Here is a 57,671-nt window from a genome sequence, read left to right as displayed (position 1 = left end):
GATTAGTTGGGGGTGCGGCGTTGATGGGTCTGTTGGGAATTAGTTTTGGGATTTTTACTGGGGGTGGGTGGGTGCCGCTGGTGTCGCCGGCTTTGAGTTTAGTGGTGACTGGTGTGGGCGTCAGCGCTTACAGGAAGCTTTACGATGCTTTTCACGACACTCTGACTGGTTTGCCGAACCGGGATTTGTTTGTCGAGTGCTTGGGGCGGGCGATCGCCAATACTAAGGGCCACCCCAGTTATCTGTTTGCGGTGCTGTTTCTGGATTTAGACAGGTTCAAGGTAATTAATGATTCTTTGGGTCATTTGGTGGGGGATGAACTGCTGAGGGCGGTGGTGCTGCGGTTGAGGGCAAGTATTGGTCGCGCTGATACTGTGGCGCGGGTGGGGGGTGACGATTTTGCGATTTTGGTGAGGAATGTTGATGTTGGGAGTGCGGTGGATGTGGCGGAGCGAATTCACCAAGCTTTAATTGTGCCTTTTGAGTTGAAGGGGCAGGAGGTGTTTGTGACGGCGAGTATGGGGATTGCGCTGGGGGGCGAACCTGCTGCTACTGTCAGGGAACAGCCGGAACACTTGCTGCGGGACGCCCACACGGCGATGTACCGGGCGAAGGCTTTGGGAACGGGAAGGTATCAGGTGTTTAATGCTTCGATGCACGCTTTGGCAGTGGAGAGGTTGCAGTTGGAGACTGATTTGCGGATGGCCCTGAAGCGTCGGGAGTTTTTGCTGCATTACCAGCCGTTTGTATCTTTGGCAAGTGGGAGGATTATTGGGTTTGAGGCTTTGGTGCGCTGGCAGCACCCGCTGCGGGGTTTGGTTTCGCCGGTGAAGTTTATTCCGGTGGCTGAGGAGACTGGGGCAATTGTGCCGCTGGGCGAGTGGGTGTTGGAGGAGGCTTGCCGTCAGTTGCGGATTTGGGAGGGAATGTTTGATTTCGAGCAGTCTTTGATTATGAGTGTAAATCTATCTGGGAAGCAGTTTGCTCAGCCGGATTTGGTGGCGCGAATTAAGGCGATTTTGGGAACAACGGGTTTGAGTCCCGAGAGTTTGAAGTTGGAGATTACTGAGAGTGTGGTAATGGATGATGTGGAGTCGGCGATCGCGGTTTTGAAGCAGATGAAAGCGTTAAATGTCAAGTTGGGAATTGATGATTTTGGCACTGGTTATTCGTCCTTGAGTTATTTGAGTCGGTTTCCTACGGATACTTTGAAGGTTGATAAGTCGTTTGTGGGGCGGATGGAGCTCGAAAGCGAGGGGGAGAATGTGGCGATCGTGCGGACGATTGTGGCGCTGGCTCATGCTTTGGGCATGGATGTGATTGCTGAGGGTGTGGAGACGGCGGCGCAGTTGGCTAAGTTAAGGTCGATCGGCTGTGAATACGGTCAGGGTTATTTTTTTGCTAAGCCTTTACCGAGCGAGCAGGCTACTGCTTTGATGGCTTCTCGGCCGCAGTGGTAAATCCTGTTTGTTTCACATAGTCCTGGCCGCAGAAACCGGGTTTGATGAAGGAAAATCGATCGTGCAACACCATAGAGCCCGGTTGCAAAACGCGGTTTATTTGGTTTTTGTGCGTAATTATTTTCACTGTTTAGTTGTATTTTCAAGCGCAATAATTAGTCTTTCCTTTTGCTTAGGACTAAAATGCAATCTTAACTTGCTCGTTGCGGAAAAATTTTCACACTTTAAGGCAATATATTGAGTTGAACTTGGTTCAATTTTAATTGGAGTATCAATGACAAGTGGAAATGTATTTTGGTCTTGATCTTTTAAATAAAAGTGGTTGCAGTGGTTGTTCACTAAATAGCCACACTTTCCGTCATTGACAATACAAACACTCAAACTTATTCCACAGTGGCGCTGAACATCATTAACTGTGATACTAAAATCGCTAATTCTAAGCGTTTCCTTAATATATCCGTAGGTTACAGGATTAAAACCTAAAAGCTTCATTACTAACTCATCTACAGTGGTATAAGGATTTAATTCATAGATTTTATTATCACAAGCAGCTAGATTGTTTGCCATCTCCATCCGTAACCAGGCTGCATTTTTAATAGCTGTTTGAGTCAGTTTTTGAAGTTTATAGGATAAATGGAAATATCTGCTTTTTTAGAATAGCCTGTAAAATAACCTGCTTGTTCCAAATAATCAATAACATTCTGCGATTTAGGGAAAGCAGTTCGATTCTGTTCGTAATGCAATAAAATCCAATGTTCAAAAGCAATACTTGAAAAGGCTAGATTTACACCGTGTTTCTTTGCATATAAAAATGCTTCTTTATGTTTGGTATAACCATCTTTATCAAAAACTGCCCAAACTTCGTCATAATTATTTATTTCTCGTTCTCGTTTGGCGATTTTGACCAAATTTACCGCATCTGTTTTTATAGATTCACCTTCTTTTTTTGAGGCTTTGATTTGGTCTTCTTCACTTGGATAAACGGTGACACGATATTCTTTAACAACATCTTCCTGTTCAGCAATTGCCTTAAAGTAAATGGGTTCCGTATTAGTTCCTTCACATACTATGTAAATGGAATAATTTAACTGTTTTCCCTTCTTTTTTATTTGTTTACTCATCGCCAAAAATAAATTCAACTTCTTTAATATTAGGTTGACCGCCAAATTTACCTTGCATATACCATCGATCAAAAGGTTCATCACCTTTTACCTTATCAAAGTCTTGGGCAGAAAAGAGTTGTGTTTCACCATATTTATTTTTTTCGGTAAACCAGATTTGATCTTTTCTCAATAATTCCCGATCTAGTAGAGTGGTTTCATGGCTAGCAAAAATTAGTTGGGCATTACGGGGATTAGTTAACGGATGGTGAAATAACTTAATTAAGAACTTACACAGTTTAGGATGTAAACTATTATCTATTTCATCAATAACTAGAATATGACCTCTATTTAATATCAATAACATTAGAGCGCCAAGGCCGTAAAGTGTAATAGTTCCGAATGATTCTTTTTGGAAAAAAGGAAAGTTAGCTTCACCTTCTAACAACCCCTCTCGAAAAGTTTTATGAACGGCAAACAATTCATACTTATTGTCATTCATAATAATTTTTTTTATTTCCTCTGGCACCCCATCATCAAATATAAAATCAACATTTTTTTCTTTAAAATTAATGTTTTCGATATGAGTATCGGCTATTCGGATGAGTTTATCTAACTTTATTTTTAGCTTTTCATCTTTTTGCAATTCTGGATTAACATGGCGTACTAAAGAACTCCTCATGTCAGTATCGTTGGCTGCAAAAAAAGCATATACTTTTAAGTATTCATAAATTTTTTGCATTTGTTCGTGTTCTTCACGAGCCACTTTTGATAAATAAGGATATTTAGTTAATGCTTTGGTGGAAAACAATCTCTTGTCTTGAAAATAATCACCGCGCTTGACCTCGTTTTTTGTACGAATAAATAAGTTTGCTTGTCTTTTATGTGGATAAAAATCTAGCTGTTCGTGATGAACTTCTCGACTGTCAAAAGCAATTTGATACTCATACATAATTCCTTCAATAATAAAACTAAGCTTGAAGATTGAAGGCTGGCTTAAGCACGACTTCTCTAATTCGAATGGTTCGTAATAAGGAATATTGTCATCAACATCAATATTGAGAGTGTGAATATAGGAGAGCAGTGTATACAAAGCCTTGAGAATATTTGACTTGCCAGAAGCATTTGCTCCATAGATCGCCGCCGAGTCAAGCAAGCGCAGTTTATTACCTTCGATTGGCACAAAAGTATTGTCATTCTTCCGGGTGGAAGAGTCGGCAATCATGCTTAATGTTTGCTCTTCTTTGATTGACCTAAAGTTACTGACTGAAAATTCAATTAACATAAAGTAACTCAACTTTTAATGCGATAGACTTAGCCAATATATGCCGATAAAATAGATAGAGAAATACCTGATAATTATAACTCTTGACGGACGTTACAAGATATTATAGAGGTGTATGAATTTTTGTAAGCCGACGAGGCGACTCAAAATGACGATCGCCTACCTTTGAGTGACTGTTGTCCGCTTGTATGTCACAATAAACAAGCAATTATTATATTTTGAGTTATCCTGTGAGTCCTACTGCCGAAGTCAGCAATACCCTAAATGCGGGCGCTCTGCCAACTGTTACCCCAGCCCGCCGCGCTGTTTTTCCCTTCACTGCGATTGTTGGCCAGGAGGAGATGAAACTGGCGCTGCTGTTGAATGTCATCGATCCGAAAATTGGCGGGGTGATGATTATGGGCGATCGCGGTACTGGCAAATCTACCACAATCCGCGCCCTCACTGACTTGCTGCCAGAAATTGAGGTGGTGGCTGACGATCCTTTTAACAGTCATCCCACCGATCCGGATTTGATGAGCGACGAGGTGCGCGATCGCACTTTATCTCAAACTGAGATTAAAATCGCCCGCAAAAAAGTCCAAATGGTAGATTTACCCTTGGGCGCGACCGAAGACCGAGTTTGCGGTACGATCGACATTGAAAAAGCTTTGTCGGAAGGCGTAAAAGCTTTTGAACCCGGCCTTTTAGCTAAAGCCAACCGCGGCATTCTTTACGTCGATGAAGTCAATTTGCTCGACGATCATTTAGTCGATGTTTTGCTCGACTCGGCCGCCAGCGGTTGGAATACTGTTGAAAGAGAAGGCATTTCGATCCGCCACCCGGCTAAGTTTATTTTAATCGGTTCCGGGAATCCAGAAGAAGGAGAATTGCGGCCGCAGTTGCTCGACAGATTCGGGATGCACGCAGAAATTCGGACTGTAAAAGACCCGAATTTAAGAGTGGAAATTGTCGAACAGCGCTCTAGTTTTGACCAAAATCCGCCGGAGTTTCTCGCGAAATATCAGCACGAACAAGATGATATGCAGCAGAGGTTGGTGGAAGCTCAGGAAAGGTTAAAATCGGTAACTATCGATCGAGATTTGCGGGTGAAAATCTCCCAAGTTTGCGCGGAATTGGACGTAGACGGGCTGCGGGGCGATTTGGTGACGAATCGGGCTGCTAAAGCTTTCACGGCTTTGGAATGCCGCACAGAGGTGACTGTGGACGATATTCGCCGGGTGATGACTCTGTGTTTGCGGCACCGATTGCGGAAAGACCCGCTAGAATCAATAGATTCGGGGTATAAAGTGACTAAAGTGTTCGATCGGGTATTCGGCCTAGAAACCAGTTCATAGTAAAGACTACTAAGGACTAAAGTCCTGAGTGCAAACCTAAACAAGATATCGGGTAGGGACACGGCACTGCCGTGTCGTCCCTTGTCTGCAAACCGAAATCCGAACTATTTTCGGAAACAAGATATCGGGTAGGAAAACGGCACTGCCGTGTCCTCCCTTGTCCTGTATCTCATCCGATTAAAAACTGATATATATTAGTCATCAGTGTGTAGAGATCAAACTAAAAATTAATGACGGTAACTGATGACTAATAGCCAATGAAAAAGAGAATTTTAGGATTAGATCCAGGCTTAGCAAGCCTCGGCTACGGCGCAATTTCCTGTCACATAGTCCCCGGAAAACAAGATGAAAACATTGTTTCGATGATTGATTGCGGGGTGATTAAAACAACGCCAAAACAGGAAATGGGACAGCGCCTCAAAACAATCTACGAAGATTTGCACGCTGTAATTGAACAGATAAAACCAGATGTAGCCATAGCCGAAAAACTGTTCTTTTACAAAATGGGAAACACTATACTTGTAGCCCAAGCGCGGGGCGTTTTGACGCTGGTATTAGCGCAGTGTGGAGTACCGCTGTTCGAGTTTACCCCAGCGCAAATTAAAAAAGCATTAACTGGGCGTGGGAATGCTGACAAATCGGAAGTGCAAGAGGCTGTGGCGCGGGAGTTAGAATTAGGTTATATTCCGAAACCAGATGATGCGGCGGATGCTTTGGCCGTAGCTTTAACTGGTTGGTATGATGATGATATTTGTCCGAAAAAAATAGCATTGGAAACCGTAAAAATTTAATCTAATCTTCAGTCTCGCGTTGCGCGGACTTTGCTTGTGTAGAAGCGATTTCAATCGCCGATTCCTCTAATTCCCATTTAAACCATCGGCAAATTCAACACAAATCCCGGCAACACATCTTCTCCCGACAAACTAACTGGAAATTGTACAATCTCCACCTCACGATTAGCGCGATAAATTTCTGCTTGTTGGTCTTGAGGATTAATCAACCAACCCAAACGCAAACCGCTGTTGAGATATTCCTGCATTTTCTCTTGAAGCGGCCGCAGCGAATCTGTGCGCGATCTCAATTCTATGACAAAATCAGGACAAATCGGCGGAAACTTCTCTCTTTGTTCGTCATTTAAAGCAGACCATTTTTCCAAACTAACCCAAGCGGCATCCGGGGATCTGTCTCCATTATTAGGCAGCCGAAAAATAGTTGAAGAACTAAACACTCTCCCTAGCTGCGTTTGACGGTTCCACAAACCCAAATCTGTAATTAAATCCGCTTCTCGATTGCCGCTGACTCCGCCTACTGGTGACATAATGATAATTTCTCCTTTAGCTGTCCGTTCAAATTGCCAATCTCGATTCATTTGGCACAAACGGTAAAACTGTTCATCTGTTAATTCGACAGTATCTAAGTTTAAAGTAACTGTTGTCATTTTTCCTAACTTCCGAGAAATATGAGTCCTACTAACCTATTTTAGCGCCGCTTTTTGTCCATTTTAACATCACTCCTCATAGTTCGGACTTAAGCTTTAATACGGGGTTTAAGCCCCAGCCCGACTATTACGAAGTGCAAAATATCCGTGGAAAAGGTAATTAAGTTCGATCGCCCAATTCCCACTTAAATCAAAAAAATGCTATAATAGCAACTTTAATTGCTAAACTTGTCCCGCCAGCAGAGAACCCAGGAAAATAATATGGTGATTATTACCTCACAACAAATAGCCCAATTTCGCTCGCAATTAGCGGAATATCCCGAAGCCCTAAAAGCCCTCGATGAAATCGAAGATTGCGAAGGTAACATCGAAGATGCAGCGATATCTCTAGCAATTCAAGCCGGACAAGAACCGAATATATCAGAAAATTGGTTAGACGGATTGGCCAAAAGATGTCGCGTTGCTATCTGCAAATCAGAGGTTAAAGAAGAGTTGACAAACGGACAATTGAATGCTGCCTTTAGAGATTTAGTTGCTGCAAAGGTTTGTCCAGAGATTTTGGTGACGGCGGTGATTATTTATGTGTTTAAAACTGGGGTTAATGAATTTTGTGAACCTCTCGAATATAAACTGTAAAGCCATCGCTGCATTTAAAAAGTACGCGCGTGCGAAGCTATCCCGAAGGGTAGGGAATCGCCCCCATTTCTCAAAACATGATACAACGAGGCGATCGCACTTTTTCTCTACCCCTGTGCACTTCTGTACCCAGCCGGCACCAAATCCGGCGACAAACCCAAAGATTTCCCCAGCAAACGAGCAAGTTGCACTAAAAATTTAGCAGTATCTTCGTCACCTTCGCCGGCCATTGAAGCCGATATCTGGATTAGCATTTGCACAAATCCCGCATCAATTAAATCGGAACAGGAACTCAAAACCTCTGGTTCTTGGCCGTTGGGACAGGTAAGCACTCGCTCGATTAAGTTCAAATAAGCCTCTTGGCGGTCTGGATTCATTTTGGGAGGATCTGTACAGTAAATAATTTATTATTACGTTTAAGTCAGTCCTGTCAATCAGGCGATCGAATATGCGATCCCCGTCTTTCCTCTAGAAACTCCATTCAGTCGGGAATAGACAGAAGCTTAAAGAAAATCTTAAGTTTCTCAATGCTAGTTTAGTCGAGGTAAAGTGGGCCTCGGCGCACGCTAGGATTCAAGGTAAGGTGCGCCGAGGCGCACCCTACGATTCAAGGGAATTAAGAATATACAAAATGAAAATAGGAATATTTTTAGGAAATTTAGGAAATCCCGCCATTTACTATCCCGCATTAGCTAAAATTACCGGCGGCGTCGGGGCAAGTATTTTGCTTTGCAAGTTATTTCAATGGCAATCTGAAGTAAAAAATTACGAAAATTGGATAACAACTAACTGCGATGAGATTGAAGTAGCCACTGGTTTAAATTGCGAAGAACAAGAATTAGCCAGAAGTCAACTCAAAAGTCGATCCCTCCTCAAAGAAAAATTAATTAATTACCACATATACACCTTAGAATTATGGCCAGACATCGACGCCTTCGAGGCTATAATTTATAATTTTTCAGCCCAGAATAACCAGAATTTTATAACAGAAACATCCCGTCCCAACAACAATCCTGTAGAAATTGTTGGCGAAAATTTCCCCCGAAATCCGGCTGTTAAAACCGATAAATATTTCGGTCAACCCCGCCAGCAAATAGCCGTTGCTGTCACCCCGAATTACCGATTTAGCGGCCCTTGGAATTCCCAAGAAGAACTGCACAACTTTCAGCGAGCCTTAGAAGCATATGCCAAAGAACGTAATTTATGGTTTGGCAATCCTTCTGGCTGGGCATTTAAAGTTATTGACAGCATGACAAAAGGCTTAACCTCGACTTTTTGGGAGGAATTTATCGCCGGAATCCCGTTAGGAGAAAGTCAGAAAGTCAAGCGGGATTGGGAAATCGAGCCGGAAGTGCCTTATCCTGCTTTTGAAGAGGAGCGAATTCAGTATTACGTCCACAAAGGCGAACCGCTAGAATCCGCAGTATCTAAAGCTCGTGCTGACTTGAGAAACCCGGTTTTGGGCAAAGATTTGTGGGAGGGTTTTTTGCGAAAGTGCGATCGCCTTGCTGACGATGCGCTCAAAGCAAAACAGCAGGGCGTTGACACACCATATCTGCCGTCTTCCTTCAACGAAAAACCGCAAATCACCAAGGATAGCGTGATGCGGAAATTAGGGGCGATCGCGCCGCAATTTGCCCTCAATCAATCCACATCTGACCCAATGCCAGAACCGCGAAAACTTGCAGAAACAGCATCGCCAACTCCCGCCGAAATTCCCAGTATTTCCGCTTTGCAAAAAGCTTACAACACTCCTCTCGGTCGAAGTATAATTGAAAAACAAATCGCAGCCAATCCAGACTGGGGCTACGAAATAGTAGACGGTGAAATAGTCGAATCAATCCCTTTTTAGGAGGCGAATATGAAACGAATTAGCGAGATTAATCCGCTGGGGGAAGAGCGACCAAATCCTTCTGAGGAAACTCGGGAAAATCTGCGGCGGTCAAGATTGCAGCGAGAAAGAGATGAAGGATATCAAAAGTTAGTTGAACTCTGCGATTTGGGCGAATACGACATGGCCGAACAGTTGGCAAATCGACATTTTAACTGGGGTTATGAAATAGTTGATGGTGTTGTGATGGAAAGAATAGATTAGGTATTACCCCAAGTCAGGACACGGCAGTGCCGTTTCCCTACAATTAATCGCGCGATGGTTATCAGAAAAGGAAGATTGATGATTATGGTGTAGGGACACGGCACTGCCGTGTCCTCCTTATCTTGTGCAAGTTGACTACCACAATCTCTATGTTAGAATCATAGTTAAAACTTAAATAACTCTCAAAATATGACCACAACTATTAATGCCAAAAACCTAACATTAGCAGAAGTACACCGTCTGTTCGGATTTCAAAAGCAGTACACTAACTCATTTACCCCTCTGTTATCCCTTGAAGATATCACAGAACACGAACAGCAGGAACTTATACAAATTAGGGATGATTTCGATGACTACATTTCAACGGATCGAGTTTCTGAAGGACTGGTAAAAGCTCTGACTACTTTTCCCCTAATGCGATTGGCTGGCTTCTACCGCCGCCCGATTAAAATTAGTTTAGAACAAGACATCGCTGAAATTAGCATTGAAGATGAAGATACAATCGTTAAAGGACGGTTTGATATCTTGGCTGTCAACAGGATAAAACCTATCAGAAGCGATACATATTTTTGGGTTTTGGTGATTGAAAGTAAAAATTCTGGAATCAACGCATTGATGGGTTTATCCCAATTGCTAACCTATGCTTATCAAAATTTAAAATATCAAGACACAATCTGGGGTTTGACAACAAACGGAATGCACTATCAGTTCGTCAATATTCAGCGCGGCAATACCCCAACCTATCAGCTAATGCCTTTGCTAAACCTAATGGAGTCCGAATCGTCAATTCTGTTACTGCAAGTTTTAAAAGCCATTTGCAAGCTATAAAAAAGATGAGGCAGAAATTTTCTCTCTTGCCTCAAACTTTAAAATTGAGCAGTTATTCATCTATAACCGCTCAAATGTTTGCCAGGTTTTTCCAAACGCTTCTAGTTCTGGAGCACAACAGATTACTGTCAAATAGCTGCCTACGGTGTGTCGCTTGAGACGGCTCAATGCTACATAAATAGTAGCTAGGTCTTCTGGTAAGTTGGCGCGACTAATATGGATGACCATGCAGCGAGACTCCCAACCTTTAAAGCTGTGAATTGTGGTAGCCTTAACTCTAGCATCACCCATAAAAAAGCCCAATTTGCGGTGCTTTTGCTCGATGTGGTCGTTACCGAAAACATGGGCTGTTTTGACGTTACTTCGTTCAAGTAATTCGACACACTGCAAACCAACTTTATGATCTTGTACAAGCAAAGTAATGTCAGAATAAGCTAATGTTTCAGGTTGAGTCCAAATTGGCATACTTAACACTGCATCAGCACAAAACCTAGCGGTTTGAACATCAGGGTTTAACTGAACCCACCGCATTTGTACAGGCCAAATATCGAGTTCTGAAGTTTCAGCTTCAGGAATATTAATCGAGATATTTGGTAAATACTGCTTGGCATATTTCTCCAAATAAGTGATTAAAGTAGGAGGCATCCGATAGCTGATATCCAGCCTAGTCCACGGGCCAACAAACCCAGCCCCTGCCATACTTTCCTCTGTCCAATCTTTAGCTCGTTGGTAAAGGTCTTGCGTCTCATCTGCCACTAGCAGCATTTCACCTTTGTCCCGACGTACCTTGCGGAGAGTATTCCACCAATCAAGATTAAAATCCTGACCTTCATCAACTAAAATAGCATCGTAGGTGGGGATTTGCCTTTGCTCCTTTTCTTTCTTTCGATCTTGTGATATCACCTCATTGACTAAATTAATTAAATCTACTTCCAGAACTTCATCAATATTTTTTCCGTCCCCCCACAGTGCATCGTACTTATTTTTAAATCCTGCGGCCAAGCAAACTCCCTTACACCATTCGTGGAAGTGACACCAAGTAATATATTGACTATCCATTTTCTTGGGCATTTGATAGCGGACAGCTACATCTCTCAAGTAATGCCACAAGGTAATGTTAAAAGTAACAACTAAAATATCTTTCTTTTGTGTAGATAATAGAGCCGCCTTTGCTGCCAAAACCAAGGACTTGCCTGACCCTGCTGAACCCTTGATGCGTCGATAACCTGTTGCGGTGCGAGTTGCTACTAAATCTTGTTGTTTTTTGTTCAGTTCAAGTGGCTGTCGCTGAGTTGACTCAGAATCTGGTTCAATCAACCAATGTCGCAAGTCCTTGGCCAGTTGAGCGTTCATAAATTTAGAGGAACGCCAACGGGATGAAGGAAAAACTTTATTTAACTCCTCTCCTTCTAGCGCATCAATACCAACAATTGGGTAATATGGTTCTTTAGCGTCTAAGAGCTTGAAATATTTTTGAAAAGGATAGAATAATCTCTCGATTTTGCTGGTAGTGGCTGTAGTTAAAATGACACCAGCGGTAACAATAGATAAAAATTTACCATCAGTCAAAGCGTTAATTGCCAGTCGCGGACAGTACAGGTTCAAAATGCTATTTTTATAATGAATAGCTTTCTCAATAGGGTTATCCGCCACCTTAAAATCCACACCTGTGCGGGAAGTAGCCCAAAGTTCAGGGATGCCTTCTAAGGACATTTGCACTCTGTAAGGCATCGCATTTAGATCCCAGTCTTTGATCTCATAAACTGCTATCCCGACTTGAGGGTTTAATAAAACAAAGTCAGGTCGCAAACCGTTAAGGTGTGGCTGAATGTAAATTTCCCACTCCTCTGGCAAGTGTTTCAGAAAAAACTCTAAAACCTTTCTTTCTCCCTGTGTCAGAGGCGTTCTCAAAAAAGATAGTTGGTTAAGCGGTGGAGAAATAAATCTAGGCATAATTCTAAATCAGAATAAGTTTATTGTGTGGTATTCCAGACTTTAATAAAATTAAGCCAAGTAGAAACAATAGGTAAATTGCTTCTACTTGGCTTAGGCTTACGAACTTCTAACAATTCAAGCGGTCTTTAGTAGCCTCTGGTGTTAGGCTTGTGCACGATGAAGCTGAGCACTTGGCACTGCTTCACGTTGTCAAAACCCATGACGCGGATGTAGCAACTAGGATTTTCTTGGCGGCAAGCTTGAATTTCAGCCATGATTTCTTGGACGCTGCGAGCACCAAACAAAGGCAATTTCCACAAAGTCCAGTAGCGCATTTCAGCAGCAGAGGTTTCGTTGAATTCTACGCCGGGAATGTAGCCTTGATCCAAGATGTACTGAAGTTGCTTGGCAATTTGCGAATCTGTCAGCGGCGGCAAATAGGACAGAGTTTCGTAACGACGCTCTTTAGGTAAAGTCTTCATTTTTTGTATCTCTAAGGTGTGTGTTCGATCGCACTTGTCGATCGGTTAACTGGACAAATTATCCAGATTCGGTTCAGAATCAATTGATGTTTCAGGATTACTGCTAGAAACAGACCAATTAAGTTGCGTAGTTCGCTCTAAATGCTGGCGTCTGTGTTCCATATTCGCCTGTTGAATGCCAGTAGAAACCATTTCTGGCAAATATTCTGTCACATCGTGAGCCAGATACTCTCGCACAGTCATGATCCGAAATCCTAAATCTTGATTTTCCCTCAGCAACTCTTGAATGTATGCTTCTCCATCTTGGATTTTGGCCTTCGTGGAAAAGTCGTTCAACCAGATTGCCAAAGGAGGATTGGTTTCGCTCAACTGAGCGACCACCATCCGCACGGATTGATAGGTTAGGTAACTTGCCAGCACCTTAGCGGTGTCTTTCGCAACTTGTTTGAGATCCATTTTTGACCCCAGCTCCCTCAAATTTTAGATTTTGGATTTTAGATTTTGGATGCAAACTTACTGGTAAATCTTCTTCAAAGATAAAGACTTCCCAGCAAGTTTGCGACCTAAAACCTAAAATCTCAAACCCAAAATCATCAAACGGTATCCATTGCCTCGAACTCAAACTTGATTTCTTTCCAGAGTTCGCAAGCAACAGCGAGTTCAGGAGACCATTTGCAAGCTTCGCGGATCACGTCGCCGCCTTCGCGCATCAAGTTGCGGCCTTCGTTACGAGCTTGGACGCAAGCTTCCAAAGCAACGCGGTTAGCTGTTGCACCAGGTGCGTTGCCCCAAGGGTGGCCCAAGGTGCCGCCGCCGAACTGCAAGCAGGAGTCGTCGCCGAAGATTTCCACCAAAGCTGGCATATGCCAGATGTGGATACCGCCAGAAGCAACCGGCATGACACCGGGCATGGAGGCCCAATCTTGGGTGAAGTAAATACCGCGGCTGCGGTCTTCTTCGATGTGGTCTTCGCGCATCAAGTCTACGAAGCCCATCGTGATGCCTTTTTCGCCTTCGAGTTTGCCCACAACTGTACCGGAGTGCAGGTGGTCGCCGCCGGACATCCGCAAGCACTTGGCAAGCACGCGGAAGTGAATACCGTGGTTTTTCTGACGATCGATCACGGCGTGCATGGCGCGGTGAATGTGCAACAGAATACCGTTGCGGCGGCACCATTTGGCCAAGCTGGTGTTTGCAGTGAAACCACCAGTCAGGTAGTCGTGCATGATGATCGGGGTTTTGATTTCTTTGGCGAATTCTGCCCGTTCCATCATTTCTTCAAAGGTAGGGGCAGTTACGTTGAGGTAGTGACCCTTGACTTCGCCGGTTTCTGCTTGAGCTTTTTCAATAGCTTCTTGAACGAACAAGAAACGATCGCGCCAGCGCATGAACGGTTGCGAGTTGATGTTTTCGTCGTCTTTGGTGAAGTCCAAACCGCCGCGCAGAACTTCGTAAACGGCACGGCCGTAGTTCTTAGCAGACAGACCCAATTTGGGCTTAATTGTACAGCCCAGCAAAGGACGGCCGTACTTGTTCAATTTGTCCCGCTCAACGGTAATACCGTGAGGAGGGCCTTGGAAAGTTTTCAGATAAGCAATCGGAACCCGCAAATCTTCCAACCGCAGAGCGCGCAGGGCTTTGAAACCGAAAACGTTACCGACCAAAGAGGTCAGCAAGTTGGTGACGGAACCTTCTTCAAACAAATCCAAAGGATAAGCAATGAAGCAGATGTACTGGTTGTCTTCGCCGGGAACTGGCTCGATGTCGTAGCAGCGACCTTTGTAGCGGTCGAGGTCGGTCAGGAGGTCAGTCCAAACAGTCGTCCATGTACCTGTAGAAGATTCAGCGGCCACAGCAGCTCCAGCTTCTTCTGGGGGAACTCCCGGCTGCGGTGTGACGCGGAAAGCAGCCAAAATATCTGTATCTTTCGGCGTGTAGTCCGGCGTGTAATACGTTAGTTTATAGTCTTGAACTCCGGCTTTATACCCAGCCTTTGATTGAGTTTGGGTTTGCGCGTAAGCCATATCTCGCTTCCTAGTATTCGCTTAATTTTTTTGCCCGATCGCAGGCTGTTAAAAATATATCAATAAAGTGACACGCTGAAATTTTAATATTCTTTTAATCATCATAAGTATTGTTTATTTAGCTTTACATTAGGAAATTTTATGTTACATATCTTATCAAACTAAAGTGGCGAAGGATGCAGGGGGAAAGGCTGGGGATCGCAGAGCGGGCGGGGAATTTCGATCGCGCGAAAGATATTTGGCAGCGAGCCTAACAGCGAATAAATACGGTTTATGTAAAGAATTTAATACTGAAAAATCAGAATTGAAAATTGGTAATTGGTAATTGGTAATTGGCAAGAAAAATTAGTTATAAATACCTAAAGTTGTGGTTGGCAGTTGAGATCGCCCCATCGATCTCAACTGCAATTGACTATTGTAGCAATCTCAAATCCCAAATCCCGTAGGGTGGCTAGAAACCGGGTTTCTACGAAAAATTGGCGTTTATTAACCACAAATATACAAAGAAACCCGGTTTCTGAGGTCGCAAGTGCGATCGCGAACTAATGCAGCAATTCTTCAATCCCAAATCCCAAATCTAAAATCCCCTGACTGCCACTACTGGCAAACTCAAAAATCGACAGCATAGCACATAATATGGACAGGACTTGTGCCGCAACCTGGTTTCTCAACCCAAATCCGTCGTTACAGCAATTTAACCTCGCTGAAAACCGGGTTTCTGCGTTAGCTGCGCGTAAGTCTACTATGGATATTTAGCCCCATTTTTACTCTGGTTGTGCCTCACCCCCCTTCAAAAGCCGTCCACTGCATCAATCCAGATTGCCCAAGACCCTACCCTCAGACTTGGGGCAATAATTTTTGTCAGAGTTGCGGGACTCCGCTGCGGCTAAAAAATCGCTACGTACCTCTACAAGGCCTCGGTTCCGGGGGTTTTGCAGCGATTTTTACAGTTTGGGACACAGAAACTGAAACCGAGCGCGTCCTGAAACTGTTGCTGGAAACTTCCCCGAAAGCGCTGAAACTGTTCGAGCAAGAAGCTTGGGTTTTGGCACTTTTGCGGCACCCTGGCGTCCCTAGAGTCGAGCCGGACGGTTATTTTCACGTCCAAACCCAAAATTTTGCTCTCAGCGAGGGAAATGCGGCGAGGCGCTTACCTTGTTTGGTAATGGAAAAGATTCACGGCAAAACTTTAGAAGAGGTTCTCAACGATCACCCCCAGGGGTGTCCGCAGGAATGGGTGTTTAGTTGGCTGAGTCAAGCTGTGGAAATTTTAGAGGAGTTGCACAGGTGTCAGATTATTCACCGCGACATTAAACCCTCTAATTTAATGCTGCGAGACCCAGAATCACCACAAGCTTTACTGAACAATGGTTTGGGCGGTTTGCAGTTGGTAACGATCGACTTTGGGGGAGTTAAGCAGATGGGCGGTGGCGAACCCGTGGGTAAAGATTCTCCGAGTTCGACGCGGTTGATTTCGCCCGGGTACAGCCCGCCGGAACAAATTGTGGGAGGCGGTGTGGTGCCGGCAACGGATTTTTATGCCCTGGGGCGGACTTGCATTCATTTGCTGACGGGGAAGTATCCGGCCGAAATTGAAGATCCGATGACGGGAGAGTTGCGGTGGCGCCACATCGTCTCTGTGAGTCCGGCTTTGGCGAATTTGTTGGACGATATGGTGCGATCGAACGTGCAGCAGCGTCCGGCGACGGCTGGAGATGTTCGGGCGCGTTTGCAGGAGATTTATGCTAGGAGTAATGGCAAAATCGCGATCGCCCCAATCGGTCAAGCTATTTTAGAATTTTGCAGGCAAGTAGTGGTGGCGGGGGCGCAAAAAACTGTCAGCCTGACTGGTTTTGTGTTTGGGGCGATCGCCCAAATCGTGGTAGCTTCTCTGGATACGGGCTGGGAAATGGTGCTCGGCGGCGTTGGTGGAAGTGCGGGGGCGATCGGCGGTTTGGTTTTGGGCTATGCTTCGCCTATCGGCCCGGAAATTGCCAGTTTTCTGAATGAAGGTTTGCATCAATTAATCCCTAACATGACTTTCTCTGTCGGGCCGGAAGTGCTGCTGTTTGGATTTGCGGGGTTGGGAACTGCGATCGGTTTGACGGATGCGGGGAGTTTTCGCCAGCACAAACAGTATTGGCTGTCTGGATTGATGGGAGCTCAGGGTTATTTGTTGGCGGGTTTGTGCTGGATGGAAGCAACAGCTTCTAGCGGTGTGCAGGGGGTTATTTTGGGAGCTTTTGCGATCGCCACTTTAACGATCGGAATGGGTTTGCGCAGCCATCAATTAGTTCACGCTTTGGTAGTGGCTGTTTGTTCTACGGGACTGTTTCTGTTTCTAAATGCTTTGAGCATTTTTCCAGGGAGTTTCTTTGGGATTATGTCGCCGTCTTACGCTGTAATCGGCTGGCTGCAAGTTTGGGGTACTGTCGCATTTTTTGGTTTGTTGGGAAGTGCGATCGGGCTTTGTTTGGGAGTTAGTCACTATTTGGTTGTGCCGTTGTTAAGGTGGTTGGGTTGGAAGTAATTGTGTTGAGCAACGCAGGACACGGCAATGCCGTTTCCCTACCACAAAACGATCGTGAACACGACCTGAGAGATATAACCATTGCCAGATTAATTTTAGGGACACGGCAGTGCCGTGTCCTGACTTGCGGGTAATATCAATTTAGATGTAAGACAGCTTATAATTATGGATAACGTTAAATAATAGCCTCAGAGTGCCATGTCAAAAATATTACTAGAATCTTTTCGGACAGCCTATGCAAATATGGAGTTGTCGCCGCTGATAACTCCGAAGGAAGTCGAGAACTTTCGAGTAGAATACGGGACGGAAGTCCTCGAACAATTAGAGCAATTAGTCGAAGATGACCCTTCCGGTAGGGGTAAAATTATTTTTAGCGGACATCGCGGCTGCGGCAAGTCTACACTGTTGGCGGAGTTTTGCCGCCAGATGGACGATCGCTATTTTACCGTGTTTTTCTCGATTTCCGACTTGATTGAAATGTCGGATGTCAATCATATCAATATCTTGTTTGCGATCGCAGTTCAGTTGATGGATGCAGCCGAAAAACAGCAAATTCCCATCAAAGAATCAATTAAAGAATCATTTTATAACTGGTTTGCAACTAAAACTAAAACAAAAATTGATGAATTGGGCGCCAGCGGATCGGTCGGTTTTAACTTGTTTAAGATGATTACAGGCAAGTTAAAAGCTGATGCAACGGTTCGTGAAGAAATTAAACAAGAATTTATTCGCAAAGTTTCTGATTTGGTGGCGACAATTAACGAGATTGCTGCCGTAGTTCGAGAAGGCGCGCAAAAAGACGTAATTGTAGTGATTGATGACCTGGATAAGTTGGATTTAGGTGTCGTCCGCCAAGTTTATCAAGAACATATCAAAGCGCTGTTTTTGCCGAATTTTAGGATGATTTTAACAACTCCTATTTCCGCGCTGCGAGATGTCTCTTTGGCCGCTACCGTGGAAACGGAAACTAACGATCAAATCGTGTTCATGCCAGTCACAAAGCTGTTTAAACGCGGCGAAAGCCGAAATGCTGATGCTGTTGCTATGGCGGAACCGGCGGCGAGATTGAAAGAGATTTTAGCTAAACGCTTGGGAAGCGACTCGATCGAACCGGAAACACTGGATCGCGTTGTCGCATACAGCGGTGGAGTATTGCGAGAATTGATTAGAATTGCTAACGAATGCTGCCGCATTTGTTTGCGGTTGATCCGGCGGAATCCAGAAGCTGCGGTTAAAATTAATGCTGAGGTGTTTGAGGAAGCGATTAATAAATTGCGGATCGATTTCGATACCCGTTTGGGAACGACTGATTATGAGATGTTGATTGCAACTTACAGAGATTTTAAACCTGCTGACCCGAAAGCACAAGGGTTTTTGGACTTGCTGCACGGGTTGTATGTTTTGGAGTATCGCAATGCTGTTTTGTGGTACGACATTCACCCGATCGTGCTAGAATTGTTGAAGCAGCGAGATGATTTTCCGAGTGAATAGTTGAAACGGCGGTTGAAACCGCGACTAAACAAACGAAGTCCGCCTTCGCGGACTAAGATAATGTGTGAGTCCAAAATCGATCCCCCCTAGCCCCCCTTAATAAGGGGGGGACAAGAGTATTCAAAGTCTGCCTTAATAAGGGGGGACAAGAGTATTCTCAAAGTCAACCCCTACTCCCCTTCTTAAGGGGGATTTAGGGGGATCGAGACTTCGATACAACTGACAAGCAATTATGTGGAATCTCAACAGTCAAAACCAAGATAATTATGAAGATTTACTCGTGTCAATTGAAGCGGGTAAAGATATTCTCAACTTGCTAATTGCTGTTTGCGACGATAGCGACTGTCGCGATCGCCTAATTTCAGATTATGAAGCACAACTCGAACCGGATATCCGCCGCTATCGCGTAGAATTGGCGAGGGGTGAACCGAGTTTGCGATCGGCGATCGCCAATTTAGTCGAACAAGAAGCGTATTTGCAGCAGCGGGGAAAAGCCGTTATCACCGTGACGGGTGCGGAAAAACTGCGGTTTTTTAAACAATTTGGCGAAAGTCGATCGGAACAAGAAGTGTTTTTTGGCTATTTGCAATGGACGCGGGAAGCAATGCGGGAGTTTCCGTTTTCGATTGTCTTGTGGGTGACGCGACAAATTGAAGTTTTGATTAGTAACGAGTCTCCTGATTTTTGGAGTTGGCGGAAAGGCGTGTTTCGCTTTGATACGAAAAAAACTGCGGCTGTTTCCAAAACGGAATTTGAACCGTTTCGACTGCTAGTTGAAGGCGACGATCGCGAACCGCCGAGTTTGATTCCGCTGGAAGATTTGCAGGATTTAATCGCGCGAACCGAACAGAAAAAAGGACTCGAAGACCCGAGTTTGGCAAGTCTTTATGCCAGTATGGGGAAGATTTATGACAGAAGGATCAAGTCGGGAGAGTGCGAAAATTTTCACCAAGAGTATGAATTGGCGATCGACTATTTTAAAAAGGCGATCGGCCTTCAACAAGAGTTAGATGTGGAACTGACCTTATCAAGTAGTTTAAATTACCTCGCCGGACTTTATAAATCCCAAGGCAGGTACTCGGAAGCGGAATCTCTGTATTTGCAAACATTACAAATTAATAGGAACTCGCTCCCGGAAAATCATCCTATTTTAGCCACAAACCTCAACAATTTAGCTTTACTTTATAAATCCCAAGGAAGGTACTCGGAAGCAGAAATGCTGTATTTGCAAGCAGTGGAAATAGACAGGCGTTCGCTCCCAGAAGACCATCCCGCTTTAGCCACTTACCTCAACAATTTAGCCGCACTTTATTATTCCCAAGGAAGGTACTCGGAAGCGGAACCGCTGTATTTGCAAGCAGTGGAAATAGACAGGCGTTCGCTCCCAGAAGACCATCCCAAGTTAGCCAGTTATCTCAACAATTTAGCTGAACTTTATCGTTCCCAAGGTCGATACTCGGAAGCAGAACCGCTGTATTTACAAGCAGTGGAAATAGACAGGCGCTCGCTCCCAGAAGACCATCCCAAGTTAGCCAGTTATCTCAACAATTTAGCTCAACTTTATCAATTACAAGGAAGGTACTCGGAAGCGGAACCGTTGTATTTACAAGCAGTGGAAATAGGCAGGCGCTCGCTCCCAGAAGACCATCCCAATTTAGGCAATCCCCTCAACAATTTAGCCACACTTTATTATTCCCAAGGAAGGTACTCGGAAGCAGAACCGCTGTATTTGCAAGCAGTGGAAATAGACAGGCGCTCGCTCCCAGAAAACCATCCCAGTTTAGCCAATCACCTCAACAATTTAGCCGAACTTTATCGTTCCCAAGGCAGGTACTCGGAAGCGGAACCGCTGTATTTGCAAGCATTAGAAATTTTTCGCAAAAAATCACCAGAAAACCACCCCGACATTCACGTTGTGTGGGGAAATTATGTTGGGCTGTGGCGGGAAGGAATAAGTAAAGGAGATTTGACGTTTAAGCAATTGCAAGAACATCCTTTCGGGGAACAGTTATTAGCAGAATTTCAGGAATAGATAAAAAGATACCTCTCAGTTACAAATATTGTTAAAATGTACAATTCACCATCGCTATGCTAATCAAGCCGCTGTCAATTAAGTGCGTCTCAAGATTTTCAATGATTTGTACGATCGCGATCGCCCTTGTGCTCAGCAGCCCCAATCTCGCCAAAGCCGAATCGCGAGAACAAGCCGTCGATCGATTGACGGATATCCTATTCTACAGGGTTAATCCTCAACTAAACAATCGGAAACTCCAAGCGGGCGATCGCGAATATAGCAATGAATGGCGGAGATTGCGCGAAGCGATCGATCCGCGAGTTAAGCCCGCCCAAGAAGTCTGCAACAGTCCGGGTCCGGGAGATATCGGATGGGAATTCACAGTAATTAATGGCGAAACATACCAACAAACTTACGATCGCCTTGCAGATACAATTTTTTACAGCCGTCATCCTCAACGAACCGGACAGCAAATTCCCAAAAGCGATAAAATCAGCATCAGTGAATGGTCGGCAATTCGACAAGAGATGTTTCTTTCTAATTGTGGATTATGATCTGAAAGTAGATCGAAAACTATGCTAATTAAATCACTGTCAATTAAGTCAATCTCGAAGTTTTTAGGGGTGTTTGCGTTAACTTTTGCCATGCTTCTCGGCGGCGCAAATCTAGCCGCTGCTGGATCGCGCGATTTAGAATCGCGAGAACAAGCTGTGGATAGGTTTACGGATTGGTTTTTCTACAAAGTTAATCCTCAGTTAGGAGATCGAAAATTGCGATCGGACGATTCTCCTGTCTACATCCGCGAATGGAATGCTATTCGCGGTACAGTCGATCGAGAAATGATTGCTACACCAGGAGATTGCGTCGGTGATGCTTTCTGGGACTTTGATGCTGGTTCTCACGGGCGATCGCTCGATCGCATTGCAGATACAATTTGGGAGATCCGCGATCCATCGGGTGATAAAACTCGTGCAGATGTTTCTAAACAAGAATGGAAGAAGCTTCGACAATCAATATTTAGAGAGCATTTCTGCTATTAATGTGCAACATTTTTAAGCAAAAATTTACCAATAAAGAACAACATCGCTCTCAGTGACAAATCTTGTTAAAATGTACAAGATGCACCCTAGATCGTATATAATTTATTCAACGGAAAACAGAATCATTCTCTAGCCAAACAAAAGGATAAAAAAATGGGCAGAGTTACCGCAACAATAACCGTCACCAATCACATTGATGAAATTCTTGGAGAAAGAGGGTTCATCCCCGCAGAGCAAATACGCTCTCTCACCATCGATAACGTCTTAGTCGATACAGGGGCAACTCGACTCTGTTTGCCAGCAGATATTATCAGTCAGTTGGGTTTGCCAATGTCAGGTGAAATCGACGGACATACGGCAATAGGAACCAGAAAATTTCGTCTGTTCAAAGATGTCAGTCTTGCCGTAGCTGGCAGGGAAGGCAGGTATGATTGTGTAGAACTTCCCGCAGGAGAAGAACCTTTACTCGGCTTAATTCCCCTCGAAGATTTGGGTTTAGAACCGGACTTGAAAAATCAGCGGTTGATTGTTTTGCCGGCGGAGGGAATGCAAAGCTATATTCGGGTGTAAAATTCCGATTAGTTCCATCTCTTCGTCTCGCGTTGCGCGGAATTCGTTTGACTATATGAGCGATTTCAATCACCAAATGATTTTAAATACCCCGTTTATCTCTTAGTCCGCGCAGGCGGACTTCGTTTGTATAGAAGCAATTTCAATCGCCGAATTATCTAGGAGTCAACTAAAATGTCAGTCACTACTAATCAATTAATTCAGTGGAAACAACAAGGGCGGTCAATTGTTGCCCTGACAGGTTATGATTATGCGATCGCCCAACTCATCGACCAAGCAGGCGTAGATATCATCCTCGTCGGCGATTCCCTCGCCATGACAGTCTTAGGCTACGAAACTACGCTACCGCTAACTCTCGATGAAATGCTGCACCACGCTAAAGCTGTGCGCCGTGGAGTTAAACAAGCATTAATTGTTGTCGATTTGCCGTTTTTGACTTATCAAGAAAGCCCCCAGCAAGCCATGCACTCGGCGGGGAGAGTTTTGAAAGAAACAGGCGCTCAAGCTGTAAAATTAGAAGGTGGATATCCAGCAATGGCGGCCACAGTTTTGCAGCTAACATCCGCCGGAATTCCAGTTATGGGACACGTCGGTTTAACTCCGCAGTCTGTACACCAACTCGGCTACAAAAAACAAGGAAAAACTGTTGAAGCTGCCGATCGCATCATAGCAGAGTCGATCGCGCTTCAAGAAGCCGGTGCTTTTGCGATCGTGTTAGAACACATTCCCGCAGACTTAGCCGCTCAAATTACCCAAAAATTAAGTATTCCCACCATTGGTATCGGCGCGGGGCCGCACTGCGACGGCCAAGTTTTAGTTACTTCCGATTTGTTGGGACTTTCCGAAAAACAGCCGCCTTTTGCGAAAGCTTATGCCAATTTGCGAGAAACGATTACCCAAGCTGTCAAAGATTATTCCCTCGAAGTTAGAGAAGGCAAATTTCCCGAATAGGTTCTTAGTGAGGAATTGAGTCCTTAAAAATGAGGAATAAAATCCTCACTAAAAACCTAATTTACACTTTCGGCTGGCCCTCTTCCTCTTTATTTTTCTCCCGATCAACAGCTTCATCATCAGATTGACCGATGCCATCCTTAAAACTACGCAAAGTTTTGCCTAAAGCATTTCCTAACTCAGGAATCTTCTTGGGCCCGAAAATTAGAATAGCGACTACCGCAACAATGCCCATTTCGGGCAATCCCAGACCAAACATACAAAATCTCCTGTAAAACTTGCTCGATCGTAAGTCAATCTACTGATATTGTTAAAGTATCTACCTTTTTTCCTGCATCCTGCAACAGTAGAATCAAGTTTTATTAAGCTATCCCCCGATAAATAGGAATGTTAGAAATATCCCAGCCTTCTCTGCGCGAACAACAGCACCATCTCATCCGCGATTTAGCCGATCGGATGGAAGCAGTATGGCACCGCTATCTCGACCTCGAACCCTACCACCTGCCCGCTGAGTTGGGATATATAGAAGGGCGCTTGGAAGGAGAAAAACTGATCGTGGAAAACCGCTGCTATCAAACGCCCCAGTTCCGCAAAATACACCTCGAACTCGCTAAAGTCGGGCCGGTACTTGACATTCTGCACTGCGTGATGTTTCCCAGACCGAATTATGCTTTGCCGATGTTCGGTACGGATATAGTAGCAGGCAAAGGCCAAGTTAGCGCCGCGATCGCAGACCTTTCTCCCCTCAATCGAGATCGAACTTTGTCGGAAATTTACCGAACTCAACTGGAAATTTTGCCGGTCAAGCAATTTTCTTGTCCCCGCCAAATTCCAGAATGGGGGGATATTTTCTCAGAATTTTGCCTGTTTGTGCGACCAGAGTCGATCGAAGAAAACAGTCGGTTTTTGGATATTGTTGAATCCTACGTTGAAATTCACTGCAAACAGGCAGTCGCTTCCGAACCAGTCTCTGCCGCCGAAGCATCGGAAATTCTCGACGCTCAAATTTACTACTGCACCCAGCAGCAGCAAAACGACAAAACCCGCCGCGTACTCGAAAAAGCTTTCGGTCAAGATTGGGCCGAACATTACATGACCGAGGTGCTTTTTGATATCCCTAAATAGCTGAAACTGGTTTACAATACTTAAGAGTAGGTGGGCAAAACTTAATTAGGAAATCACCTACTTTATAAATAATGGGAAAGGAATCACGGGTCAAGGATAAATCATTTTTAAAACCCCCAGGGCGAGGAGTCATCGGTTTAGCGATCGCCGCTACTCTCATTACCACAGGAGTAGGTTTTTGGCAAGTATCTCAACTTAGAAAAGCCGAAGAGTTAAAGGCGGCGGCGGCTGCTGCTGCTGCAACTCCCGTCTCCACCCGAAAGGGCGTTACCGCTTTGGGTAGGTTGACTCCGCAGGGGGAAGTTATAAACTTGTCAGCCCCTTCGGCGTCGGAGGGAGCAAGAATTGAACTGTTGCAGGTGGAAGAGGGCGATCGAGTCAGTCAAGGACAAATCATAGCAGTTCTCGATACGCGCGATCGGCTCCAAGCAATCCTCCAACAAGCCGACAAAGAAGTCAAAGTCAAACAAGCAGAATTAGCGAAAATTCAAGCAGGCGCAAAAACCGGCCAAATCGGCGCTGGGAAAGCCGAAGTTGCCAAGTTTGAAGCACAACTGCAAAGAGAAACCGAAGCCGAACAAGCTAACGTCGCCAAGTTTGAAGCTCAACTGCGAAGAGAAACCGAAGCCGAACAAGCTAACGTCGCCAAGTTTGAAGCACAACTGCAAAGAGAAACCGAAGCCGAACAAGCTAATCTTGCCAAATTTGAGGCACAACTAGAAAGAGAAACAGAGGTGCAGCAATCCAAATTGGCTAGGTTAGAAGCTCAATTGCGCGGCGAAATAGCCTCTCAAAACGCTACAGTCGATCGGCTAAAAGCCGAATTAACCAACGCCGAAGCCGAGGAACAACGCAATAAAGAACTCTCAGAAACAGGCGCAATTTCTGCTTCCGCCTACGACACCAAACGCTTAGCAGTAGATACGGCTCGCCACAAAGTCAAAGAAGCTCAAGCTATATTAGAAAAAACAGTGCAAACACTGCAAGAGCAAATAGTCGAAACTAAAGCCACAGTCAAACAAACAGTAGAAACAGGCAAGCAGGAAATCAATCAATCCCGAGCCAATCTCAAACGCAAGATAGAAACAGGCAGGCAGGAAATTAACCAAGCTAGAGCCACCTTAAATCAAAAGATAGAAACTGGCAGAGAACAAATCAATCAAGCCGAAGCAATACTAAAACAAAAAGCAGAAACCGGCCAAGAAGAAATCAATCAAGCCAAAGCAAATCTCGACCAAATTGGTGAAGTCCGTGCCGAAGACGTGCAAGCCGCCCAAGCAGCCGTCGAAAGTGCGATCGCCACCAAACAAAAAGCTCAAGTAGACTTAAACTTAAGCTACGTCAAAGCACCCGTATCCGGCTACATCCTCAAAGTTCACACCCGACAAGGAGAACGCATCAACACTCAAGACGGCATCGTAGAACTAGGCGGCACCGATCAAATGTACGCCGTAGCAGAAGTTTACGAAACCGACATTGCCAAAGTGCGAAACGGCCAGCGCGCTACCGTCAGCAGCCCCGTATTTGCAGGCACTTTGGAAGGCACAGTCGATCGCATCGGCAAACAAATCGGCAAAAAAGATGTCCTCAATACAGACCCCGCCGCCGACACCGACGCGAGAGTTATCGAAGTAAGAATTCGCCTAGATCCCGCATCGAGCAAAAAAGTTGCAACTCTGACAAACTTGCAAGTTGAAGTTAAAATAGACATCTAAAAAAGCGACTCACCCTGGATAGTTAATTTATTTATCCGTGTCCATTTTGCATCTTCCATCTTACATCTATCCATTAAATCCGTTAAATCAGTTACATCCCGTACATTGCTCGTTGCCGAACTTCCTTGATTAAAATTATGGCAAAAATACCGCTAGCTTGGGCACAGTTAACCCGCGAAAAAATGCGCTTAGTAATCGCGCTAGCCGGCATTGGATTTGCCGACTTGCTGATGTTTATGCAGTTCGGATTTAGAGACGCGCTATTTGAAAGCTCCATCAGCTTTCATGCAAAGTTAAAAGGGGATATTTTTATCACCAGCACTCAGTCAACGGCTTTAATAGCCATGAAAAGCTTTCCCCAGCGGCGCTTGTATCAAGCTTTGAGTTTTGACGGCGTTCAAGCAATCAGCCCGGTATATTTAGGCTTTGGCTTGTGGAAAAATCCCGAACCAGAAAAACGCAACACCCGCCAATTGATGGTAATCGGTTTCGATCCCGCTAATCCCATTTTTGATATGCCGGAAGTCCAGAATAATTTGGACAAAATTCAAATTTCGGATGTGGTTTTATTTGACCAAGCTTCTCGCCCGGAGTTTGGGCCAGTAGCGGAATATTTCCAGCAGGGAAAGCCTGTGCAAACTGAAATAGATAACCGTCGCGTTACTGTAGAAGGGTTATTTACTTTAGGAGCATCTTTCGGTGCTGATGGGAATATTATTACTAGCGATTTGAACTTTCTGCGGATTTTTCACACTAGAAGAACTAAAGGTTTAATTGATATAGGAATTGTTCACTTGCAGCCTGGAACGGATGTCAAGGCAGTTATTGAAAAAATGAGAGCAACTTTGCCACAAGACGTGACAATTGCTTCCAAGGAAGAGTTTGTAGCTTTTGAAAAAAAATATTGGGAAGAAAGCACCTCAATCGGATTTGTTTTCACTCTCGGCGCGGCAATGGGATTTATCGTCGGGATAGTGATTGTTTATCAAATTCTTTATACTGATGTTACCGATCATTTGCCAGAATACGCTACGCTGAAGGCGATGGGATACAAGGATATTTACTTTTTGACTGTGGTATTTCAAGAGGCTTTGATTCTGGCAATTCTCGGCTATTTGCCTGGGTTTGGGGTTTCTATGCTGCTGTACAATTTAGCGAGAAGTGCTACGAGTTTGCCGATGTACATGACTTTGATGAAAGCTGGAACTGTTTTTGCAATGACAGTTGTCATGTGTTCTGTGTCGGGGGCGATCGCAGTTAGGAAGTTGCAGGCGGCTGACCCGGCGGATATTTTTTAACGAAGGAAGAAGGAAGAAGGAAGAAGGAAGAAGGAAGAAGGAAGAAGGAAATACCAATTACAAATTACGAATTAACAGCTACAAATTACCAATGAATACTTTACCAGTTGTCTCAATTAAAAACCTCAATCATTACTTCGGCGAAGGACAACTTCGCAAACAGACATTATTTGACATCAACCTCGAAATTTATCCGGGCGAAATCGTGCTGATGACTGGGCCTTCGGGGTCGGGTAAAACAACATTGTTAACCTTGATTGGAGCTTTGCGATCGATCCAAGAAGGTAGTCTTAAAATTCTCGACCAAGAATTGCGGGGAACGGGGAAAAATAAATTAGTTCAAGTCCGCCGCGACATCGGTTATATTTTCCAAGCTCATAACTTGCTCAAATGCTTGACAGCTAGGCAAAACGTGCAAATGTCTTTAGAACTGCACAGCCATCTTTCTGGGCAAGAAACTAATGATAAAATAGAAGGAATGCTGGAAGCTGTGGGGTTGGGAGAAAGAATAGATTATTACCCGGACAGTCTTTCTGGCGGACAGAAACAAAGAGTTGCGATCGCCCGGGCATTAGTCAGCCAGCCGAAATTAGTATTAGCAGACGAACCCACAGCAGCACTAGACAGTAAATCAGGTCGAGATGTGGTAGAAATTATGCGAGGTTTGGCAAAAGAACAGCACTGCACTATTTTGCTTGTCACTCACGACAACCGCATTTTAGACATAGCCGATCGCATTATTCACATGGAAGACGGCTACCTCGCACAAGATACATCAACACCGGCTGCAACAGGCGTTCTTTCTGGCAAATAAAATTAATTCACCTAAACTTATTTCCGAGAACCGGGACGCTTTCCTCCTACTTTGGCAGGACTTTTTGTCCCACCTTTGGCTGGACTTTTAGAACTACTTTTGCCACTTTTTTGGCCTTTAGCTCCTGTCAACTGGCTCTCAGCGTCATTCGCAGGTCTGCCGGCAGGCGTTCTCGTAGTCCTAAAGGTAACATTTACCCCTTCATTCGACTGTTCCAGCACCAACATCGGCGTGGGCTTGGCTTTTTGATCCCACTCAATGTGAACGATGCGACCTTGAATTGTCGGCTGCCAACTGTCGTGGTCGTCTGAAGGACTCAGATAAGTTTCCAAACAGTCAATAATTTGATTAATTGTCGCTGATGTTGCCTGAGTTGGCAGTTTCATCAGCTTAATTTGAATCCGAAACAGCACTCGCTTTTCTATTTTTACTGCGGGATCTCCAGTTTCGTATTCGATATCAAACATCGAATCTACTTGCCTGCCGCTGCCGGCATTCCCGTTTTTATCTCCCACTGCACCCTGAGTCGGACGCAGGGCAATACTAATTTTGTCTTTGACTTTTACCTTAATCTGGTTCACAATGGCAAAGTGAAAGACTTCTTCCGCCATCCGCATTCTCAGGTAGTCTAAATTAAAGTCTCGCGAGTGGATGAGGTCGGGATTTTTTTCCATCTTTGACAGGGTTTCCAGAGCCATTTTGTATTTTTTCTGGAGTTCTCGATTTCTAAACTCCTCAAATTTGAGTTTTTTGCTCAAATCCTTGAGTTTTAGCTTGGTAAAAACCGCTAAACCGATAAGCAATAACAACAGTAATCCCGACGCTCCCATGAAGAGTTGGTCTGAGGACGGATCTCCCGGTTTAGACTGTTTAGGTTTGGGAGAGGCTACTGCCAACCTTGGTTCTACAAGGATTATTTGGGTTGACATGGGCTTTTAAAGGGTAAAATTTGACGCTATATTTATACAGAACTCCAGAATAGAGCTGGTAGTGCAACTCGATCGACTAACATTGACCTCATTCCACCACCATCTTGGTACAACTGGATTTCTGCAACTCGAACAGGCACCCTCTAATTAATACTTTATCTTTAACTGCAAGCAGGTTCCCGAAATATCGGAAAATCGCGCTCGGACACCGACCAAAAGAAATGGTCAATTCTCTGTGATATATTATACCAATATAGGGCAGAAAAAATGTTGGTTCGGCGGGCTCCGGTTCTAGCAAAAGAAAAATAAATACACATAAATTAATAGTAACTCTGGAAGCGAGCAGCGGAAAACATTAAGGAGAACCACCGATCGCTCGGACGATCGAGGGGCGGACGAAATCATGGTGCTAATTGCTACTGTTCGATCGCCAACGCCGTGCAATCCCACCGGGCGGCTGGCTGTGAGAGTCGAGCTCTCTTTGCGATCGAACAACGTCTCCTTAGCTAAGATTACAGCTAATACCACCCATATTCGATCGTGACCTACGAACCCCTGCACCACAAATATCGCCCTCAGACATTTGCCGAATTAGTCGGTCAAGAGGCGATCGCCCAAACCCTCACCAGCGCCATCCTACAAGAGCGCATAGCACCAGCATATCTATTCACCGGCCCCAGAGGCACCGGTAAAACCTCCAGCGCCAGAATTTTCGCCAAATCCCTCAACTGTATTTCTACGGTTGCCCCCACCCCGACACCCTGTGGCAAATGCAACGTTTGCCAAGAAATTACCCGAGGTTCGACACTAGATGTCATCGAAATTGACGCCGCCAGCAACACAGGAGTAGATAACATTCGGGATTTGATCGAACGAGCTCAATTTGCCCCCGTACAGTGCCGCTATAAAGTATATGTAATCGACGAAGTTCATATGCTCAGTACCCAGGCATTTAATGCCTTATTAAAAACATTAGAAGAACCGCCCGATCGCGTAGTATTCGTCCTCGCAACAACCGACCCTCAAAGAGTCTTGCCAACCATCATCTCTCGGTGCCAGAAATTCGACTTCCGCCGGATTCCTCTCGACTCAATGACCGCACACTTGCACAAAATTGCCAAATTAGAAAATATCAACATTGCCAGCGATGCAGTACAAATGATCGCTCAAATCGCCCAAGGAGGCCTGCGAGATGCCGAAAGTTTGCTCGACCAACTAAGCTTATTTTCCGGTGAAATAACAGTTGAAAAAGTTTGGGATTTAGTCGGTGCCGTTCCCGAAAATGACTTAATGGATTTGCTGCAAGCTATAGAAAAAGACGATCCTACAGCATTAATAGACATGACCCGACACCTCATGGATCGCGGTCGGGAACCGCTAATCGTGCTGCAAAGTCTCGCGAGCTTTTACCGAGATTTGCTAATAGCCTCATCTGCACCAAAGCGGTCAGATTTAGTAGCTTTGACAGCCGGAACTTGGGAAAAACTTTGCAATTTTGCCCGCAAGTGGGATGCCGAGTTGATTTTGGCAGGTCAGAAACACTTGCAAACCCACGAAGTGCAAATTAAAAACACTACTCAGCCGCGTTTGTGGCTGGAAGTAACGCTGTTGGGATTGCTGCCCTCAGCAATTAGAACTCCGCAGCAACCAACAGCCGAACCAGCTAAAAATATTACTCCATCACAAATTCATCCCCCCCAACCCCCCCAAGCTTTGGGGGGAAACCAGACATCTAATATTGAACAATCTTCAGTTCCCAATTCGCAAAATCCTCCACCTCAGCCGCCGCCTATTGCTAATCGAACAGAAATCACACCTTCTGCACAAATTCCCGCACCTGTACCAACTGCTGAAACGAATCAAACAAATTATTCACCGACTAATTCAGCCGATGAAATCGATTTAAATCGAGTGTGGGAACAGGTACTTGACCGCGTGCGGCCGCACGGCACTCAATCGCTGCTTCGCCAACACGGACTGCTAGTAATTTTTAGCAATGATACTGCTTATGTTAAGATTAGTTCGCAGCCGTTGCTGAATATGGTTAAAGACAAAGTAGCTAATATTGAAGAAGCTTTTTTGCAAGTTTTTAACCGTCGAGTAACAGTGAAAGTTGGATTGACAAATCCCGCTGAAACTAATAGTTCCCGCGCCAAGAATTTGCCAACTTCTAACGGACGTGTTGGCGAAACTCCTAGGAATTCTAATCCTGTGAGTGATGCGAATCAACAGGTGCAGCACTCACAGGATTCTGAGATTTTAGATAATTTTTCTAGGGAGGAGGGAGAAGAACAAAAACACCCGCCAGTGGCTGAAAATACCGCCGTTAATGTGCCGGCAATTTCCGAATCGCGATCGCCCACAAACGCCTCTACAGACTCTCAAAATGACTCTAACGCTCAGGCTGTAGCGGTGCGTGATGACGCGCGAAATGTCGCAAATTCGGCTAGGCAATTGGCTGATATGTTTGACGGGGAAGTAGTCGATTTGTCGGATGACTTGGAGATTTGGGAATCTGAAACTTTTAGATTGGAATCTGAACCGGATTTTCCCGAGTTATCTTCTGAGTTAGGTGAGGATGATTTCATCGATTGGTAAATGTCTACTGGGGCGGGAGCGAAATGTGCAAAATTTCGCCGATCGCACAAAATCCAGCGCGGGTGTAAACTCGGAATTCCTCCTCGTGTCCCGCCATCAAAAACGCCACCGCAACACCCGCGTCGAAAGCCTCTCGAAGCAGCCGGGCCGTCACAGCCCCTGCTATGCCCCGCCGGCGAAAAGGGACGCGCACGCCGATACCGGCGATTTCTGTCGTCTGATTTGCCGACACAGTACACATTCCAGCCCCCGCAGGTTCGCCCGTTGCTGCTACGCGAGCGAGTACGGCGATGCCACCTGCAGCCAGAGTTTTCCGAAGACTGTCAACGTCTTCAGGGCTTGGTGCAGACTCTGTGAAAGCCTTGTGTTGCGCCGCCACTGTACCGAGGATCTCGGCTTCGGAAACTGGCACAATGAGTTCGATGCCCGGGGGGATGGGAAGCAATTCCTCGGAACCCGGAGTGCAAGCCATCAGCGGCAAGCGTCCCTCAACGGTGAAACCCGCCGATATCAGCGTTTCTTCGACAGCCGGCGCTAGTTTCGCGACATACTCCAAACGCGGCTGTCGCCCGCGCTGAGAGTACGCAGCGATTAGCGCGTTGACATCGGCGAGCGAGGGTGCGGCGCCGTCGTCGGGAATCGCATAGTTGAGATAAGGGTTGGTGCTGTGGCGGCTGAAGGTAGCGAGGAACGGCCCGATCCGCTCGGTATCGCGCTGCTGGCTCGCGGCAAAGCGCAGGTATGATTGAATGCGAGATTCCATAAGTGGCTGTGCTGAAAACCTTGCTTTTAAGCTGACTCTGGCTTGGGCAGCGAAGACGGAAGTACCAACAGCTCGGCGGTCGATCGCTTCTCGACCATTTCCTTAGTAATCGTACACCGGGCAACATCCTTGCGCGACGGCAACTCGTACATCACATCCAACATCAACTCTTCGACTATTCCCCGCAGCGCCCGCGCTCCAGTTTTGCGGCGGTATGCTTCCTGGGCGATCGCCCGAATCGCATCCGGCTTAAAGTCCAACTGCACGTTATCCATCTTCAGCAGCTTTTGATACTGCTTAACCAAAGCATTGCGCGGCTCAGTCAAAATCGCCATCAGCGTTTCCTCGTCCAGCGGCTCTAACACCGCCGCCACCGGCACCCGCCCGATAAACTCAGGAATCATCCCAAACTTCACCAAATCGTCCGGTTCCAGTTGCTTGAGAACGTCAGCAGCCCGCTTTTCCTTCGGCTGAGCTTCTCCGGGTTGAATAAAACCCATTGACTTTTTGCCCGTTCTCTGCTCTATCACTTTTTCCAGACCGACAAAAGCACCGCCGCAGATAAACATGATATTGCTAGTATCAATTTGGATGCAGTCTTGATAGGGATGCTTGCGGCCGCCTTGAGGAGGTACATTGGCGATCGTCCCCTCCAGCATTTTCAGCAGCGCCTGCTGCACGCCTTCCCCAGACACATCGCGCGTAATCGAAGGATTTTCGCTCTTGCGGGCAATTTTGTCAATTTCATCAATATAAATAATGCCGCGCTGCGCCTCTTCCACGTCCATATCTGCCACTTGCAGCAGCCGCAGCAAAATATTTTCCACATCTTCGCCGACATAGCCCGCTTCCGTAAGCGTCGTCGCGTCAGCCACCGCAAACGGTACGTCCAGCATATCCGCCAAAGTCTGAGCCAGCAGAGTTTTTCCGCAGCCCGTCGGCCCGATTAACAAAATATTCGATTTTTGCAGTTCTACTTCTTCCGGCGGGTGCTTGCCGCTATTTTTGGCATGGATAAAGCTGAGGCGCTTGTAGTGGTTGTAAACTGCCACGGAGAGCACCTTTTTCGCCTCATCTTGCCCGATCGCATTTTCGTCGAGGTAATTTTTAATTTCCCTCGGCTTCGGAATTTGGCTCAGCGACATACTTTTGCCCGAGGTAGCGCGGCGCTTTTGCGTCGTTTCCTGCTTCGGAGCCGCCGCTGCCGGCACTGCACTCGAATCAAACAACTCCTCATCTAAAATTTCATTGCACAAGTCCACGCATTCGTCGCAGATATACACCCCGGGCCCTGCGATTAACTTGCGTACTTGCTCTTGAGACTTGCCACAAAACGAACATTTTAGATGGGAGTCGTACTTAGACATAACAGCCTCTTAATTCAGTGCAGTGACATTCTCTCCCGCCGCCGGAAGGTTTTCCTTTTCGATAACTCGATCGACCAAACCGTAATTTTTGGCTTCCTCGGCTGACATAAAAAAGTCGCGCTCTGTATCAGCCTCTAATTTATCGATCGGTTGACCCGTGTGGTGCGCTAGCAGTTGATTCAGCTTACGCTTATGATAAAGGATTTCTTTGGCTTGAATCTCAATATCAACTGCTTGACCTTGAGCGCCTCCGAGCGGCTGGTGGATCATAATCCGGGAACTCGGAAGAGACATCCGCTTGCCGGCTGCTCCTGCTGTCAGTAGAAATGCGCCCATACTCGCTGCCAAACCGTAACAAATCGTCACCACATCCGGGCGGATTTGCTGCATTGTGTCATAAATTGCCATGCCGGCCGTCACCGAGCCTCCGGGGGAATTAATGTACATTTGGACATCTTTTTCTGGGTCTTCGGCATCTAGATACAATAGCTGAGCCACTATCGAGTCAGCCACTTCGTCGGTTACGGGGGTTCCTAAAAACACAATTCGCTCCCGCAGCAAGCGCGAGTAAATGTCAAAAGCCCGTTCGCCCATCCCCGACTGTTCTAGTACCATCGGCACTACATTGCTGGGGCTGGTACTGACATCAAAATCGTTATAGCTTGTAATTAGGTAATTGGAATATTGAGATACAACCATAAGACACCAGTCAAGGATTCTAGACAATTTGCTGCTGCTGATGAAAGCTTTAAATTAAGCCGCCAGCTTTTAACTATTATGCCTCTTCTGAACCCCGATGGGGGGAATGGGGAGTTTTGAGTTTTGAGATTGCTTTCTGTGCTCGGCGCAACGCTGACGTGACTCGCAAGGCTCGCGGGGTGAATGAGTTAAAAGACTTACTTGCAAATAATCGCTGTTTCTAGCGCTTGCTTGTCAGCTAATCCCGATTTAATTTTCCCATTAAATGGTTGCAGTGCAAGGCATTCAGCTTACACATCGTGCAAGTTAAATTGGGAACAGCTTAGTAAGGATAAGGTGCGCGGTGCGCACCCTACACTTGTAGTTCAAAGGAAGCGAAACCTGTGGTTCTATTCTTCGCCTACGACTTCCACTTCGACGCTTGTGGCTGCTTCTTCTTCTGAAACTTCAGCGTCTGATTCTTCTGATTCTTCTGCTGCGGGATTCAGAGAGCCTTCAGGGACGAGTTCGATTGTCCCTTTTTCTTCCAACCATTTCAGGGTTTTTTGTTTGAGCAAGTCTTCTCCTACAAATTCCACCAATTTTATAGGATCAAAATTTCCTTTGGGAAATTGTTTTCTGACTTTTGCTACTTCTTCTAATACTTCTGCGTCTTCCACAGATAAGGATTCCAGCTTGGCTACTTCTGCCAGAGCTAGGGACTGCTTGAGCCGATCGATCGCCTCTGGACGCGAGCGTTCCCGCATCGGGCCCATATTTTCTTCGGTAAACAGTTGGTTGATATCTATGCCGTAATTTTTCAATTGGACGGCTTGTTGGTTCAGCAAATAATCGATTTCGCGATCGAGCATTGTTTCGGGAATTTCCACTTCTATTAGCTGCACGAGTGCTGCTGATATAGCTTTTTCCTTATTAGCTGATGTCTTGTTTTCTTGCTCTGCTTTAAACCGAGTTTCGAGGGACTCGCGGAGTTCTGCTAAAGTTTCAAACTCGCTGACTTCTTGGGCGAAGTCGTCGTCCAACTCCGGCAATTCTTTTTCCTTAAGTTCTTTGAGGGTAATCGTAAAGACTGCTGGTTTTCCCGCTAATTCTTCACTGCTGTACTCATCCGGGAACTGCACGGAAACTTCTCTTGTTTCTCCCGGATTCATCCCGATCATGCCTTGAATAAAGCCCGGTACAAACTGATTTTCCGATAATTCTACTTGAAAGTCTTCTGCTTGGCCGCCGGGAATTTCTGCGGGAGTTTCGCCTTCGGGAGCGTCTGCAAACCTGCCGGAAAAATCAACCAAAGCCGTGTCTCCCAACTGAGCTGGCCGGCTTTCTACGGGGATTAAAGTAGCTTTGTCCGATCGATATTTTGCCAGTACCTCATCTACCTGAGCCTCGTCGTACTTAGCTTCTTCTGCTTGAAGCTGCAAGCCGGTGTACTGACCCATTTTGACTTCTGGTTGTACGTCAACCTTAGCTGTAAATGTCAAAGTCTGTTCCGGGTCGAACTTAGCTAGTAATTCTTCAAACTCTGTGCTCAGTTCAAAACTGCCAATTGCCTGAATTTTTTCTTGTTCGAGGGCTTTTTGCAGCGACTCATTAATCAAATTTTCCAAAGCCGTCGCCTTCAAGCGAGTCTGGCCCAGGCGCTGTAGCAAAACTTGGCGGGGAACTTTGCCTTTGCGGAACCCAGGAATATTGATCTCGCGAGCAAATTGTTTAATTACTTGCTCGTAAGCTTGTTTTGACTTTTCTGACGGTACTTCGATTTCCAGACCAATTTGGCTAGCTGGAAGTTTTTCCTGGGTTACTTTCATCGGCTTTTTTGATATTTAACAATAGTGTAATAAAATACATACAAATCTGACTTTGCTGCATTTTAAGTTTGTACGCTTTGACTTGTAGCGGCACAACTACAAACACCTCTACCGGATGAGACTGTAAGTCGTGACCGGCGACTTTTTTGGCTTTTGCCAAATAGTTTTAGTTTGAGGATACTAGCTTTGGCTGCTAGGAAAGTGGAGGTTAAGTCCACTAATTGCCGATGCACCATAGCACATATCGCCCTGTGATGTCAATGTTTTCGACGGCGGCGGCGCGTCAAACTCAATGGATGCGCCTGCTCGCAGACCGATGCGGATTAGGCGCGGGGCGATCCTCTTCGAGGGCTTCGCTAACGGCGAAAGATGCTAAACTGGGATTGTGTACGATCGAGCTGCAATCTGAATCGAATCGTCCGATCGACCGCTCCGGTTAACTGCACCCTTGCCATCCTCTCACGATCCTGATGTCGCCTAACATTAATTAAGTTTGATATTGAGTATTGCAGTTATTTTAATTTCTGATTTCGATCGTTTAGAGTTTAATTTCTGGAGGAAACTAATTTGTCTCAATCCTATCGAGTTGCCATTTTAGGAGCCACCGGCGCAGTCGGTGCCGAGTTGCTAGAACTATTGCACAGCCGGAGTTTTCCCGTTGCTGACTTGAAGCTTCTGGCTTCGGAACGTTCAGCAGGCACTACTTTGCCTTTTGGCCGCGAGATGCTGCCGGTCGAGGCAGTGGGGGAGCGATCGTTCGATAATGTAGATTTAGTGCTCGCCTCGGCGGGCGGCTCTACTTCTAAATTCTGGGCTCCGAAAGCAGTGGCCGCCGGAGCAGTGGTAATCGACAATTCCAGCGCTTTCCGCATGGATGCGACCGTACCGCTAGTGGTTCCCGAAGTCAATCCCCAAGCGGCGGCAGCTCACCGAGGTATAATTGCTAATCCCAACTGCACGACGATTTTGATGGCAGTTGCCGTTTGGCCGCTGCACAAAGTTAGGCCAGTAAAGCGCATAGTTGTAGCGACTTACCAGTCTGCCAGCGGCGCGGGCGCCAGGGCCATGGAGGAAATGAAAGCTCAAGCAAGAGCAATTTTGCAGGGGGAAACGCCCAAAACAGATATATTTCCCTACCCCTTAGCATTTAATTTGTTTCCGCACAACACCCCGATTAACGATTTGGGGTATTGTGAGGAAGAGATGAAAATGGTCAACGAAACTCGGAAGATATTTGGGACGGACGAGATTAAAATTACGGCAACTTGCGTGCGGGTTCCCGTACTGCGCGCTCATTCGGAAGCGATTAATCTAGAGTTTGCAGAGCCTTTTAGCCCGATCGAGGCCAGGGAAATCTTAAAGCAGGCAAGCGGGGTTAAGCTGGTAGAAGACTGGCAAGCTAATTATTTCCCGATGCCTGTCGAGGCCAGCGGTAAGGATGAGGTGTTAGTCGGCAGGATTCGCCAAGATATTTCTCACCCCTGCGGGTTGGAAATGTGGCTGTCTGGCGATCAAATTCGCAAAGGCGCGGCTTTAAATGCGGTGCAGATAGCTGAGTTGCTGGCAGATAAAGATTTGCTGCGAATCCAACAAGCGGTGGCGGCTTCTAATTAGCGGGATCGCTGGCAAAAAGGAAATTGAAATTGGGGATTTTAGATAAACCTTTCATCTGAAATCAAAAATTAAAAATCAAAAATCAACAGTCTAAAATCGGAGAAAGTGTGGTAAAGTTTGGACGGGTTCTGACTGCAATGATTACGCCGTTTAAGGAAGACGGCAGCGTTAACTATGCGGTAGCAGAACAATTGGCAGTTCATTTAGCCGATCGCGGTACGGATAGCTTGGTAGTGTGCGGAACTACGGGCGAATCTCCCACTATGACCTGGGATGAAGAGTACGAATTATTTCAGGTGGTACAAAAAGCGGTGGCCGGTAAAGCTTTGGTAATAGCAGGAGCCGGATCGAATTCTACTTCAGAAGCAGTCGCAGCTACGCAAAAAGCAGCTAAACTAGGGTTAGATGGCTGTTTGCAGGTCGTTCCTTATTACAACAAGCCGCCGCAAGAAGGTTTGTACAATCATTTTCGGGCGATCGCGCAATCTGCTCCAGAATTGCCTATAATGTTATATAACGTCCCCGGTCGCACAGGCCAAAATATGTTGCCAGAGACAGTAGCTCGATTGGCAGAAATCTCCAACATAGTGGCCGTAAAAGAAGCAAGTGGCAACTTGGATCAAGCAAGTCAAATTCGGTGCTTGACATCCCCTGAATTTGCCATCTATTCTGGAGATGATTCCCTAACTTTGCCGATGTTGGCGGTAGGAGGATCTGGTGTAGTTAGCGTAGCCAGCCATCTGGTAGGAGAGCAACTGCAACAGATGATCGAAGCTTTCGAGAGCGGTCAAGTTCAAGTCGCTACCCAGATTCACTTGCAACTATTTGACTTGTTTAAAGCTCTATTTCTCACCACAAATCCCATTCCCGTCAAGACAGCTCTCAAACTTCAAGGCTGGGATGTAGGTTCCACCCGTCCGCCCCTGTGCGATCCGCCAGTTGAGGTAACTCAAAAGTTAAAGGACGTACTGAGTCAGCTAGCCGCAGTATCAGCTATCAAGAGGGGCGAGAACGAGTTTTCAGACAACTGAATATTGGTTGTTATCAGTCATTGGTCATTAGTCATTAGTCATTAGTCGTTAACTGTTAGTAAGTAGCTAACACTCAAGGATTAAAGACTGAGGATTGAAGACTGAAGGCAGAAGACAACTGACTGTACGGGAGAGTAAAACCCGTAAGGAATTTTTCCACAAATATCTTGGAAAAAATCGCCCGTTAACGAACAGAAGACGACAACAGACAACAGACAACAGACAACAGTCAAAAGACAAATAACAAAATAACTAACAAAGGATACGCATGATCAAAAATACAACTGCACAAGTTCTAAAAGTTATTCCCCTCGGCGGGCTGCACGAAATCGGTAAAAACACTTGTGTGTTCGAGTACGGCGACGAAATAATTCTTTTAGATGCAGGTTTAGCGTTCCCGACAGATGGAATGCACGGTGTAAATATTGTCCTCCCAGACATGACATACCTGCGGGAAAACAGCCAAAAAATTAAAGGTATGATCGTGACTCACGGTCACGAAGACCACATCGGCGGCATCCCTTATCACCTCAAACAATTTGAAATTCCCGTCATTTACGGCCCGCGTTTGGCGATGGCTTTGCTCGCGGGGAAATTGGAAGAAGCCGGAGTGTCTCACCGGACGGAATTGAGAACGGTTCGGCCCCGGGATACGGTAAGAATTGGCAAGCATTTCTTAGTCGAATATATTCGCAACACTCACTCGATGGCTGACAGTTTCACGGTGGCAATTCATACTCCCGTGGGAATTATAATCCACACCGGAGACTTTAAAATTGACCACACTCCTGTAGACGGCGAGCATTTTGATTTGCAAAAGCTGGCGGAGTACGGCGAAAAAGGCGTATTGTGTTTGATTAGCGATTCTACTAACTCGGAAGTTCCCGGTTTTACCGCTTCAGAACGTTCTGTTGCTCCGAATTTAGACAGAATTATCGCTCAAGCAACGGGAAGAGTGCTGCTGACGACTTTTGCTTCGTCGGTACACCGATTGCAAATTGTTTTGGACTTGGCTAAGAAAAACAATCGGTATGTCGGAGTAGTTGGTCGCTCGATGTTGAACGTCATCGCTCACTGTCGCAATCTCGGCTACATCAAATGCGAAGATAGTATTTTCAAACCGCTGAAAGAAATCCGCAATTTGGCTGAAGACAAGGTACTGATTTTAACTACAGGTTCCCAAGGCGAACCGATGGCGGCGATGACTCGCATTGCTAACGGCGAACATCACGAACTGAAAATCAGAAAGGGCGATACAGTCATTTTCTCAGCTAATCCGATTCCGGGAAATACGATCGCAGTGGTAAACACGATCGACAAATTGATGATGCTGGGCGCAAACGTAGTTTACGGGCGCGATAAAGGAATTCACGTTTCGGGACACGGCTGTCAAGAAGACCAAAAGTTAATGATTAACATGACTCGTCCCAAGTTCTTCTTGCCGGTACACGGAGAACACCGGATGTTGGTGCAGCACTCCAAGACGGCTCAAAGCATGGGCATTCCCGCTAGCAATATGGTGATTATTGACAACGGCGATGTCGTAGAATTAACTGAAAATTCGATGCGACTCGGTACTAAAGTGCCTTCAGGAATTGAATTAGTAGACTCTTCTCGATCGGGCGTTGTCAAGGCGAGCGTCCTCAAGGAACGCCAGCAGTTAGCCGGAGATGGCGCGGTAACTGTAGCAGCCGCTTTGAATTGGGAAGGCAAATTAGTTGCTAAGCCGGAAGTACACTTGAAGGGTGTAGTGACATCAGCCGATCGCGCCGAAGTGATCGGATTAATCAATCAAACCATTGAAACAGTTTTGAGCGATCGTTGGTCGGAATTTGTCCTACCTGCTACTGCTGACTCACAAGTTAATGTTGACTGGATAGGAGTTCAAACGCAAATAGAAAAGGCAATTGGGCGAGTGCTGCGCCGGCAATTGCAAAGCAATCCGATGCTGGTATTCCTGATGCAAATTCCTGAAGAAGCAGTGCGATCGGAAATTGTGCAACAAACATCGCAGCTTTCGCTGGAAGCACCTAAACTAGCATCATCAGTACCATCCCCAGTACCAGCCCCTGTGAATACAGTAACAGGTCGCCGTCGCCCTCGGACTGCTGCAAAAGTAGCTTCCGTCGTTTCCTAGTACGATCGAGCCCAGACCCCAAGCCTGGAATTCGATTTTCAACCGGAGATAAACGCAGGCGAACGCAGATAGATTTGATAACTATCTGCGTTCGCCTGCGTTCCGAAGCGGTTAAAAATTAACAGGAGTTACGCAAAAGGCTCGCGCGGTAGCAATATCTCTGCCACCAGTTAAAGTCATTTTAATACTTGGATATTTGAGTTGTTTAATTAATAGTCTAATTTGGTAAATCTCATAATTTTAGCTGTTCTTGAAAAACAGGTGATTTTTAATTTTATATCAATTCCGGCTGCGCCGGAATGATAAGCGAAAACACGGCAGTGCCGTTTCTTGCGCGCCAGATTTATTGTAGGGACACGGCACTGCCGTGTCCTGATTTTGGGTGATATTAATTCCGATGCAACCGGAATTAATTTTAAACTTTCACTCAAGCCCGGCTCTGATATTCTCATAGTCCTGCACTTGGCGGCTGGTGGGTGTCAATAGGCCGGAGACTGGCTGTTTGGGCGACTTGTTACAGTCGCTGAAAACAAGACTTTGAGAGAATTTCGCCTTTAAAAAGACGACTTGTATCGTGTTGCGATCGCGATCGCCAGTTGCGTAATTTCAGGAATTAATAGAATTGCCACTCAGTCGAGGCGGTGTTAATTTGGAGGTCAGATGTTGTTAACATTGTTAGCCCTAATTCTCTCAGGGGAATTATAGCAAAGAAACTTATTTTATTAGATAGGTTGAGTAGTTTTATGCTTACACACAGCGCGATCGCCCTTGACGACTACGACATCACCGAGCAACTCTACTCCGGCTCCCGCACGCTCGTATACCGGGCTCTGCGAAAAGCAGACCAGCAGCCCGCAGTCATCAAACTGCTGAGTAATGAGCATCCTACCTTCAGCGAACTCGTGCAGTTTCGCAATCAATACACCATTGCCAAACATCTGAGCTCGATCGGCATCATTCAACCTTACGGTCTGGAACCCTACCGTAACGGTTATGCTCTGGTGATGGAAGACTTTGGCGGCATCTCGCTGCGCCAGTTCGCCCAAGGCAAACCCCTGTGCCTCAATGTATTCTGCCCGATCGCGCTGCAAATCTCCGACATCCTGCACGACCTCTACCGTAACCGGATCGTCCACAAAGACATCAAACTTGCCAACATCCTGATTAACCCAGACACCAAGCAAGTCAAGCTGATTGACTTCTCCATTGCCTCGCTGCTGCCGCGCGAAACGCCAGAGATTCAGAGCCCGAACATTCTCGAAGGTACCCTCGCTTACCTCTCCCCCGAACAGACTGGACGCATGAACCGGGGCATTGACTACCGCAGCGATTTCTACTCCCTCGGTGTCACCTTCTTTGAACTGCTGACGGGGCAACTGCCCTTTGGGTCCGATGACCCGATGGAATTGGTGCATTGCCACATTGCCAAGCAACCACCCTTCCTCTGCGATCTCAACCCCGATTTGCCCTTGATGCTGGGCGAGATTGTCCGCAAACTGATGGCCAAGAACGCCGAAGACCGCTATCAGAGTGCGCTGGGACTTAAACATGACTTAGTGACCTGCCTAGAACAGTGGCGAGAAACAGGCAAGCACACCTGGTTTGAGTTGGGACAGCGAGATATCAGCGATCACTTCCTCATCCCCGAAAAGCTCTACGGGCGGGAATCGGAAGTGCAGACGTTACTGGAGGCATTTGGTCGTGTTGCCAATGGTGCTTCTGAGTTGATGTTAGTGGCGGGCTTCTCTGGGATTGGCAAAACCGCAGTCGTCAATGAAGTGCACAAGCCGATCGTCCGTCAGCGCGGCTACTTTATTAAAGGTAAATTTGACCAGTTCAACCGCAACATTCCCCTGTCTGCGTTTGTGCAAGCATTCCGAGACTTGATGGGACAGTTGCTGAGTGAAAGCGATGCTCAACTGGCCCAGTGGAGGACAGCTATCCAGGCAGCGTTGGGGGAGAATGCCCAAGTCATCATCGACGTGGTTCCTGAACTAACACGGATTATGGGCGAACAGCCACCCGTAGCAGAACTTTCCGGCAGCGCAGCGCAGAATCGGTTTAATCTGCTGTTTCAGAAGTTCATTCAGGTATTCACGACAAGCGAGCATCCATTGGTGATGTTTTTGGATGATTTGCAGTGGGCAGATTCAGTTTCCTTGAGCTTGATGCAGGTGTTGATGAGTCAGCGCGAAGCCGGCTACCTGCTGTTGATCGGGGCGTATCGCGATAATGAGGTGTCGCCAGCGCATCCGCTAATGCTAACCCTGGAGGAACTTAACAAAGCCAGCGCCACCGTGAATATCATCACCTTAGCTCCGTTGAGTCAAGAGAGCTTGAGTGCGCTAGTTGCCGATACCCTTCAATGTGTAACAGCCATTGCCCAAACCCTAAGCCAGTTGATTTATCAAAAGACAAAGGGCAATCCCTTCTTTGCCGCGCAGTTTCTCAAGGCGCTGCATGGGGAGGGATACATTGCGTTTGAGCCTCAAGTCGGACATTGGCAGTGCGATCTGACCCAGGTGCGATCGCTCTCTATCACTGATAACGTGGTGGAATTCATGGCGCTGCAACTGCAAAAGCTGCCTGCCCAAACCCAGGACATTTTGAAGTTAGCGGCTTGTATTGGCAATCAGTTTGATTTGGCGACATTGGCGATCGTCTCAGAACAATCAGAAACGGAAACCGCCGCGAATCTGTGGAAAGCATTGCAGGAAGGTCTAGTCCTCCCGCAGAGCGAAGTTTATAAGTTTTATCATGATTCTGAGTCCCTCAGCGGCGATCGATCTTTGGTAGAGGGTCAACAACAAACGACCGCTTCCTACAAGTTTCTGCACGATCGCGTCCAACAAGCTGCCTATTCTCTGATTCCCGACGACCAAAAACAACAGACGCATCTAAAAATTGGGCAATTGCTTTTCAGTGCAATCAGCCAAACGGGAAAAGATGAAAAAATCTTTGAGATTGTCAATCAGTTAAATAAAGGAGCCGATTTAATTGGCTTAGAAACTGAACGCGAGGAGTTAGCAAAGCTAAACCTAGCTACTGCACAAAAAGCAAAATCTGCAACAGCTTACCTCGCAGCAAGCGAATACGCAACAAAAGGCATACAACTTCTCGGGGCAAATTGTTGGCAGCAATGCTATGACATTACCTTGGCTCTGCATGATTTAGCCGCAGAAGTAGCGTGTTTGAGCGGTGACTTTAAGCAAATGGAGCAGATAGTTGATGAGGTACTGCAAAATGCTCGTCAATTATTAGACAAAGTTAAAGTTTATGAAGTGAGAATTTTGGCTGATGTCGCGCAGAGTCAGCAGCCCCAAGCTATTAAAACCGCTCTTTCTGCTTTGAAATTATTTGGAGTGGTGTTTCCAGAGCAGCCGACTAACGCAGATAATACTCAAACTTTGCAACAGACTCAAGATTTATTAAAAGGAAGAGATGTGGCAGATTTGCTGGAACTGCCTAAGATGACAGACCTTCAAGCTCTGGCAGTGATGCGAATTTTAGCAACTGTGACAGCAGCAATCTATCAAGCGGTTCCAGAACTACTGCCCTTAATCGTGTGCAAGCAAGTTCAGTTATCAGTTGAATATGGTAATGCTGCTGTATCAGCGCAAACTTATGCTTGGTATGGCGTAATTTTGTGCGATATTGGGGAAATTGATTTAGGCGATCGCGTTGGTCAACTGGCGATGGAACTATTATCACGTTTCCATAATAGAGAATTTAAAGCCAGCACGATTAACATGGTTTATCCATTTGTCAAGCCTTGGAAACATCATATTCAAGAATCACTCGCTCCTTTACTTGACGGATACCACAGCGGTCTGGAGATGGGTACTTTAGAATATGCTGCCTACTGTGTCTACAATTACTGTTCGCTGTCCTTTTTTCTCGGAAAAGATTTGTCAATCCTAGAACCAGAAATGAGGATTTACAGTCAGGCCTTGGCTCAACTCAAACAGGAAGTTGCTCACAACTATCTCAGAGTCTTTTATCAATCCGTCTTGAATTTACTCGCTCAGAGCAGTTGTTCCTGGGAAGTTCAAGGTGCAATCTATGACGAGCAAATAATGTTGCCCTTGCATCAGAAGGCAAACGATCTTTACGCAATGGGAACACTCTATATCAATAAATTAATTCTTTGTTGCTTGTTCAATGAGTGGGAGCAAGCAATTAAAGTGTCAGCTTTTGCCAAACAATATTTGAGTGGAGTATCCGGCTGTTTCATGGTTCCGGTGTTTCACTTTTACAATTCATTGACCTATCTTGCTACCTTACCCAACACTCAAGGTAGAGAATGCGATTGCCTCCCCCAGGAAGTTGTTGACAACCAAAAGAAGCTCAAACAATGGGCAAACCATGCACCCACAAACCATTTACACAAATTTTATTTGGTTGAAGCAGAGCAGTATCGAGTGTTGGGGCAAATGTATGAAGCAATGGATTACTACGATCGCGCGATCGCGTCTGCTAAAGAACACGGCTACATTCAAGAAGAAGCACTAGCTAACGAACTAGCGGCAAAATTTTACCTCAACTGGGGTAAACAGCGGATTGCGGAGGCATACATGACCCAAGCCTACTACGGCTATGCTCGTTGGGGAGCTAAAGCCAAAGTCGCCGACTTGGAACGACGCTATCCCCAACTCCTCGCCCTTATCCTCCAGCAAACACGTTCTCTCCTCTCAACTAACGAAACCATCTTCGCATTGGGGAGTGTTACCTCCACCAGTTCCGGCACTTCCAGCAGTAGCAGTGTTTCTGTGGCTTTAGATTTAGCTGCTATTCTCAAAGCTTCCCAAATTATCTCAGGGGAAATCGAACTCAAAAAACTGCTTTCATCATTGCTTGAAATCGTTATCGAAAATGCGGGGGCTGATAAATGCGTGTTAATGCTCGTGCAAGACGATCGCCTGTCGATCGAAGGGTCAATTATTCAGGGTTCGGAGCCAATTGTGTTGCAGCGTCTTCCCATTGAGGACAGCCTGGACATTCCCTTAAGACTGATTTACAAAGTCAAGCACGAAAGGCAGACTGCTGTGCTGCTTGATGCGACGGTCGATCGGAATTTAGCAAATGACCCCTATATCATTCGTCAGCAGCCTCATAGTATCTTGTGCAGCCCGATTTTACATCAAGGGAAGTTGATGGGCATTTTATATCTGGAGAATAATTTAGCAGCGGGGGCGTTTACGAGCGATCGCATCGAATTGCTCAATTTACTCTGCGCTCAAGCGGCCATTTCCCTAGAAAATGCCCGACTTTACGAGCAGTCACAAACCTATGCCCAGCAGCTAGAGCAAGCCTTGATCGAACAGCAAAAATTGGCCGCCGTAGTGCAAAGCAGCAGTGATTTTATCGGCATCGCCACCCTTACTGGACAAGCCATTTATCTCAACCCAGCCGGACGGCAGTTGGTTGGAATCGATAGCGCCGCCGAAATCTCCAACTTTCAGATGCGGGATTTCCACAGTCCAGAAGATTTTGACCGAATAGAACAGGAAATCCTGCCTCGCGTGATGCAGCAGGGCGTTGGGCATGGAGAGATGAACTTTTGCCACTTCCAAACTGGGCAGTTGATTCCTACTGATTACGTGCTCTTTGTTATCAAAGATCCCCTCACCAATCAGCCACTTTGTCTGGCATCGATTAGTCGAGATATTAGCGATCGCAAACGTGCCGAAGCCACCATCATCCAAAAAACTCAAGAATTAGAGCAAGCCTTGCATGACTTGCAGCAAACCCAATTGCAAATGATTCAAAGCGAAAAGATGTCTGCGTTGGGAAACTTAGTCGCTGGCGTTGCTCATGAAATCAATAACCCTGTCGGCTTCCTGACTGGGAATATTACCCCAGCCTTAGATTACATTAACGATTTGTTTGGGTTGCTCGATCTAGTGCAGCAAAAATATCCTCAATTACATCCAGCAATTCAAGAGGAAATCGAAACCATTGAACTTGACTACATCCGGGAAGACTTACCCAAGTTAATTGAATCGATGCAAGAAGGCGTGAAGCGAATTCAAGACATTAGTATTAGTCTGCGGACCTTCTCGCGTGCGGATAGCGATCGCCCCGTAGCCTGCAATATCCACGAGGGCATTGATAGCACGATCACGATCCTCAAACATCGTCTCAAAGCCAACGACACTCGCCCAGAAATCCAAGTTATTAAGGACTATGGCGCTCTCCCAAAAATCGAATGCTATGCCGGACAATTAAATCAAGTATTTATGAATATTTTGGGGAATGCGATCGATGCTTTGAATGAATCAAATATTGGACGGAGTTATGCACAGATTAAAGCCCACCCCAATCAAATTATCGTTAAAACAGAGTTATCTACTGACAAAAAACAGGTAATAATTCGGATTAAAGACAATGGTATCGGCATGAGTGAAGCGGTGCGGGAACAAGTTTTTGATAATTTATTTACTACTAAGAGTGTAGGGAAAGGCACTGGTTTGGGATTAGCGATCGCGCGTCAAATTGTAGTAGAAAAACATCACGGACAAATTAAAGTTGATTCTGTCCCTAGCCAGGGGACTGTGTTTTCGATCGCTATCCCTGTCATCTAAGAGAATAGAATAGAATTGAATATTATATCAACACACTTGAAACACTACCAAATTAACGAGCATTATTGCAAAACATCAGGCTTGCTCACCTTATTTCGGTAAATCTCCAAGTGAACCATTATCTAGGTCTAACATGAATCCACATAAAACCATACCTTTAAGACTTGTGCTAGTAGTTCCGTTTGTATTGCAAGTCTTTGCCGCCGTCGGACTGATTGGCTATCTGTCCCTGCGAAATGGACAGATAGCCGTCAATGAGGTTTCCACCCAGTTGCGTCAAGAGATGAGCAATCGCATTAACCTCCAAGTTCTCAACTACTTAGAAAAACCTTATGTTGCTGGACAAACTATCATCGCGGCTGCTCAAGAGGAGCAGATTGATTTAACCGATGTCACCAAACTGGAACGGACTTTTTGGCAGTTAGTCAGCAAAAATACGGTCGAAGTCATGCAAGTTAGTCTGGCTGACGGTACGAGTATACAAGTAGAGGATAGACAAAATAAAGGCATTATGGCTTTGGTTGGGAACAAAGCGGATCTACCTCAGCGCAAAATCTACCAACTTGATGAAAAAGGTGAACGGGCTCTGCTGATAGAAACTCAAGCAAATTTTGACCCCCGCTCTCGCCCCTGGTATAAAAATGCCCAGGAAGCTGGAAGACCAATCTGGACAAATCCTTATTTGGGCATCGCTGTAAAAGTCGCTTCAATTGCTTTAACCCAACCCATCTATGACAAAAATGGCGTGTTCTTAGGCGTTCAAAATAGCATCCTTCGGATTGAGAAAATTCATCATTTCCTCAGCACGCTAAAAGTAGGTCAGACCGGACAAACCTTTATCATCGATCGATCGGGCAACCTGATTGCCAGTTCCAAGATTGAAAGCCCTTACATTATTGACCTTAAAAAAAATACATTGGCACAAATTCCCGCCATCAAGTCGGAAAGTCCGGTAATTAGTGCCACAGCCAAAGCAATCCTCGATCGCTTTGGCAATTTCAATGATATTAAGCAGAGTCAGCAACTTGAGTTTATGCTGGCGGATCAGCGGCAATTGGTGCAAGTTTCTGCCATTCGAGATGAACGAGGCATTGATTGGCTCAGTGTGATTGTAGCGCCAGAATCAGATTTCATGGCCCAAATTGATGCCAACACTCGCACTACTATACTGCTTTGTTTGGGGGCCTTAGTTGTGGCAACTATCTTGGGTATATTTACTTCGCGCTGGATTGCTCGACCGATTCTGAAATTGCAGCAAGCAAGTGAAGCGATCGCCTCTGGTACTCTAGATCAAACTGTGGAAGTCAAAGGTATCAGTGAATTGGAAGCACTAGCTAGCTCCTTTAACCAAATGGCTGGACAGCTACGCACCTCCTTTACCGAACTCGAAGTCCGTGTCGAAGAACGCACCGCCGAACTGAGTATTGCCAAAGATCAAGCCGATAGTGCTAACCAGGCAAAAAGTAATTTTCTGGCAAACATGAGCCATGAACTCCGTACCCCCCTAAATGGAATTATTGGCTATGCCCAAATTTTGAATCGCTCTAAAGTTTTGCCAGATAAAGAACGCCACGGAGTGCAAATTATGTATCAGTGCGGCTCCCATCTCCTAACCTTGATCAACGATATATTAGATATCTCCAAAATCGAAGCCCGGAAACTTGACCTTGCCCCCAGTGCTATACATTTGCCCTCCTTCCTGCAAGGAGTAGTTGAAATTTGTCGAGTCCGCTCCGATCAGAAAAATCTCGACTTTATTTATCAATCCGACTCAGACCTGCCAGAAGGAATAGAAGCCGATGAGAAACGCCTCCGTCAAGTCCTGATTAACCTGTTGGGCAATGCCATTAAGTTCACCGATCGAGGCAGTGTTACTCTCAAGGTAGAGGTGCTAGAGGTAAGTACCCAAATTCTCCGCCTGAAATTTCAAATCAAAGATACAGGAGTGGGGATTGCAGAGGGGCAATTAAGCCGACTCTTCCGGGAATTTGAGCAAGTAGGAGATCGGAAACGGCAATTAGAAGGCACTGGCTTAGGTTTAGCTATCAGCCAAAAAATCGTGCAATTAATGGGTGGCGAAATTCAGGTGGACAGCCAGCATGGAGTCGGCAGTAACTTCTTCTTTGAGGTGGCACTGCCGATCGCCAAAAATTGGGCAAAACAAAATTCTGTTAGTAAAGGACGGACCATTATTGGCCATGAAGGCGCGCCGAAACATATTTTGGTTGTGGACGATCACTGGGAGAATCGATCGGTATTAATCAATCTATTAGAACCACTAGGATTCAGCTTTACTGAAGCACAAAATGGTCAAGAAGGCTTAGAAAAAGCTCTACAACAACTGCCAGATTTAGTTATAACTGACTTAGCGATGCCAGTAATGGAGGGCTTTGAAATGCTCAAAAAGTTACGAAATTCGGAGGATATCAAGCATTTACGGGTGATAGTATCTTCGGCATCGGTGGCAGAAATAGACCAGCAGAAAAGCTTAGATATGGGTGGAGATGACTTTCTGGCCAAACCCGTTGATGCAGAGGAGTTGTTGATTTTGCTTGCCAAACATTTACAACTCATCTGGAAATATGATGTAACTGAGTTAACAACAAGCAATAATGAAGTATCCACGAAAGAACTAATTCCCCCATCGGCGGCGGACTTGCAAATTTTACTAGAACTGGCACAGGATGGCTTGCTCAGAGAACTGGCAGAAACCGCCGATCAAATTGGGCAAAAGGATGAGCGCTATCAGCCCTTTATTCAGCAAGTAATACAATTAGCTAAGCAATTCCAAACTGAGAAGATCGAGGAATTAATTCAACAACATCTCACTAATAATAGTTAAAATTTGGATGGGAACTATGACGACAGGTTTAACTGGCTTAATTTTAATTGTTGATGATACTCCCACCAATTTGGATGTCATCTCGGAAGCGTTGAGTAATGCGGGGTATAAGGTGGCGATCGCTACCAGTGGCGAACGCGCCATCCAACAAGTTGAGCGGCGACCTCCCGATCTGATTTTACTGGATGTAATGATGCCGGGAATTGATGGATTTGAAACCTGTCAACGCCTGAAAGCTAATGAAAAGACGTGCGATATTCCGGTTATCTTTATGACCGCTTTAGCTGATGTAGACAACAAAGTTAAAGGGCTTAAACTTGGTGCAGTAGACTACGTTACCAAGCCCTTTCAAGAACAAGAAGTGTTAGCGCGGGTGAAAACCCATTTACAGTTGCGTCTCTTGACTCAAACTTTAGAACAGCAAGTGGCGCAAAAAACTGCTGAATTACAAGCAGCTCAGCTCCAAATCATTCAACGCGAAAAATTGTCAGCTATGGGCAATTTGGTGGCTGGTGTTGCCCACGAAATTAATAACCCAGTTGGCTTTATTTCTGGCAATATTCAGCCCGCTTTAGACTACATCAAAGATTTGTTTGGATTGCTGGATTTAGTTCAGCAAGAATCTGCTAATTTCAGTGTGGCAATTCAAGAGGAAATTGAAGCGATTGACCTCGACTACATCCGGGAAGACTTACCCAAGTTAATTGAATCGATGCAAGAAGGTGTGAAGCGAATTCAAGACATTAGTATTAGTCTGCGGACATTTTCTCGTGCTGATAGCGATCGCCCCATTGCTTGCAATATTCACGATGGTATTGATAGTACAATTATGATCCTCAAACATCGTCTGAAAGCTTCTGATACTCGCCCCGAAATCCAAGTTATTAAGGACTATGGTGATTTTAGGAAAATCGAATGCTATGCCGGACAATTAAATCAGGTATTTATGAATATTTCGGGGAATGCGATCGATGCTTTAGAAGAATCAAATACTGGACGTAGTTATGCAGAGATTAAAATTAATCCCAATCAAATTATTATCAAAACAGAATTATCTGAAGATAGGCAGCAAGTAATAATTCGCATCAAAGATAACGGTATTGGCATGAGTGAGGCGGTGCACTCGAAGATTTTTGATGATTTATTTACAACGAAGGGAGTGGGGAAAGGCACGGGATTAGGATTGGCGATCGCTCGTCAAATCGTTGAGGAAAAACATGGCGGTTCCCTGAACGTCAACTCTATACTAGGATCGGGAACAGAATTTATCATCACCTTACCCATCAAGGCGGCATAAACAAGTTAATTCTTCCCTAGCATTCGGACTCATGTAAGCGATCGCTCACTCATAAATCCTCAAAAAACTATGACCATTAATAACTCTCACGAAAACAGCAAACCTCACACAACCGTTCAAATTCCCAACTATAAAATTGTCGAAACAGTTTATTCAGGAAGTCGAACTTTAGTATATCGGGCCGTCCGTACCCACGATCGATTACCTGTCGTCATCAAGCTGCTAAAAAATGACTATCCCACCTTCAGCGAACTGGTGCAGTTTCGTAACCAGTATACCATTGCTAAAAACCTTTGTCAACCTGGAATCATCCAAACCTATAGTCTAGAACCCTATCGGAATAGCTATGCGTTAGTAATGGAAGACTTTGGGGGTATTTCTCTTCAGGAATGGGCGGGTTCGGGGAAAAACGCATTCTCATTAAGAGAGTTTTTAGAAATCGCGATCGCCCTCTGCAACACCTTAGATATATTGTATCGCGATCGCATTATTCACAAAGACATCAAACCCAGCAATATTTTAATTAATCCCGAAACCAAACAAGTCAAATTAATTGATTTTAGTATTGCGTCTCTACTGCTGCGAGAAACACAAACACTCATCAATCCCAATGTCTTAGAAGGGACACTTGCTTATATTTCCCCAGAACAAACAGGCCGAATGAATCGGGGGATTGACTATCGGACTGATTTTTATTCTTTGGGTGTGACTTTCTTTGAATTACTAACCGGAAAGTTACCTTTTGCATCCAACGATCCAATGGAGTTGGTACATTCTCATATTGCCAAAGCATCGCCCTTAATACATGAAATTAACTCGGAAATTCCCTCTGTACTATCAAAAATTGTCAGCAAATTGATGGCAAAAAATGCCGAAGATAGATATCAAAGTGCTTTGGGATTGAAGTTTGACTTAGAAAAATGTCTAACTAAACTTCAAGAAACTGGTGAAATTCAGAGTTTTGAAATTGCGCGAAGGGATGTATGCGATCGCTTCCTCATCCCTGAGAAACTCTATGGTCGAGAAACTGAGGTTCAAGCATTACTTAAAGCCTTCGATCGCGTTTCCCAAGGCAGTTCAGAACTCATGCTAGTGGCGGGATTCTCTGGGATTGGCAAAACCGCCGTAGTCAACGAAGTCCACAAACCCATTACCCAGCAAAAAGGCTACTTCATCAAAGGCAAATTCGACCAATTCAACCGCAACATTCCCCTGTCAGCCTTTGTCCAAGCACTGCGCGACTTGATGAATCAACTACTTTCAGAATCCGATCGGCAGTTACAAACCTGGAAAGAAAAGCTGCTCAAAGCACTAGGAGATAGCGGTCAAGTCCTCATCGATTTGATTCCTGAACTCGAACGGATTATTGGGTCACAACCTCCCACTCCAGAACTTTCCGGTGAGGCAGCCCAAAATCGCTTTAACCTCCTGTTCCAAAACTTTATTCAGGTTTTTGCGAAGGTAGAACATCCCCTAGTCATCTTTATCGATGACCTGCAATGGGCTGACTCCGCCTCCTTGAACCTCATGCAAAGTTTGTTGACGGAAGCCCAATCTCACTCTCAATGTCTCTTAGTCTTAGGAGCCTATCGAGATAATGAAGTATTTCCCGGTCATCCCTTTTTGATGACAGTTAACACCCTAGAAAATGCCGATGTCACCATTGAAACTCTCACCCTCAGTCCCTTGAGTGCTGATAGCCTCAATCACCTAATTGCTGATGCTTTTCAAGCCTCACAAAGCGCTGTGCAGCCCTTAACCAAGCTGGTCATACAAAAGACCCAGGGCAATCCGTTTTTTGCGACCCAATTTCTCAAGGCATTACACCAAGATAGTCTGATTACTTTTGACCGGGAGGTTTGTCACTGGCAATGCGACCTAGTGCAGGTACAGGATGCAGCCTTAACCGATGATGTGGTGGAATTCATGGCTTTGCAGTTACGAAAACTGCCAGTTACCACCCAAGAACAGCTTAAATTTGCCGCTTGTATTGGGGCAAAATTTGACCTCAAGACTTTGACGATTGTTTCAGAACAAGACGAAATTCAAGTAGCCTTGACTTTGTGGTCTGCGCTCAAAGAGGGGCTGATTGTGCCGGAGGGTAAAATCTATAAGTTTTATTTGGATGATAACCAACCCCAGGAGCATCGATCCCTGAGTGAAGAGATTTCTGAGCAAATTCACTATCGCTTTTTCCATGACCGCGTGCAACAGGCCGCCTACTCACTAATTCCTGAAGACCAAAAACAGGCCACTCACCTCAAAATGGGTCAGTTACTCCAAACTCGTTTGTCAAAAGCAGAGCGAGAGGAGAAGTTATTTGATATTGTCAGTCATCTAAATCTAAGTCGTGGGTTGCTAAGTCATCAAACCGAACGTGAGTCTTTGATTCGGCTAAATCTAGCTGCGATCGAAAAAGCGAAAAAGGCAACCGCTTATGGCGTGGCGAGAGACTTGGTGACGGTGGGACTGGAATTACTCTCGGAAGATAGTTGGCAAACTCAGTATGAGTTGAGCTTAAAACTCCATGAGATCGCCGCAGATGTGGCCTGTTTAAAGGCTGATTTTGAGGAAGCAATCGCCCAAGTTCAACAGGTTTTGGATAAGGCTCAGATGGTCTTGGATAAAGTGCCTGTTTACATGGTGCAAATCAGGGTGTTGACGGCTCAGAATCAATTGGCGGATGCGATCGCCATTGCTGCTCAAGCCGTCACTCTATTGGGGATAGAATTTCCCTCAGACATCACACCGAGCCTAAGCGAACAAACCATACAAAATGTGGAAGTCGAGCTAGAGGGGAAAGTCATTGAGGATTTGGTCAACTTGCCTGTGATGACTGACCCGGCGACAATTGCTGCCATGGAACTGCTGGGAACGATCATGCCAATGGTATTTGTAGCTAAACCCGCATTTCTGCCCTTTGTTTGTGCGAACATTGTGAGCCTGTCGCTCCAGTTTGGTAATGCACCTGTTTCGAGTGTTGGCTATGCTACCTATGGCTTGGTCTTAGCGACGGGCTTGGGTCAAGTCGAGCGGGGCTATCACTTGGGGAAAATGGCTTTAACTTTAATCGATCGGCTCAATACAAAAGCGTACAAGTGTCTGACAATCCTTCATTTTGCTGCCTGTGTCCAGCATCAAAAAGAATCTATGACTTCTATGGCTGCTTTGCTCAAGCAGGGATATTTAGTAGGAATAGAAATCGGTGACTTTTTGTATTTAGGCTATTGTATGGCCCACTATTTTTATGCTTGTTTCTATGCCGGAAAGGAATTGTCTGCCCTTCAATCAGAAATCGCTCAGTTTTGTTCGGTCATTGCTTCACTAAAGCAGGCTAATTCCCTAGCCTACTTAAAAATGAACCAAGAATTCTTTGGGCGCTTGCTTGAAAAAAACCATCAACCAACTCTCTTGATTGGAGATGCTTATGACGAGACGAAAATATTTCCACAGTACCTTCAAAATAATCAACTAACAGGCTTTGGCATTGCTTACACCTACAAGCTGATCTTGGCTTATTTGTTTGGTGATTATAACCGCGCCCTTGAATATATCAATGAAGTTAACCAATATTTAGGTGGTATTGTTGGAATGCTCCATATTCCCGCCGTGCATTTCTATGGGGGGTTAACCTATTTAGCGGTGCCAATCGGAAAGTCTAAGGATGAGCAGTTACAACTACTTGCTTTAGCAGAACAGCATCACGCTAGCCTATCAACCTGGGCAGAGAATGCCCCTATGAATCACCAACACAAGGTGGCTCTCTTGGCAGCAGAAAGATGTCGAGTTTTGGGCAATATCTCAGAGGCAATTGATGGCTATGAGCGGGCCATTGCGGGCGCTAAAGCCAATGGTTTTATCCAAGACGAAGCCTTAGCAAATGAACTTGCAGCTAAATTCTATCTCGATTGGGGTAAAGAAAAAATTGCCGCAGTATATATGCAAGAAGCTTACTACTGCTATGCCCGTTGGGGAGCAAAAGCCAAAGTCGCCGACTTAGAACAACGCTATCCCCAATTGCTTGCGCCAATATTACAGCAAACCCGTTCTCCGCTTTCAACTAACGAAACTATCTTTACATTGGGGAGTGTCACCTCTACCAGTTCCGCCACATCCAGTAGTAGCAGTATCTCTGTAGCTTTAGATTTAGCCGCTATTCTCAAAGCTTCCCAAACTATCTCAGGCGAAATCGAACTGGAAAAACTGCTGGCATCGTTGCTTTCGATCGTCATCGAAAATGCGGGGGCTGATAAATGCGTGTTAATGCTCTTGCGAGACTCGCGCCTGCTGATTAAAGGGTCAATTACTATAGGGACGCAGCCAGTTGTGTTGCAAAGCCTTCCTGTTGATGATAGCCAGGACATTCCCCTGAAGCTGATTTACAAAGTGAAGCACAATCGGCAGACTGTTGTGCTGCTGGATGCGACGGCCGAGCCGACTTTAGCGAATGACCCGTATATTGTGCGTCAACAGCCTCAGAGCATCTTGTGCAACCCGATTTTGCATCAAGGTAAATTATTGGGCATTTTATATCTAGAAAATAATTTAGCCAAGGGAGCGTTTACGAGCGATCGCGTGGAACTCCTGAATTTACTTTGCGCTCAGGCGGCGATTTCCCTAGAAAATGCTCAACTTTATGAGCGATCGCAGCAATATGCCCAACAATTAGAAGCAGCTTTGCAAGAACTCCAGGGCGCTCAATTACAAATCGTGCAAAGTGAAAAGATGTCTGCATTGGGTAACTTAGTCGCCGGGGTCGCACATGAAATAAACAATCCGGTTGGCTTCATTGCGGGCAACTTGCAACCCGCTCTGGATTATGTTACAGATACTTTTAGATTAATTGATTTGTATCAGCAGGAATATCCCAATCCCAGTGCCGTGATTCAAGACGAAATTGAGGCGATCGAGCTGGACTACCTGCGCGAAGATTTACCCAAACTCATTGGTTCGATGCAGTTGGGAGTCGATCGCATTTGCAGCATCAGCACTAGCTTGCGTACCTTCTCTAGAGCCGACAAAGACTACAAGGTTCCGTTCAACATTCACGAAGGCATTGATAGCACGATTCTGATTCTCAAACACCGCCTCAAAGCTTCGGAATCTCGACCTGCGATCGAAGTCGTGACTGACTACGGCAGTATTCCCGCGATCTCATGTTTCCCCGGACAATTGAATCAGGTTTTCATGAACATTCTGGCAAATGCGATCGACGCACTGGAAGAAGCCAGCCAGAAACGCACTTTTGGAGACATCGCAGCCAATCCGAACCGAATTGAAATTCAAACAGGATTGGATGACTCTGGTCAACAAGCGATCGTTCGCATTCGAGACAATGGAATGGGAATGTCCGATGAAGTAAAGCAGCGAGTCTTTGACCACTTATTTACAACCAAAGCTGTTGGCAAAGGAACGGGATTGGGATTGGCGATCGCCCGTCAAATTATCGTAGAAAAACATGGCGGCATCATTTCAGTTAATTCAGCACCGGACAAAGGCACCGAATTCCTGATTGCGCTCCCGATCTAAAATTCCTATCTAAATCATTCTGTTAATTAAGGGAATTCGCACCGGGAGTGACTGATATCAAATCCGGTAGCATCGGAATTAATATTACCGAACGAAATCAGGACACGGCAGTGCCGTGTCCCTACAATTAATCTGGGTAGGCAAACGACACTGCCGTGTCCTGGGTATCATTCCGATGCAACCGGAAACGATAGGAAATCTGTAACGGCGATCGCAGCCGTTGGCTTTTGATATCAATTCCGCTCTTCATCGGAATGATATAAACGGAGGACACGGCAGTGCCGTGTCCCTACCACGATCAATTG

44 protein-coding genes (1 of these 44 running past the window's edge) are annotated in these 57,671 nt (G+C 45.6%); 27 read left to right on the top strand and 17 right to left on the bottom strand.

All coding sequences use genetic code 11. The features are described from left to right. On the top strand, positions 1 to 1,460 hold the 3' portion of the coding sequence (locus tag QUA02_RS09925; RefSeq protein ID WP_333027148.1) for an EAL domain-containing protein. The gene continues 1,000 nt to the left of window position 1, outside the view; the window shows 1,460 of its 2,460 coding nt (coding positions 1,001-2,460); its start codon lies off the left edge, out of view; the stop codon is at positions 1,458 to 1,460. Between the two features lie 123 nt (positions 1,461 to 1,583). Here QUA02_RS09925 and QUA02_RS09920 read toward each other — a convergent pair whose 3' ends face one another. The 3 genes from QUA02_RS09920 to QUA02_RS09910 are packed head-to-tail and all read right to left on the bottom strand — an operon-like array spanning position 1,584 to position 3,845. Further along, on the bottom strand, positions 1,584 to 2,027 hold the full coding sequence (locus QUA02_RS09920; protein ID WP_333027096.1) for a hypothetical protein: 444 nt from the start codon (positions 2,025 to 2,027) through the stop codon (positions 1,584 to 1,586). 41 nt (positions 2,028 to 2,068) lie between these two features. Then, positions 2,069 to 2,581 (bottom strand): RloB family protein, encoded by a 513-nt coding sequence (locus QUA02_RS09915; RefSeq protein ID WP_333027093.1) that lies wholly within the window; start codon positions 2,579 to 2,581, stop codon positions 2,069 to 2,071. Beyond that, complete coding sequence (locus QUA02_RS09910) at positions 2,574 to 3,845, bottom strand: AAA family ATPase (RefSeq protein ID WP_333027092.1); 1,272 nt, start codon at positions 3,843 to 3,845, stop codon at positions 2,574 to 2,576. The genes QUA02_RS09915 and QUA02_RS09910 overlap by 8 nt, the downstream gene beginning before the upstream one ends. A gap of 230 nt (positions 3,846 to 4,075) precedes the next feature. Here QUA02_RS09910 and bchI point away from each other — a divergent pair, with 230 nt between their 5' ends. Beyond that, positions 4,076 to 5,182, top strand: a complete 1,107-nt coding sequence (bchI, locus tag QUA02_RS09905) for a magnesium chelatase ATPase subunit I (RefSeq protein ID WP_445305158.1) — start codon at positions 4,076 to 4,078, stop codon at positions 5,180 to 5,182. 257 nt (positions 5,183 to 5,439) lie between these two features. After that, the gene (gene ruvC, locus QUA02_RS09900) at positions 5,440 to 5,973 is read left to right on the top strand and encodes a crossover junction endodeoxyribonuclease RuvC (protein ID WP_333027089.1); all 534 of its coding nucleotides are present in this window, start codon (positions 5,440 to 5,442) and stop codon (positions 5,971 to 5,973) included. Positions 5,974 to 6,050: 77 nt separating this feature from the next. Here ruvC and QUA02_RS09895 read toward each other — a convergent pair whose 3' ends face one another. Then, positions 6,051 to 6,620 (bottom strand): Uma2 family endonuclease, encoded by a 570-nt coding sequence (locus QUA02_RS09895; protein WP_333027087.1) that lies wholly within the window; start codon positions 6,618 to 6,620, stop codon positions 6,051 to 6,053. Positions 6,621 to 6,881: 261 nt separating this feature from the next. Between QUA02_RS09895 and QUA02_RS09890 the strand changes: the two genes are divergently transcribed. After that, positions 6,882 to 7,256, top strand: coding sequence for a hypothetical protein (locus QUA02_RS09890; RefSeq protein ID WP_333027085.1), 375 nt, complete (start codon positions 6,882 to 6,884; stop codon positions 7,254 to 7,256). A 107-nt stretch (positions 7,257 to 7,363) separates the two neighbouring features. Here the strand turns inward: QUA02_RS09890 and QUA02_RS09885 are convergent, their stop codons facing one another. Beyond that, positions 7,364 to 7,633: a hypothetical protein gene (locus QUA02_RS09885; protein WP_333027082.1), complete on the bottom strand. Its 270-nt coding sequence runs from the start codon at positions 7,631 to 7,633 to the stop codon at positions 7,364 to 7,366. Positions 7,634 to 7,887: 254 nt separating this feature from the next. On the opposite strand from QUA02_RS09885, the gene QUA02_RS09880 reads away from it, so the two are divergent. The 3 genes from QUA02_RS09880 (at position 7,888) to QUA02_RS09870 (ending at position 10,179) form a co-directional block, all read left to right on the top strand. Beyond that, on the top strand, positions 7,888 to 9,108 hold the full coding sequence (locus QUA02_RS09880) for a hypothetical protein (RefSeq protein WP_333027081.1): 1,221 nt from the start codon (positions 7,888 to 7,890) through the stop codon (positions 9,106 to 9,108). Positions 9,109 to 9,117: 9 nt separating this feature from the next. Continuing rightward, on the top strand, positions 9,118 to 9,351 hold the full coding sequence (locus QUA02_RS09875) for a hypothetical protein (protein ID WP_333027080.1): 234 nt from the start codon (positions 9,118 to 9,120) through the stop codon (positions 9,349 to 9,351). Between the two features lie 189 nt (positions 9,352 to 9,540). Next, on the top strand, positions 9,541 to 10,179 hold the full coding sequence (locus tag QUA02_RS09870) for a restriction endonuclease subunit R (RefSeq protein ID WP_333027079.1): 639 nt from the start codon (positions 9,541 to 9,543) through the stop codon (positions 10,177 to 10,179). A 60-nt stretch (positions 10,180 to 10,239) separates the two neighbouring features. Here the strand turns inward: QUA02_RS09870 and QUA02_RS09865 are convergent, their stop codons facing one another. The 4 genes from QUA02_RS09865 to QUA02_RS09850 all read right to left on the bottom strand — a co-directional run bounded on the left by QUA02_RS09865 (position 10,240) and on the right by QUA02_RS09850 (position 14,620). After that, a complete protein-coding gene (locus QUA02_RS09865; RefSeq protein WP_333027077.1) occupies positions 10,240 to 12,132 on the bottom strand; it encodes an AAA family ATPase in 1,893 nt (630 codons plus the stop codon). Between the two features lie 128 nt (positions 12,133 to 12,260). Beyond that, on the bottom strand, positions 12,261 to 12,596 hold the full coding sequence (locus QUA02_RS09860; protein ID WP_333027075.1) for a ribulose bisphosphate carboxylase small subunit: 336 nt from the start codon (positions 12,594 to 12,596) through the stop codon (positions 12,261 to 12,263). Positions 12,597 to 12,641: 45 nt separating this feature from the next. Beyond that, positions 12,642 to 13,052 carry a RuBisCO chaperone RbcX gene (gene rcbX, locus QUA02_RS09855; protein ID WP_172187990.1) on the bottom strand — a complete coding sequence of 137 codons (411 nt, stop codon included), beginning with the start codon at positions 13,050 to 13,052 and terminating at the stop codon, positions 12,642 to 12,644. 137 nt (positions 13,053 to 13,189) lie between these two features. Continuing rightward, positions 13,190 to 14,620: a form I ribulose bisphosphate carboxylase large subunit gene (locus QUA02_RS09850; protein ID WP_333027073.1), complete on the bottom strand. Its 1,431-nt coding sequence runs from the start codon at positions 14,618 to 14,620 to the stop codon at positions 13,190 to 13,192. Positions 14,621 to 15,395: 775 nt separating this feature from the next. Between QUA02_RS09850 and QUA02_RS09845 the strand changes: the two genes are divergently transcribed. The 7 genes from QUA02_RS09845 (at position 15,396) to panB (ending at position 23,216) form a co-directional block, all read left to right on the top strand. Beyond that, the gene (locus QUA02_RS09845) at positions 15,396 to 17,150 is read left to right on the top strand and encodes a serine/threonine protein kinase (RefSeq protein ID WP_333027072.1); all 1,755 of its coding nucleotides are present in this window, start codon (positions 15,396 to 15,398) and stop codon (positions 17,148 to 17,150) included. 198 nt (positions 17,151 to 17,348) lie between these two features. After that, positions 17,349 to 18,641, top strand: a complete 1,293-nt coding sequence (locus QUA02_RS09840) for an AAA family ATPase (RefSeq protein WP_333027071.1) — start codon at positions 17,349 to 17,351, stop codon at positions 18,639 to 18,641. A gap of 232 nt (positions 18,642 to 18,873) precedes the next feature. Then, a complete protein-coding gene (locus tag QUA02_RS09835) occupies positions 18,874 to 20,673 on the top strand; it encodes a tetratricopeptide repeat protein (RefSeq protein ID WP_333027068.1) in 1,800 nt (599 codons plus the stop codon). Between the two features lie 56 nt (positions 20,674 to 20,729). Beyond that, entirely contained in the window at positions 20,730 to 21,209 is a 480-nt protein-coding gene (locus QUA02_RS09830) for a hypothetical protein (RefSeq protein ID WP_333027067.1), read from the top strand. 21 nt (positions 21,210 to 21,230) lie between these two features. After that, on the top strand, positions 21,231 to 21,695 hold the full coding sequence (locus tag QUA02_RS09825) for a hypothetical protein (protein WP_333027066.1): 465 nt from the start codon (positions 21,231 to 21,233) through the stop codon (positions 21,693 to 21,695). Between the two features lie 153 nt (positions 21,696 to 21,848). Further along, the gene (locus QUA02_RS09820; RefSeq protein WP_333027064.1) at positions 21,849 to 22,265 is read left to right on the top strand and encodes an aspartyl protease family protein; all 417 of its coding nucleotides are present in this window, start codon (positions 21,849 to 21,851) and stop codon (positions 22,263 to 22,265) included. A 174-nt stretch (positions 22,266 to 22,439) separates the two neighbouring features. Then, entirely contained in the window at positions 22,440 to 23,216 is a 777-nt protein-coding gene (gene panB / locus QUA02_RS09815; RefSeq protein WP_333027063.1) for a 3-methyl-2-oxobutanoate hydroxymethyltransferase, read from the top strand. 61 nt (positions 23,217 to 23,277) lie between these two features. Here panB and tatA read toward each other — a convergent pair whose 3' ends face one another. Next, positions 23,278 to 23,475, bottom strand: coding sequence for a twin-arginine translocase TatA/TatE family subunit (gene tatA / locus QUA02_RS09810; RefSeq protein WP_333027062.1), 198 nt, complete (start codon positions 23,473 to 23,475; stop codon positions 23,278 to 23,280). A 128-nt stretch (positions 23,476 to 23,603) separates the two neighbouring features. Between tatA and QUA02_RS09805 the strand changes: the two genes are divergently transcribed. The 4 genes from QUA02_RS09805 to QUA02_RS09790 all read left to right on the top strand — a co-directional run bounded on the left by QUA02_RS09805 (position 23,604) and on the right by QUA02_RS09790 (position 28,168). Continuing rightward, complete coding sequence (locus QUA02_RS09805; RefSeq protein ID WP_333027060.1) at positions 23,604 to 24,341, top strand: phycocyanobilin:ferredoxin oxidoreductase; 738 nt, start codon at positions 23,604 to 23,606, stop codon at positions 24,339 to 24,341. A 71-nt stretch (positions 24,342 to 24,412) separates the two neighbouring features. Further along, on the top strand, positions 24,413 to 26,056 hold the full coding sequence (locus QUA02_RS09800) for an HlyD family efflux transporter periplasmic adaptor subunit (protein ID WP_333027058.1): 1,644 nt from the start codon (positions 24,413 to 24,415) through the stop codon (positions 26,054 to 26,056). Positions 26,057 to 26,193: 137 nt separating this feature from the next. Continuing rightward, positions 26,194 to 27,354 carry an ABC transporter permease DevC gene (gene devC / locus QUA02_RS09795; RefSeq protein WP_333027056.1) on the top strand — a complete coding sequence of 387 codons (1,161 nt, stop codon included), beginning with the start codon at positions 26,194 to 26,196 and terminating at the stop codon, positions 27,352 to 27,354. A 91-nt stretch (positions 27,355 to 27,445) separates the two neighbouring features. After that, positions 27,446 to 28,168, top strand: coding sequence for a DevA family ABC transporter ATP-binding protein (locus QUA02_RS09790; protein ID WP_333027054.1), 723 nt, complete (start codon positions 27,446 to 27,448; stop codon positions 28,166 to 28,168). A gap of 17 nt (positions 28,169 to 28,185) precedes the next feature. Here QUA02_RS09790 and QUA02_RS09785 read toward each other — a convergent pair whose 3' ends face one another. Both QUA02_RS09785 and QUA02_RS09780 read right to left on the bottom strand, forming a co-directional pair. Next, positions 28,186 to 29,097 carry a hypothetical protein gene (locus QUA02_RS09785; RefSeq protein ID WP_333027051.1) on the bottom strand — a complete coding sequence of 304 codons (912 nt, stop codon included), beginning with the start codon at positions 29,095 to 29,097 and terminating at the stop codon, positions 28,186 to 28,188. Between the two features lie 291 nt (positions 29,098 to 29,388). Continuing rightward, positions 29,389 to 29,625 (bottom strand): hypothetical protein, encoded by a 237-nt coding sequence (locus QUA02_RS09780; protein ID WP_333027048.1) that lies wholly within the window; start codon positions 29,623 to 29,625, stop codon positions 29,389 to 29,391. A gap of 12 nt (positions 29,626 to 29,637) precedes the next feature. Here QUA02_RS09780 and QUA02_RS09775 point away from each other — a divergent pair, with 12 nt between their 5' ends. Beyond that, entirely contained in the window at positions 29,638 to 31,695 is a 2,058-nt protein-coding gene (locus QUA02_RS09775; protein ID WP_333027046.1) for a DNA polymerase III subunit gamma/tau, read from the top strand. A gap of 4 nt (positions 31,696 to 31,699) precedes the next feature. Here the strand turns inward: QUA02_RS09775 and QUA02_RS09770 are convergent, their stop codons facing one another. The 5 genes from QUA02_RS09770 to QUA02_RS09750 all read right to left on the bottom strand — a co-directional run bounded on the left by QUA02_RS09770 (position 31,700) and on the right by QUA02_RS09750 (position 36,492). After that, positions 31,700 to 32,458, bottom strand: a complete 759-nt coding sequence (locus tag QUA02_RS09770) for a GNAT family N-acetyltransferase (RefSeq protein WP_333027044.1) — start codon at positions 32,456 to 32,458, stop codon at positions 31,700 to 31,702. Positions 32,459 to 32,484: 26 nt separating this feature from the next. Next, positions 32,485 to 33,825, bottom strand: coding sequence for an ATP-dependent protease ATP-binding subunit ClpX (gene clpX / locus QUA02_RS09765; protein ID WP_333027042.1), 1,341 nt, complete (start codon positions 33,823 to 33,825; stop codon positions 32,485 to 32,487). A gap of 9 nt (positions 33,826 to 33,834) precedes the next feature. Further along, on the bottom strand, positions 33,835 to 34,524 hold the full coding sequence (clpP, locus tag QUA02_RS09760) for an ATP-dependent Clp endopeptidase proteolytic subunit ClpP (RefSeq protein ID WP_333027040.1): 690 nt from the start codon (positions 34,522 to 34,524) through the stop codon (positions 33,835 to 33,837). A gap of 389 nt (positions 34,525 to 34,913) precedes the next feature. Next, positions 34,914 to 36,332, bottom strand: a complete 1,419-nt coding sequence (gene tig, locus QUA02_RS09755; protein WP_333027038.1) for a trigger factor — start codon at positions 36,330 to 36,332, stop codon at positions 34,914 to 34,916. After that, the gene (locus tag QUA02_RS09750) at positions 36,301 to 36,492 is read right to left on the bottom strand and encodes a hypothetical protein (protein ID WP_333027037.1); all 192 of its coding nucleotides are present in this window, start codon (positions 36,490 to 36,492) and stop codon (positions 36,301 to 36,303) included. Before QUA02_RS09750 ends, tig begins: the two co-directional genes overlap by 32 nt. Before the next feature lie 67 nt (positions 36,493 to 36,559). Between QUA02_RS09750 and QUA02_RS09745 the strand changes: the two genes are divergently transcribed. The 8 genes from QUA02_RS09745 (at position 36,560) to QUA02_RS09710 (ending at position 57,366) form a co-directional block, all read left to right on the top strand. After that, positions 36,560 to 36,772: a hypothetical protein gene (locus QUA02_RS09745; protein ID WP_333027035.1), complete on the top strand. Its 213-nt coding sequence runs from the start codon at positions 36,560 to 36,562 to the stop codon at positions 36,770 to 36,772. A 127-nt stretch (positions 36,773 to 36,899) separates the two neighbouring features. Beyond that, complete coding sequence (locus tag QUA02_RS09740) at positions 36,900 to 37,946, top strand: aspartate-semialdehyde dehydrogenase (protein ID WP_333027034.1); 1,047 nt, start codon at positions 36,900 to 36,902, stop codon at positions 37,944 to 37,946. A gap of 107 nt (positions 37,947 to 38,053) precedes the next feature. Next, on the top strand, positions 38,054 to 38,977 hold the full coding sequence (dapA, locus tag QUA02_RS09735) for a 4-hydroxy-tetrahydrodipicolinate synthase (RefSeq protein ID WP_333027031.1): 924 nt from the start codon (positions 38,054 to 38,056) through the stop codon (positions 38,975 to 38,977). A gap of 268 nt (positions 38,978 to 39,245) precedes the next feature. Beyond that, positions 39,246 to 41,114, top strand: a complete 1,869-nt coding sequence (locus QUA02_RS09730) for a ribonuclease J (RefSeq protein ID WP_333027028.1) — start codon at positions 39,246 to 39,248, stop codon at positions 41,112 to 41,114. 743 nt (positions 41,115 to 41,857) lie between these two features. Continuing rightward, positions 41,858 to 47,698 (top strand): trifunctional serine/threonine-protein kinase/ATP-binding protein/sensor histidine kinase, encoded by a 5,841-nt coding sequence (locus QUA02_RS09725; protein ID WP_333027025.1) that lies wholly within the window; start codon positions 41,858 to 41,860, stop codon positions 47,696 to 47,698. Positions 47,699 to 47,831: 133 nt separating this feature from the next. After that, complete coding sequence (locus tag QUA02_RS09720) at positions 47,832 to 50,540, top strand: hybrid sensor histidine kinase/response regulator (protein ID WP_333027023.1); 2,709 nt, start codon at positions 47,832 to 47,834, stop codon at positions 50,538 to 50,540. A 16-nt stretch (positions 50,541 to 50,556) separates the two neighbouring features. Beyond that, positions 50,557 to 51,837, top strand: coding sequence for a sensor histidine kinase (locus QUA02_RS09715; protein ID WP_333027021.1), 1,281 nt, complete (start codon positions 50,557 to 50,559; stop codon positions 51,835 to 51,837). Positions 51,838 to 51,906: 69 nt separating this feature from the next. Then, positions 51,907 to 57,366, top strand: coding sequence for a trifunctional serine/threonine-protein kinase/ATP-binding protein/sensor histidine kinase (locus QUA02_RS09710; protein ID WP_333027019.1), 5,460 nt, complete (start codon positions 51,907 to 51,909; stop codon positions 57,364 to 57,366). The last annotated feature ends 305 nt before the right edge of the window (positions 57,367 to 57,671 follow it).

The sequence above is a fragment of the Microcoleus pseudofavosus SVA1_A4 genome, from assembly GCF_036700565.1.
Taxonomy (GTDB): domain Bacteria; phylum Cyanobacteriota; class Cyanobacteriia; order Cyanobacteriales; family Microcoleaceae; genus Microcoleus.
This window is presented reverse-complemented; position numbering and strand designations above follow the sequence as displayed.

Bases quoted from the DNA above. Each gene is read 5' to 3' on its own strand.
- QUA02_RS09880 (WP_333027081.1), top strand. From the start codon at position 7,888: ATGAAAATAGGAATATTTTTAGGAAATTTAGGAAATCCCGCCATTTAC.
- QUA02_RS09910 (WP_333027092.1), bottom strand. From the start codon at position 3,845: ATGTTAATTGAATTTTCAGTCAGTAACTTTAGGTCAATCAAAGAAGAG.
- QUA02_RS09770 (WP_333027044.1), bottom strand. From the start codon at position 32,458: ATGGAATCTCGCATTCAATCATACCTGCGCTTTGCCGCGAGCCAGCAG.
- QUA02_RS09790 (WP_333027054.1), top strand. From the start codon at position 27,446: ATGAATACTTTACCAGTTGTCTCAATTAAAAACCTCAATCATTACTTC.
- QUA02_RS09745 (WP_333027035.1), top strand. From the start codon at position 36,560: ATGCACCATAGCACATATCGCCCTGTGATGTCAATGTTTTCGACGGCG.
- QUA02_RS09805 (WP_333027060.1), top strand. From the start codon at position 23,604: ATGTTAGAAATATCCCAGCCTTCTCTGCGCGAACAACAGCACCATCTC.
- QUA02_RS09840 (WP_333027071.1), top strand. From the start codon at position 17,349: ATGTCAAAAATATTACTAGAATCTTTTCGGACAGCCTATGCAAATATG.
- QUA02_RS09860 (WP_333027075.1), bottom strand. From the start codon at position 12,596: ATGAAGACTTTACCTAAAGAGCGTCGTTACGAAACTCTGTCCTATTTG.
- tig (WP_333027038.1), bottom strand. From the start codon at position 36,332: ATGAAAGTAACCCAGGAAAAACTTCCAGCTAGCCAAATTGGTCTGGAA.
- panB (WP_333027063.1), top strand. From the start codon at position 22,440: ATGTCAGTCACTACTAATCAATTAATTCAGTGGAAACAACAAGGGCGG.
- QUA02_RS09835 (WP_333027068.1), top strand. From the start codon at position 18,874: ATGTGGAATCTCAACAGTCAAAACCAAGATAATTATGAAGATTTACTC.
- QUA02_RS09725 (WP_333027025.1), top strand. From the start codon at position 41,858: ATGCTTACACACAGCGCGATCGCCCTTGACGACTACGACATCACCGAG.
- clpX (WP_333027042.1), bottom strand. From the start codon at position 33,825: ATGTCTAAGTACGACTCCCATCTAAAATGTTCGTTTTGTGGCAAGTCT.
- QUA02_RS09875 (WP_333027080.1), top strand. From the start codon at position 9,118: ATGAAACGAATTAGCGAGATTAATCCGCTGGGGGAAGAGCGACCAAAT.
- ruvC (WP_333027089.1), top strand. From the start codon at position 5,440: ATGAAAAAGAGAATTTTAGGATTAGATCCAGGCTTAGCAAGCCTCGGC.
- QUA02_RS09715 (WP_333027021.1), top strand. From the start codon at position 50,557: ATGACGACAGGTTTAACTGGCTTAATTTTAATTGTTGATGATACTCCC.
- QUA02_RS09865 (WP_333027077.1), bottom strand. From the start codon at position 12,132: ATGCCTAGATTTATTTCTCCACCGCTTAACCAACTATCTTTTTTGAGA.
- QUA02_RS09830 (WP_333027067.1), top strand. From the start codon at position 20,730: ATGCTAATCAAGCCGCTGTCAATTAAGTGCGTCTCAAGATTTTCAATG.
- devC (WP_333027056.1), top strand. From the start codon at position 26,194: ATGGCAAAAATACCGCTAGCTTGGGCACAGTTAACCCGCGAAAAAATG.
- QUA02_RS09850 (WP_333027073.1), bottom strand. From the start codon at position 14,620: ATGGCTTACGCGCAAACCCAAACTCAATCAAAGGCTGGGTATAAAGCC.
- tatA (WP_333027062.1), bottom strand. From the start codon at position 23,475: ATGTTTGGTCTGGGATTGCCCGAAATGGGCATTGTTGCGGTAGTCGCT.
- QUA02_RS09800 (WP_333027058.1), top strand. From the start codon at position 24,413: ATGGGAAAGGAATCACGGGTCAAGGATAAATCATTTTTAAAACCCCCA.
- QUA02_RS09825 (WP_333027066.1), top strand. From the start codon at position 21,231: ATGCTAATTAAATCACTGTCAATTAAGTCAATCTCGAAGTTTTTAGGG.
- QUA02_RS09785 (WP_333027051.1), bottom strand. From the start codon at position 29,097: ATGTCAACCCAAATAATCCTTGTAGAACCAAGGTTGGCAGTAGCCTCT.
- QUA02_RS09915 (WP_333027093.1), bottom strand. From the start codon at position 2,581: ATGAGTAAACAAATAAAAAAGAAGGGAAAACAGTTAAATTATTCCATT.
- QUA02_RS09730 (WP_333027028.1), top strand. From the start codon at position 39,246: ATGATCAAAAATACAACTGCACAAGTTCTAAAAGTTATTCCCCTCGGC.
- QUA02_RS09820 (WP_333027064.1), top strand. From the start codon at position 21,849: ATGGGCAGAGTTACCGCAACAATAACCGTCACCAATCACATTGATGAA.
- QUA02_RS09895 (WP_333027087.1), bottom strand. From the start codon at position 6,620: ATGACAACAGTTACTTTAAACTTAGATACTGTCGAATTAACAGATGAA.
- rcbX (WP_172187990.1), bottom strand. From the start codon at position 13,052: ATGGATCTCAAACAAGTTGCGAAAGACACCGCTAAGGTGCTGGCAAGT.
- QUA02_RS09710 (WP_333027019.1), top strand. From the start codon at position 51,907: ATGACCATTAATAACTCTCACGAAAACAGCAAACCTCACACAACCGTT.
- QUA02_RS09920 (WP_333027096.1), bottom strand. From the start codon at position 2,027: ATGGCAAACAATCTAGCTGCTTGTGATAATAAAATCTATGAATTAAAT.
- clpP (WP_333027040.1), bottom strand. From the start codon at position 34,524: ATGGTTGTATCTCAATATTCCAATTACCTAATTACAAGCTATAACGAT.
- QUA02_RS09885 (WP_333027082.1), bottom strand. From the start codon at position 7,633: ATGAATCCAGACCGCCAAGAGGCTTATTTGAACTTAATCGAGCGAGTG.
- QUA02_RS09720 (WP_333027023.1), top strand. From the start codon at position 47,832: ATGAATCCACATAAAACCATACCTTTAAGACTTGTGCTAGTAGTTCCG.
- QUA02_RS09890 (WP_333027085.1), top strand. From the start codon at position 6,882: ATGGTGATTATTACCTCACAACAAATAGCCCAATTTCGCTCGCAATTA.
- QUA02_RS09870 (WP_333027079.1), top strand. From the start codon at position 9,541: ATGACCACAACTATTAATGCCAAAAACCTAACATTAGCAGAAGTACAC.